The sequence below is a fragment of the Photorhabdus bodei genome (assembly GCF_003287735.1).
GTDB classification, from domain to species: domain Bacteria; phylum Pseudomonadota; class Gammaproteobacteria; order Enterobacterales; family Enterobacteriaceae; genus Photorhabdus; species Photorhabdus kayaii.
This window is the reverse complement of the sequence record NZ_NSCM01000007.1, coordinates 1-57671: the sequence shown is the minus strand read 5'-3', so window position 1 is coordinate 57671 and position 57671 is coordinate 1. Positions and strand designations below refer to the sequence as shown.

At 42.1% G+C, this 57671-nt stretch carries 49 protein-coding genes and 6 pseudogenes; 22 read left to right on the top strand and 33 right to left on the bottom strand.

Going from position 1 to position 57671, the window contains the following annotated elements; genetic code table 11:
- Window positions 1–171: 171 nt before the first annotated feature.
- The 5 genes and pseudogenes from CKY02_RS07360 to CKY02_RS26670 form a co-directional block, all read left to right on the top strand.
- Window positions 172–1450, top strand: a pseudogene (locus CKY02_RS07360) (S-type pyocin domain-containing protein); the annotation flags it as partial.
- Window positions 1451–1525: 75 nt separating this feature from the next.
- Window positions 1526–1852, top strand: a pseudogene (locus CKY02_RS26530) (HNH endonuclease).
- Window position 1853: 1 nt separating this feature from the next.
- A complete protein-coding gene (locus CKY02_RS07350; protein ID WP_112894790.1) occupies window positions 1854–2111 on the top strand; it encodes a bacteriocin immunity protein in 258 nt (85 codons plus the stop codon).
- A 61-nt stretch (window positions 2112–2172) separates the two neighbouring features.
- Window positions 2173–2511: a nucleotidyltransferase family protein gene (locus CKY02_RS07345; protein WP_238399153.1), complete on the top strand. Its 339-nt coding sequence runs from the start codon at window positions 2173–2175 to the stop codon at window positions 2509–2511.
- A gap of 80 nt (window positions 2512–2591) precedes the next feature.
- On the top strand, window positions 2592–2918 hold the full coding sequence (locus tag CKY02_RS26670; protein WP_205068465.1) for a HepT-like ribonuclease domain-containing protein: 327 nt from the start codon (window positions 2592–2594) through the stop codon (window positions 2916–2918).
- Here CKY02_RS26670 and CKY02_RS07335 read toward each other — a convergent pair.
- The 3 genes from CKY02_RS07335 to CKY02_RS23650 form a co-directional block, all read right to left on the bottom strand.
- Window positions 2895–3530: a LysE family translocator gene (locus CKY02_RS07335; protein ID WP_112894788.1), complete on the bottom strand. Its 636-nt coding sequence runs from the start codon at window positions 3528–3530 to the stop codon at window positions 2895–2897. The two genes, CKY02_RS26670 and CKY02_RS07335, sit on opposite strands and share 24 nt — an antisense overlap.
- 4 nt (window positions 3531–3534) lie before the next feature.
- Window positions 3535–4347 carry a 2OG-Fe(II) oxygenase family protein gene (locus CKY02_RS07330; protein WP_112894787.1) on the bottom strand — a complete coding sequence of 271 codons (813 nt, stop codon included), beginning with the start codon at window positions 4345–4347 and terminating at the stop codon, window positions 3535–3537.
- 268 nt (window positions 4348–4615) lie between these two features.
- Window positions 4616–4804 (bottom strand): hypothetical protein, encoded by a 189-nt coding sequence (locus CKY02_RS23650; RefSeq protein ID WP_146747405.1) that lies wholly within the window; start codon window positions 4802–4804, stop codon window positions 4616–4618.
- 395 nt (window positions 4805–5199) lie between these two features.
- On the opposite strand from CKY02_RS23650, the gene CKY02_RS07325 reads away from it, so the two are divergent.
- The 5 genes from CKY02_RS07325 (at window position 5200) to kdsB (ending at window position 11439) form a co-directional block, all read left to right on the top strand.
- Window positions 5200–7527 carry a ComEC family protein gene (locus CKY02_RS07325; protein WP_112894786.1) on the top strand — a complete coding sequence of 776 codons (2328 nt, stop codon included), beginning with the start codon at window positions 5200–5202 and terminating at the stop codon, window positions 7525–7527.
- 35 nt (window positions 7528–7562) lie between these two features.
- Window positions 7563–9311, top strand: coding sequence for a lipid A ABC transporter ATP-binding protein/permease MsbA (gene msbA, locus CKY02_RS07320; protein ID WP_112894785.1), 1749 nt, complete (start codon window positions 7563–7565; stop codon window positions 9309–9311).
- On the top strand, window positions 9308–10303 hold the full coding sequence (gene lpxK, locus CKY02_RS07315; protein ID WP_112894784.1) for a tetraacyldisaccharide 4'-kinase: 996 nt from the start codon (window positions 9308–9310) through the stop codon (window positions 10301–10303). Before msbA ends, lpxK begins: the two co-directional genes overlap by 4 nt.
- Window positions 10304–10506: 203 nt before the next feature.
- The gene (locus CKY02_RS07310; protein WP_011145924.1) at window positions 10507–10686 is read left to right on the top strand and encodes a Trm112 family protein; all 180 of its coding nucleotides are present in this window, start codon (window positions 10507–10509) and stop codon (window positions 10684–10686) included.
- Window positions 10687–10689: 3 nt separating this feature from the next.
- Window positions 10690–11439 carry a 3-deoxy-manno-octulosonate cytidylyltransferase gene (gene kdsB / locus CKY02_RS07305; RefSeq protein WP_112894783.1) on the top strand — a complete coding sequence of 250 codons (750 nt, stop codon included), beginning with the start codon at window positions 10690–10692 and terminating at the stop codon, window positions 11437–11439.
- A 108-nt stretch (window positions 11440–11547) separates the two neighbouring features.
- On the opposite strand, the gene elyC is transcribed toward kdsB, so the two are convergent.
- Window positions 11548–12384, bottom strand: a complete 837-nt coding sequence (gene elyC, locus CKY02_RS07300; RefSeq protein ID WP_112894782.1) for an envelope biogenesis factor ElyC — start codon at window positions 12382–12384, stop codon at window positions 11548–11550.
- Between the two features lie 153 nt (window positions 12385–12537).
- Between elyC and cmoM the strand changes: the two genes are divergently transcribed.
- The 8 genes and pseudogenes from cmoM to CKY02_RS07270 all read left to right on the top strand — a co-directional run bounded on the left by cmoM (window position 12538) and on the right by CKY02_RS07270 (window position 22240).
- Window positions 12538–13317 (top strand): tRNA uridine 5-oxyacetic acid(34) methyltransferase CmoM, encoded by a 780-nt coding sequence (gene cmoM / locus CKY02_RS07295; protein WP_112894781.1) that lies wholly within the window; start codon window positions 12538–12540, stop codon window positions 13315–13317.
- A gap of 10 nt (window positions 13318–13327) precedes the next feature.
- Window positions 13328–14650, top strand: coding sequence for a chromosome partition protein MukF (mukF, locus tag CKY02_RS07290; protein ID WP_112894780.1), 1323 nt, complete (start codon window positions 13328–13330; stop codon window positions 14648–14650).
- Complete coding sequence (mukE, locus tag CKY02_RS07285; RefSeq protein ID WP_112876615.1) at window positions 14631–15353, top strand: chromosome partition protein MukE; 723 nt, start codon at window positions 14631–14633, stop codon at window positions 15351–15353. The genes mukF and mukE overlap by 20 nt, the downstream gene beginning before the upstream one ends.
- The gene (gene mukB, locus CKY02_RS07280; RefSeq protein WP_112894779.1) at window positions 15350–19798 is read left to right on the top strand and encodes a chromosome partition protein MukB; all 4449 of its coding nucleotides are present in this window, start codon (window positions 15350–15352) and stop codon (window positions 19796–19798) included. Before mukE ends, mukB begins: the two co-directional genes overlap by 4 nt.
- Window positions 19799–20179: 381 nt before the next feature.
- Window positions 20180–20350, top strand: a complete 171-nt coding sequence (locus tag CKY02_RS24425; protein ID WP_162120398.1) for a hypothetical protein — start codon at window positions 20180–20182, stop codon at window positions 20348–20350.
- A 174-nt stretch (window positions 20351–20524) separates the two neighbouring features.
- A pseudogene (locus CKY02_RS07275) lies at window positions 20525–20647 on the top strand (transposase); the annotation flags it as partial.
- 54 nt (window positions 20648–20701) lie between these two features.
- Window positions 20702–21022, top strand: coding sequence for a hypothetical protein (locus CKY02_RS23645; protein WP_146747404.1), 321 nt, complete (start codon window positions 20702–20704; stop codon window positions 21020–21022).
- A 306-nt stretch (window positions 21023–21328) separates the two neighbouring features.
- Window positions 21329–22240 (top strand): ribosome-inactivating family protein, encoded by a 912-nt coding sequence (locus CKY02_RS07270; protein WP_112894778.1) that lies wholly within the window; start codon window positions 21329–21331, stop codon window positions 22238–22240.
- Window positions 22241–22595: 355 nt separating this feature from the next.
- On the opposite strand, the gene CKY02_RS07265 is transcribed toward CKY02_RS07270, so the two are convergent.
- Window positions 22596–23174, bottom strand: coding sequence for a DNA-binding protein (locus tag CKY02_RS07265; protein ID WP_240002020.1), 579 nt, complete (start codon window positions 23172–23174; stop codon window positions 22596–22598).
- A gap of 284 nt (window positions 23175–23458) precedes the next feature.
- On the opposite strand from CKY02_RS07265, the gene CKY02_RS07260 reads away from it, so the two are divergent.
- The 3 genes from CKY02_RS07260 (at window position 23459) to CKY02_RS07250 (ending at window position 25055) form a co-directional block, all read left to right on the top strand.
- Window positions 23459–23698, top strand: coding sequence for a type II toxin-antitoxin system prevent-host-death family antitoxin (locus tag CKY02_RS07260; protein WP_011145933.1), 240 nt, complete (start codon window positions 23459–23461; stop codon window positions 23696–23698).
- A 146-nt stretch (window positions 23699–23844) separates the two neighbouring features.
- A complete protein-coding gene (locus tag CKY02_RS07255) occupies window positions 23845–24795 on the top strand; it encodes an Rpn family recombination-promoting nuclease/putative transposase (protein ID WP_112894776.1) in 951 nt (316 codons plus the stop codon).
- 98 nt (window positions 24796–24893) lie between these two features.
- On the top strand, window positions 24894–25055 hold the full coding sequence (locus tag CKY02_RS07250) for a hypothetical protein (RefSeq protein ID WP_420800730.1): 162 nt from the start codon (window positions 24894–24896) through the stop codon (window positions 25053–25055).
- Between the two features lie 121 nt (window positions 25056–25176).
- On the opposite strand, the gene CKY02_RS07245 is transcribed toward CKY02_RS07250, so the two are convergent.
- A complete protein-coding gene (locus CKY02_RS07245) occupies window positions 25177–26232 on the bottom strand; it encodes a fucose-binding lectin II (RefSeq protein WP_112894775.1) in 1056 nt (351 codons plus the stop codon).
- A 62-nt stretch (window positions 26233–26294) separates the two neighbouring features.
- Window positions 26295–27161: a tail fiber protein gene (locus CKY02_RS07240; RefSeq protein WP_112894774.1), complete on the bottom strand. Its 867-nt coding sequence runs from the start codon at window positions 27159–27161 to the stop codon at window positions 26295–26297.
- A 469-nt stretch (window positions 27162–27630) separates the two neighbouring features.
- Here CKY02_RS07240 and CKY02_RS26665 point away from each other — a divergent pair.
- Window positions 27631–27744 (top strand): annotated as a pseudogene (locus tag CKY02_RS26665) (hypothetical protein); the annotation flags it as partial.
- On the opposite strand, the gene CKY02_RS07230 reads toward CKY02_RS26665, so the two are convergent.
- The 26 genes and pseudogenes from CKY02_RS07230 to CKY02_RS07090 form a co-directional block, all read right to left on the bottom strand.
- Window positions 27741–28754 carry an Insecticial toxin gene (locus CKY02_RS07230; protein WP_112894773.1) on the bottom strand — a complete coding sequence of 338 codons (1014 nt, stop codon included), beginning with the start codon at window positions 28752–28754 and terminating at the stop codon, window positions 27741–27743. The pseudogene CKY02_RS26665 and the gene CKY02_RS07230 sit on opposite strands and share 4 nt — an antisense overlap.
- A gap of 64 nt (window positions 28755–28818) precedes the next feature.
- Window positions 28819–29721, bottom strand: a complete 903-nt coding sequence (locus CKY02_RS07225; RefSeq protein WP_112894772.1) for a Pvc16 family protein — start codon at window positions 29719–29721, stop codon at window positions 28819–28821.
- 21 nt (window positions 29722–29742) lie between these two features.
- Entirely contained in the window at window positions 29743–31827 is a 2085-nt protein-coding gene (locus CKY02_RS07220) for an ATP-binding protein (protein ID WP_112894771.1), read from the bottom strand.
- 9 nt (window positions 31828–31836) lie between these two features.
- Window positions 31837–33798: a contractile injection system tape measure protein gene (locus tag CKY02_RS25620; protein ID WP_238399151.1), complete on the bottom strand. Its 1962-nt coding sequence runs from the start codon at window positions 33796–33798 to the stop codon at window positions 31837–31839.
- A gap of 81 nt (window positions 33799–33879) precedes the next feature.
- The gene (locus tag CKY02_RS07205; protein ID WP_112894770.1) at window positions 33880–35235 is read right to left on the bottom strand and encodes a tail fiber protein; all 1356 of its coding nucleotides are present in this window, start codon (window positions 35233–35235) and stop codon (window positions 33880–33882) included.
- A 150-nt stretch (window positions 35236–35385) separates the two neighbouring features.
- Entirely contained in the window at window positions 35386–38286 is a 2901-nt protein-coding gene (locus CKY02_RS07200; protein WP_112894769.1) for a hypothetical protein, read from the bottom strand.
- Window positions 38279–40984 carry a baseplate J/gp47 family protein gene (locus CKY02_RS07195; RefSeq protein WP_112894768.1) on the bottom strand — a complete coding sequence of 902 codons (2706 nt, stop codon included), beginning with the start codon at window positions 40982–40984 and terminating at the stop codon, window positions 38279–38281. Before CKY02_RS07195 ends, CKY02_RS07200 begins: the two co-directional genes overlap by 8 nt.
- An 84-nt stretch (window positions 40985–41068) precedes the next feature.
- Window positions 41069–41485 carry a hypothetical protein gene (locus CKY02_RS07190; protein ID WP_112894767.1) on the bottom strand — a complete coding sequence of 139 codons (417 nt, stop codon included), beginning with the start codon at window positions 41483–41485 and terminating at the stop codon, window positions 41069–41071.
- The gene (locus CKY02_RS07185) at window positions 41482–41928 is read right to left on the bottom strand and encodes a GPW/gp25 family protein (RefSeq protein WP_112894766.1); all 447 of its coding nucleotides are present in this window, start codon (window positions 41926–41928) and stop codon (window positions 41482–41484) included. The genes CKY02_RS07190 and CKY02_RS07185 overlap by 4 nt, the downstream gene beginning before the upstream one ends.
- A gap of 12 nt (window positions 41929–41940) precedes the next feature.
- Window positions 41941–43542: a phage baseplate assembly protein V gene (locus tag CKY02_RS07180; protein ID WP_112894765.1), complete on the bottom strand. Its 1602-nt coding sequence runs from the start codon at window positions 43540–43542 to the stop codon at window positions 41941–41943.
- Window positions 43539–44222: a CIS tube protein gene (locus CKY02_RS07175; RefSeq protein WP_112894764.1), complete on the bottom strand. Its 684-nt coding sequence runs from the start codon at window positions 44220–44222 to the stop codon at window positions 43539–43541. Before CKY02_RS07175 ends, CKY02_RS07180 begins: the two co-directional genes overlap by 4 nt.
- The gene (locus CKY02_RS07170) at window positions 44209–44388 is read right to left on the bottom strand and encodes a DUF5908 family protein (RefSeq protein WP_112894763.1); all 180 of its coding nucleotides are present in this window, start codon (window positions 44386–44388) and stop codon (window positions 44209–44211) included. The genes CKY02_RS07175 and CKY02_RS07170 overlap by 14 nt, the downstream gene beginning before the upstream one ends.
- A complete protein-coding gene (locus tag CKY02_RS07165) occupies window positions 44385–44843 on the bottom strand; it encodes a phage tail protein (RefSeq protein ID WP_112894762.1) in 459 nt (152 codons plus the stop codon). The genes CKY02_RS07170 and CKY02_RS07165 overlap by 4 nt, the downstream gene beginning before the upstream one ends.
- Before the next feature lie 35 nt (window positions 44844–44878).
- Window positions 44879–46054, bottom strand: a complete 1176-nt coding sequence (locus tag CKY02_RS07160) for a phage tail sheath family protein (RefSeq protein ID WP_112894761.1) — start codon at window positions 46052–46054, stop codon at window positions 44879–44881.
- Window positions 46055–46108: 54 nt separating this feature from the next.
- Window positions 46109–47503, bottom strand: coding sequence for a phage tail sheath family protein (locus CKY02_RS07155; RefSeq protein WP_112894760.1), 1395 nt, complete (start codon window positions 47501–47503; stop codon window positions 46109–46111).
- An 11-nt stretch (window positions 47504–47514) separates the two neighbouring features.
- Window positions 47515–48597 carry a phage tail sheath family protein gene (locus CKY02_RS07150; protein ID WP_112894759.1) on the bottom strand — a complete coding sequence of 361 codons (1083 nt, stop codon included), beginning with the start codon at window positions 48595–48597 and terminating at the stop codon, window positions 47515–47517.
- Window positions 48598–48771: 174 nt separating this feature from the next.
- A complete protein-coding gene (locus CKY02_RS07145) occupies window positions 48772–49221 on the bottom strand; it encodes a phage tail protein (RefSeq protein WP_112894758.1) in 450 nt (149 codons plus the stop codon).
- A gap of 662 nt (window positions 49222–49883) precedes the next feature.
- On the bottom strand, window positions 49884–50090 hold the full coding sequence (locus CKY02_RS26660; protein WP_390894141.1) for a hypothetical protein: 207 nt from the start codon (window positions 50088–50090) through the stop codon (window positions 49884–49886).
- A 124-nt stretch (window positions 50091–50214) separates the two neighbouring features.
- Window positions 50215–50493, bottom strand: a complete 279-nt coding sequence (locus tag CKY02_RS07135; protein WP_112894757.1) for a type II toxin-antitoxin system TacA family antitoxin — start codon at window positions 50491–50493, stop codon at window positions 50215–50217.
- Window positions 50494–50671: 178 nt separating this feature from the next.
- Entirely contained in the window at window positions 50672–51535 is an 864-nt protein-coding gene (locus tag CKY02_RS07130; protein WP_112894756.1) for a cytotoxic necrotizing factor Rho-activating domain-containing protein, read from the bottom strand.
- A gap of 341 nt (window positions 51536–51876) precedes the next feature.
- A complete protein-coding gene (locus tag CKY02_RS07120; protein WP_112894755.1) occupies window positions 51877–52860 on the bottom strand; it encodes a hypothetical protein in 984 nt (327 codons plus the stop codon).
- A 269-nt stretch (window positions 52861–53129) separates the two neighbouring features.
- Window positions 53130–54047: a DUF7587 domain-containing protein gene (locus CKY02_RS07110; protein ID WP_112894753.1), complete on the bottom strand. Its 918-nt coding sequence runs from the start codon at window positions 54045–54047 to the stop codon at window positions 53130–53132.
- 155 nt (window positions 54048–54202) lie between these two features.
- Complete coding sequence (locus CKY02_RS07105) at window positions 54203–55105, bottom strand: Pvc16 family protein (protein WP_112894752.1); 903 nt, start codon at window positions 55103–55105, stop codon at window positions 54203–54205.
- 24 nt (window positions 55106–55129) lie between these two features.
- Window positions 55130–57196: an ATP-binding protein gene (locus tag CKY02_RS07100; protein WP_112894751.1), complete on the bottom strand. Its 2067-nt coding sequence runs from the start codon at window positions 57194–57196 to the stop codon at window positions 55130–55132.
- A 9-nt stretch (window positions 57197–57205) separates the two neighbouring features.
- Window positions 57206–57442: pseudogene (locus CKY02_RS25615) on the bottom strand (contractile injection system tape measure protein); the annotation flags it as partial.
- Window positions 57443–57468: 26 nt separating this feature from the next.
- Window positions 57469–57671 (bottom strand): annotated as a pseudogene (locus tag CKY02_RS07090) (IS4 family transposase); the annotation flags it as partial.

Sequence of the window (57671 nt, the reverse complement as noted above, 5' to 3'; positions counted from 1 at the left end):
AGGAATTACCAGCATTAATCAACTTCATTTCTATAAATTTCGGAATACTCCTATATACTTTTAAGTGAAATTTGTTGCATAATTGAACATTTATTAATCCATAAGTGGTGAAAACATGATGATTTCAGTTAGAACCACTCTTCATGTATAAATCACTGGAGAAGTGAATAGATGGCAATAGGGTATTTCCTGCTGGTTGGTGATAAAACAACTTGCGGCGGCCAGATTATTACTGGTGATCACACCATGACATTTAATGGGCGAGCAACTGCTCGTGAAGGAGATAAAGTTACCTGTGGTAAACATCCCGGCACTTACATTATTGTCGGTGGTGTAACAGATATGTTTGACATGGGGCGTAAGTTGGCTGGCACATTGGATAGTATTAGCACTTGTCCCTGTCGGTCCCGATTTATTAATTCCGTGATGGGACAGTTACGAGAAGCAGGATCAGCCTCGTCAACAAGCGCCTGCTCATATGACCGCGCAAAATTTCTTGTCACCGGTGAAGGAAGTGGGAAATATCCAATCCTCACCACTGCCTGTAAAACAAGCACCTCCTCCACCGATCCCGGTATTTGCCAAATCCCGCCAGAGGGGTAAAGGTTGTACTGATGCCGGTACGGAAACTGAACCGGTAAATAACTTTGGTAGGATGGCGATATATCAGGTTCCGTTATCTCCTGCTCCGGTAACGGTATTAAAACCTGAACAGCCTCCGCAGGATAACAAACATCCACCCAAACCGGATAAATCGCAGGATAAAAAATTACCGTGGTATAAACGGTGGCTTAGCGGCAGCAAAGATAAAGCGGAAGCTGCTGCTATCGCTGTGGCTGCAACTACTCGTGGCGCTATAGCAGATAGTGAAGCGTTGGTAATGCGTTACATCGGTGGCGGCATTACCAGCGCCGGGCGCTGGCTGGCGGTACCAAATCCGTTGACAGTCGGATTAATGGGGCTGTTTTATTCATCCGGATTAAATGAAGGCGAAGAAGATTACTTAAACCAGCATCATCTTAGTGAAATTGCAGAACAGTTTGGTAAAGCGCCGACCCGTATTCGTTTTCGCTGGATAAGAGATGAAAGAAGCGGCAGGATAGCGGTTCAGGGGTATCATGTCAGTCCGGAAAGTGGCTTGGATAAAGTGCCGGTTCGTATGATGAAACTGAATCAGGCCACCGGTAATTACGAGTTCTGGGAACAGGGAGAAAATCGGCCAACGATTCTATGGACACCAAGCGAACAGGAATTCAAGGTTCCACCGCATACCGGGAATGAGGAACAGCCGTTTATTCCGTCTCAGATAACGGTATTACCGATTCCAGATAAAGTGGGTAGCGATATTGAATCGTTGCCCATACCGGAAGAGAAGGATTTCCGCGATTATATTCTGGTATTTCCAGCCAATTTAGGTATTAAACCGATCTATGTGATGTTTAATACCCCTCGAAATCAACCGGGAGTGGTCACTGGTCGAGGACAAAAAGTTGAAGGTAGCTGGTTAAGTCTTGCAGGATAAGATATGGGCGCACCGATTCCCAGTCAGATAGCGGATAAGTTGCGAGGGAGGACATTTAATAACTTCGATGATTTCAGAAGGGCGTTTTGGAAAGAGGTTGGTAATGATCCTGAGTTGTCTAAACAATTTAAAAGAACCAATTAAGAAGATGTGAAAAACGGTTTGTCTCCTTATTCACCTAAGTTAGAGCAAGTAGGTAGTAGACAAAAATATGAAATACATCATGTTCAGTTTATTAAAGATGATGGCTCTGTTTATGGACTCGATAATCTGCGAGTAATAACTCCGAAGCGGCATATTGAAATTCATTCTAATAAAGAGGAAAAATAGGATGGAATTAAAAAGTAAGTTAGAAGAATATACTGAAACGGAGTTTTTAGAATTAATTAGCATGATCTTTGAGGGGAAATATTCTTCTGAGGCAGAGCACGATGCAATCGTAAACAATATTGTGAGAGTCTCAGAATATCCTGCAGGTACAGATTTATTGTATTATCCTGAAGATGGCATTGAAGATAGCCCAGAAGGTGTGCTTAAAGTAGTAAAAGAATGGCGAGCCAGAAATGGTAAACCGGGCTTTAAAGAATAACCAGCCTAGTACTTGGTACCGACATTACTGATGGAAAGCGGACCTTAGTATTGCTTTCCCCTTGGTACCCCCATATTATAAAACTAGATTTTGTTGTGGAGTTAATGGCATGAAACCATCAATAGCCTTAGCTGCTAATCGGGAGGCCATCCGTCGCGTAGTGGAGTCTCATCGTGCCCGTAATGCCCGTGTTTTCGGGTCTGTTATACACGGTGATGACACCGAGGACAGTGACTTGGACATCCTGATTGACCCGACGCCGGAAACCACTCTTTTTGATATTGGCGCGATCCGGCACGAGTTGTTGCAACTGCTCGGTGTGCCAGTGGATGTGTTGACTCCGAAGGCACTACCAGAGAGATTCAGGGCGGCCGTTCTTGCCGAGGCGGTGCCTGTATGAGCCGTGATCAGTAGCGTCTTGTCGACTATCTGGCGCACATCCTCGAAGCCATCAAGCGTATCGACAGCTACACGGAAGACATGGATGAACTGGCGTTCTTAAACAACCAGTTGGTGCAGGATGCCGTGATCCGCAACTTCGAGATCATCGGCGAGGCCAGTAATAACATTGGGAAGCATTATCCCAATTTCGCTGTTGCTAACCCTGAATTGCCATTGTCGTTTGCTTACCTGATGCGTAATGCTTTGGCTCATGGCTACTTCAAGGTGGATTTTGAGATTGTCTGGAAAACGATCCATAGCGCTCTACAATGCCTAAGGATATCCACGAAATTTCGTTTGATTAAAAACGTTATTCGACCCTCAGGCATAGCATTTCCTGACTTAAGAAAATTTCAGATTAAATAATGTTATTGAATATGAAAAGAAATAGATTCCAAGCATAATAAGAACGACACCGCTGGTGTAATTAATAAACTTGATAACACGGTGACTGAGCATTTTCCTGGAGAAGAATATCACAGTATTAATAAAGGCAACCCAAACAATGACGCCAATAATTGTCCCTGCTGCACCAATAGCTAAACTATATTTACCTGATGCAATATTGTTGAGTTGTGCGCTGACAGACAGCCAAAAAATAACATTGTATGGATTTAATAGTGTCAACAATACACCATCAAAAAATTGCCTATGATAGGGTTTGGAGATGATATTGATATTTCCCTCATTTTTCTTATTTATGAAGCTGGTAATACCAAACCAAATGACCATCAATGCGCCTAAAAACCCAAAAATAGGCATAAAAATAGTATTGGAAAACAATTGTAATATACCAAAACCTAAAAGTAATAAATAAATTATATCGGCAAAACAAGCACCTAAGCCAAAAATTACTGCGTGAAGACAACTGATATTCAAGTGTCTACGCATAATTTCTATATTTATAGGGCCAACGGGAGCCGCAGCTCCCAATCCTAAAAGAAAAAATGTTCCTAATGTACTGATTACACCAACCATATAATTAATTCCATAACATGAGATGTTTATTTAGTGATAATCCAATGAAGCTTTGTAATGATATTCTGCACCCTTCGGAAAAACTACGAATAGCATGGGGTTTCCTGGTGTTTATTATAATCAAATCTCCTTGTTCTGGTTTAATAAGGATGGATGGCGGAAGTGTGCCTCGCCAATCATTTTCTGCGTTATCTTCGATTAACTCGGTAATAGGGATTTCAGGAACATCCCACAGCTCAAGCTCTCCTCCATTTGCAGGCATTTTTATATAGATATTCACTGAGAATTGGCCCAACAAATTGACCGATTGTTGTTGAAGGCCATCAAAATGGGGTTGTTTTTCAACCATGAAAGAGCGTTCCGGCCTGCTCATCACTCTGGCAATACCCGCATGCATCTTTTTACCTTCAAAGTTTGCAATGCTGGCCCCGGCGGACCATATCTCGTCCAGTTCTAAACGAAATTTATCGAAAGGAGCTAACATTGGAGCACAGAAATTTCTGACATTTCTGATGGCAGGTAACGCATTTTCAAAATATTTTTTATAGCTATCGCTATCTTTGGATTTGCCAAAAGTTGTATTGTAAGATGGACCAATTCTATCAACACCATAATCAACTAAAACAACTTCATCTCCTTTTTTCAAATCATGAGGGTGACATTCCAGATTTTCGTGGGAGAGGAGAAAATCAGAGAGCTTGTTTGCAATAGGACTATCAACATATTTCTTTATATGGATTGCTAACACTTCATCATTAAATAATTTAGTAAGATGATGTTCTTGCAGAGAGTCAGATACAATTATTTTGTTTTTCATAAAAACCACCTTATTGTATTTAACATGATTTTTTGATTATTTTCCATATAAAAATAGAATGGAAATATTAATTTAGTATTATTTAAATCTAATCAATGCGATCTTAATCACAAAACAAAAAGTAGACAAGCAGTTAAGTAGTTTCACTAATTCGGTGATCAATAACTTAGGTAATATTTGATAATAATTATTTTTATTGTTTTATACCCGTCATCTTTCAAGTTGCCTCTTTGTTGGCTGCACTCGCTCACCCCGGTCACATAGTTACCTATGCTCCCGGGGATTCTCTCCCTTGCCGTCGCGATGCATCTTGAAATCCATAGGGTATATACTCGTCATCTTTCAAGTTGCCTCTTTGTTGGCTGCACTCACTCACCCCGGTCACATCGTTATCTATGCTCCCGGGGATTCGCTCCCTTGCCGTCGCGATCCATATTGAAATCCATTGGGTATACATATGGTTGGATTAATTGTTCTATTAATCTATAGGCTTGGTTAATAATTTCAAAAATGAATTTGATATTTAATTATAATAATAAGTGAATAATGTAACTTATCGTGAGTTTATAATGTTTATTTATGTCTGTAATGAGAATGCAGATAAAACATTACGAAATATTTTATTTGATATCAATATCGCAATGTTGCATTTGCGATCAATATAACATTTGGTGGGTAATTAGCAGGTGGCAGTTTCTGTATTTGCGAAGCTGTTCGCATATATTTTTGAAATGACTGTTAACCTGAAATTAATCTGCGAAGGTGTTTGATAATTTTTCTTGTGCTTCTGGCTGCTTTGTAAAAAATAAGGAATACTCTGCTGGAAAAATAAAAGGGTAAGGATGAATAAGGATGTGGTTTTCAGTTATGATAAGTAAGATAACAACAAATTGGAAACAACCTATACCAATCATTAGCGTGAATCAGGCCGCAATAGCTATTATTGTCGGTATTGTACCCTTGCTTTTTCTGCCTGAGTTACCACAGAAATGGCAGGTTATGACATTGCTATTACTGGCGCTATTCTGCTTATTCTTACCATTTTGTTTTTGCCGGATGGTTTCAATTTCGTTACTGGCATTTCTTATTGGGTGCTGGCAGGGAAATCATCTGCTCGAACAGATAATCTATTTTAGTGAAAAAGCGCATTTATCACGGGTTATTATTGAAAGTTTATCATTAGATAATGAAGAGAAAGGCAGGGTTATCCTGCGTATTATTGAGAATGAAAACAAAGTTATTTTTCCGCCACTGTATGTTTCCGCTTATTGGGATATTTCGCCTGAATCTCTGTGTGCTGGTCAAGAATGGCGGCTGAAAATGAAATTACGGCCAGTTCATAGTCAGCTAAATCAAGGTGGATATGATAGCCAGCGTAGGGCATTAGCTATCCGCCGACCTTTAACAGGGAAAGTCATTCATGCTGAATTAATTGACGGGAAATGTAACTTACGTCAGCGATTGGTCAGTCATATTGCACCGGATATTCGTGAATTGAAGCATAGTGGCATTGCGATGGCATTAGCATTCGGAGAGCGTCAGTGGTTAAGTAAGGAGGATAATTTATTATTACAACAAACAGGTACGGCTCACCTTATGGCCATTTCAGGGTTGCATATTACTGTTGCCAGTATGTTTGGTTGGTGGATGGCAAGATTATTACAACTCTTCTTTCCCGTGCACTGGATAGGGCACAGATTTCCATTGATTATCGGTTGGATAGTGGCAATAAATTACGTCTGGTTATCGGGTTGGGGCATTCCGGCTATTCGTGCATTACTGGGTTTAACGCTCTGGCTATATTTACGTTACAGAAATATTCTCTGTTTCCCTTGGCAGTGGGCATTGTGGACAGCCGCAATGATTCTCTTATTTGATCCCCTGACTGTGCTTTCTGATAGCTTCTGGCTCTCCTTCTTTGCTGTGATGGCGATAATGTTCTGGTTCTTTTGGGCACCGTTGATTGAGCCATTTCGTTATGGTTGGAAATGGCTATGGCTGCGCGGGTTATATATGCAAATGGGTATGATGCTGATGCTTATTCCTCTCCAGCTATTATTATTTCATGGTGTCAATTTTGCCGCTTTATTTGCTAATTTCTGGGCCGTGCCAATCATCTCTTTTATTTCTGTTCCGTTGATTATGCTGGCATTAATAAGTAATTTTTGTTCTCTTATTCATGCGTTATTATGGCAATTAGTCGATTACTCTATAACCTTCTCTTTAATTCCTTTGCCAGTTTTGCAACAGTCATGGAGTGAAACGGGTCGTTTTCCTCTATTAATAACGTTTATTGGCTGGTTTGTTGTCATCATTTGGCGATTTGCTTGGTGGCAATCATATAAGTTACTGATTGGCATTTCTTTAGGGATAATGCTCTGCTATCTGAGGCGCAACGAAGAATATCTGTGGCGATTTTCTATGCTGGATGTTGGGCACGGGCTTGCGGTTATCATTGAAAAAGATGGCAAAGCGCTGATTTTTGATACCGCTAATCGTTGGGAAACTGGCAGTATGGCGGAAAGGGTGATAATCCCTTATTTGCGTTGGCATCGATTAACGCCAGAGCAGATTATTATCAGTCATGATCATCTTGACCATACCGGTGGGTTAGAATCCTTACAACAAAAATATCCAGGTATTGCTGTGAGAAGTTCTTTAATTAATCAGCAACATCTTCCATGTATACGCGGTGAACAGTGGCTCTGGCAGGGGTTGAGCTTCCGTGTATTATGGCCGCCGGTAAGATCATTACACGCAGGTAATGACGAATCTTGCGTCATTCGGGTAGAAGATGGCAAACATAGCTTGCTTTTAACCGGAGATCTGGAAAAGCAAGGGGAATATAAGCTATTGGGAATAGAAAAAGAGAATTTAAAATCGACCGTATTGCAGGTTCCACATCATGGTAGTAACACGTCATCTACAGCCGCTTTTATTCATACCGTCTCACCACAATATGCACTGGCCTCTGTTGCACGTTATAGCCCGTGGCGACTTCCTTCGGTTAAAGTGCAGCGACGTTATCGTAAAATTGGGGCAGAATGGCGTAGTACCGCGGTATCCGGGCAGATAACGGGTTATTTTTATGGCGATCATGTTGAAATGATGAGCTATAGGCAACAAATTATGTCACGTTGGTATCATCAGTGGTTTGGTATTCGTAGTGATCATGAGTAGAATAACCCGCTATTTCTTTTTGTGTTGGTAACTCAATAATGAATGATAAAGACCTTTCTACCTGGCAGACGTTTCGCCGACTATGGCCAATTGTCTCTCCGTTCAGAATTGGGCTGATAGTTGCTGCGGTTGCTCTGATCCTTAATGCTGCCGGTGATACGTTAATGCTTTCATTGCTTAAGCCTTTACTTGATGAAGGTTTCGGCAAAGCAAGCAGTGATGTACTGAAATGGATGCCACTGATTGTGATTGCTTTAATGATTATGCGAGGGCTATCCGGGTTTGTATCAAGTTATTGTATCTCTTGGGTCTCCGGTAAAGTGGTAATGCAGATGCGTCGCCGTCTGTTCAGCCATATGATGGGGATGCCGGTGTCATTTTTTGATCAGCAATCTACAGGCACTCTGCTTTCCCGTATCACTTATGATTCTGAACAAGTGGCCTCCTCCTCTTCCAGTGCACTGATTACTGTGGTCAGGGAAGGGGCATCCATAATCGGCCTGTTTATTTTGATGTTTTACTATAGCTGGCAATTATCTCTGATCCTGATTGTGATTGCGCCGATTGTGTCATTGGTGATTCGCGTGGTATCGAAGCGATTTCGCAGTATTAGTAAAAATATGCAGAATAGCATGGGGCAAGTCACAGCCAGTGCTGAGCAGATGTTGAAAGGGCATAAAGAAGTGCTCATTTTTGGCGGGCAGAAAGTAGAAACTGAGCGTTTTAATAAAGTCAGTAACCATATGCGTCAGCAAGGCATGAAAATGGTTTCTGCTTCATCAATTTCTGATCCCATCATTCAGCTTATTGCCTCGTTTGCTTTGGCCTTTGTCCTGTATGCAGCAAGTTTCCCGGATATTATGGAAACACTGACAGCGGGTAAAATTACGGTCGTATTTTCATCAATGATTGCGTTGATGCGTCCATTGAAATCGTTGACTAATGTTAATGCGCAATTCCAGCGAGGCATGGCCGCTTGTCAGACTCTGTTTTCGATTCTGGATATGGAACAGGAAAAAGATGACGGTAAGCTGGAGCTTAAAAAAGCGAACGGTGATATTGAATTCCGTAATGTGACTTTCTGTTATCCAACCAAGGAATTACCGGCGTTACAAAATATTTCCATGTATATCCCGGCGGGAAAAATTGTTGCTTTGGTAGGGCGTTCTGGTTCTGGTAAATCCACAATAGCGAATTTGCTGACCCGTTTTTATGATGTCAACGAAGGTAATATTTTGCTGGATGGGCATGATTTGCGGGAATATACGCTCTCTTCCTTGCGTGGACAGGTTGCTCTGGTATCGCAGAATGTGCATCTATTTAATGACACGGTAGCGAATAATATTGCTTATGCCAGTGAAAACCGATACAGCCGTGAAGAGATTGAGAAAGCCGCTGAGATGGCTTATGCAATGGACTTCATCAGGAAGTTAGATAACGGCTTGGATACGATGATCGGTGAGAATGGTGTGCTACTTTCTGGCGGCCAACGTCAGCGTATTGCTATCGCACGCGCCTTGTTGCGTGATTCTCCGGTTTTGATTCTTGATGAGGCAACCTCGGCGCTGGACACGGAATCTGAACGGGCAATTCAGGCTGCACTGGATGAATTGCAGAAAAACAGAACCTCGCTGGTTATTGCACATCGTCTATCAACCATTGAAAACGCGGATGAAATTCTGGTGATTGAAGATGGGCATATTGTTGAACGGGGTAATCATCTCTCTCTGTTGGAGCGAAATGGTGTCTACTCACAACTACATAGGATGCAATTTGGTCAATGATTGAGCGCATATGGTCAGGCCGCTCATGGCTTTATTTGCCGTTATTACCTTTTTCAGCCCTTTATGGGCTGATAAGTGGCTTACGGTGGTTGAGTTATAAAACAGGCTTGAGTCAATCCTGGAAAGCGCCTGTGCCTGTTGTGGTCGTGGGTAATCTAACTGCCGGCGGTAATGGTAAAACGCCGGTGGTTATTTGGCTGGTGGAGCAGTTGCAGCAAAAAGGTTATCGGGTTGGTGTTGTTTCCCGTGGTTATGGGGGGAAAGCAGAAAATTATCCTCTGTTGGTGACTGAAAATGTCACCACGGCTCAGGCCGGTGATGAACCGGTATTAATTCATCGTCGTACTGGCGCGCCAGTGGCGGTTGCGCCAAAACGGGTTGAGGCGGTGAAAGCATTACTGGCAGGCACGCCACTGGATATCATCGTGACTGATGATGGCTTACAGCATTATGCTTTGCAGCGGGATTTTGAAATTGCGGTTATTGATGGCATGCGCCGTTTTGGGAATGGTTGGTGGCTTCCGGCTGGCCCAATGCGTGAACTATCTGGGCGGTTGAACAGGGTTAATGCCATTATCACCAACGGTGGTACTCCTCAGCCAGGCGAATTATCCATGACATTAGCTGGCGAGTTAGCTGTGAATATGGTGAGCGGTGAAAAACGCGCCGTGAATCTCATACCTCACGCTGTTGCGATGGCTGGAATCGGCCATCCACCTCGGTTCTTTGCGACCTTGCAGCAGTTAGGTGCTGACCTACAAAAGGAGTACGCATTTGCCGATCATCAAACGTACACCGAAGATCAACTAAACCACCTGACTGATGCAAACCAGAATTTACTGATGACGGAAAAAGATGCGGTTAAGTGTTTTAGTTTTGCTCAGCCAAATTGGTGGTATTTACCAGTAGATGCTCGGTTACCCCATGAAAAGGGAGAGATAATGCTGAACAAGATTTGTTCGTTATTGGAGATGAATAAAAATATTAAGTAAATATACCCTATGGATTTCAAGAGGCATCGTGACGGTAAGGGAGCGAATCCCCGGGAGCATAGCTAATGATGTGACTGGGGTGAGCGTGTGCAGCCAACAAAGAGGCAACTTGAAAGATAACGGGTATAACAAGAGTTAACGATGATACCAAGCTTATGTTATTCTGAGTTGCATTAAATTAAAGCTCCATAATTGGAGGATGTATGGATCATCGTTTACTCGAAATTATTGCCTGCCCTGTATGTAACGGAAAACTCAGTTACGATAAAGAGAATTTTGAACTCATTTGTAAGTTGGATCGACTTGCGTTTCCTGTACGTGATGGTATTCCCGTCCTGTTAGAGCACGAAGCCCGTGAATTACCTCTGGATGAGGAAAAATAAGAGATGTTCACCGTTATTATTCCTGCTCGCTTTGCTTCAACCCGTTTACCCGGTAAACCTTTAGCCGATATTCACGGCAAGCCGATGATTGTCCGTGTCATGGAGCGGGCGAAGCGTTCAGGTGCTGCACGCGTCATTGTGGCAACAGATAATCACGACGTTGTTGATGCCGTTGTGGCTGCCGGTGGAGAGGCCTGTCTGACCAACGAAAATCACCATTCTGGTACTGAACGATTAGCTGAGGTTATCAACAAATATCAATTTTCCGATGATGAAATTATCGTTAATGTTCAGGGGGATGAACCATTAATTCCCGAAGAGATCATTAAACAGGTTGCAGAGAATTTGGCGGGTTGTAAAGCGGGAATGGCAACGTTGGCTGTGCAGATTCATGATGCGGAGGAAGCTTTTAACCCTAATGCTGTGAAAGTCGTTATGGATAAACAGGGTTATGCGCTCTATTTCTCCAGAGCAACCATTCCCTGGGAGCGTGACCGTTTTATTCAATCACGAGAAACGATTGGGGATAATTTCCTGCGTCATATTGGTATTTATGCCTATCGCGTGGGTTTTATCCGTCGCTATGTGCAATGGGAGCCGAGCCCGTTGGAGCAAATTGAAATGCTGGAACAACTGCGGGTACTTTGGTATGGCGAAAAAATTCATGTGGGGATTGCATTAAAAGCGCCGGGAGTGGGCGTTGATACGCCGGAAGATTTGGCAGCAATCAGAAAAGTGTTTACTGAAATCTGATTGGTTGTTTGAACTTATTTTTTGATTAACGAAAGCGCGTCAATTTATTGTTGTTTATTTCTATATTGTTTATTTCTATCGCGCTTTCGTTTCTCTATCTATCTTGCTTCAAGAAGTAGCTTGAGGATTATTTAGCGGCTGATAATGCTCTGATTTTTGTGGGTGTTCCAGATCCTTCGACGGCTTAATGCGTTGCCAGAGGGTGCCTAAAGTTTCATACCATACCCGCTCTGAATGAGATAGAAAGTAAGCTGAGGGCAGATATTTTTCCCAAGGATGTAATGGTGAAGTGATCGCTAATTGGTTAGCTGGGCCGGGAATGGGGTTCAACCTATGTTGTTTAAAGAAAGTGATTGCTCGCTGCATATGATTGGCGGAAGTTACTAAAATAAAGGGTTGGTTACCAATTAGTTTCTTAACTTCATTGGCTTCTTGCTCAGTATCCATTGGCTTTGTTAGTGCAATCGTATCTTCTGCGGGCACGCCGAGCGATTGGGCTACGATAGCGGCAACTTCAGCGCTACTTTTAACATTCGCCCCTTTGCCGCCGGTAAAGACCATTTTAGAGCCGGGGTTCAGGCGATATAAACGAATACCTTCTGTCACTCGTGGCAAACTGTTGTTAAGTAAGTTTGAACTGGGTGCCCAATTTGGGTTATAAGTGAAGCCTCCACCAAGAACGACGATATAATCAACCGGTGGATTGTGATTGGGATCAGATTGGTCGCTGTTAGCATAAACCGATTCCACCGGTAACAGCAGCTTATCGGCAACAGGTTGCAAACTTAGCAGAAGTAGCGTGAGCCAACTCAATGTTAGAACTGTTTTTCCTGTTTTTTGCCAACGGGTAAACCACAGCAGTAATAAAGCAGCAAGTGAAATTAGTAATATTAATGGCAGAGGCATCACCATTGCACCGAGGTACTTTTTAAATAAAAATTGCATCTATTTGCCTTAATTTGGTTGAATTATAGTCATGTGGTTCACAGTTTGTCGTCAAAAGTGGTTATATCAACGAATGCTGTGCCAAAATAGCAGCCAGCGTAATGAAATCTCAACAGATAAATCAGATCTATTCCATTAGTGAGGCAGTTTTTCATGCGGGATCGCAATTTCGATGATATTGCAGACAAATTCTCTCGTAATATTTACGGCACAACCAAAGGTAAAATCAGGCAAGCCGTTGTCTGGCAGGATATTAGCGAATTACTGGCTCAATTACCTCAACGTCCACTGCGTATTTTGGATGCGGGTGGTGGTGAGGGAAATATAGCATGCCAATTAGCTGAATTGGGTCATCAAGTGATATTGTGTGATTTATCAGAAGAGATGATCCAGCGGGCAAGGCTGGCCGCGGAAGAAAAAGGGGTCAGCCAAAATATGCAATTTATACAAAGTCCGGTACAGGAAATTAGCCAATATATAGAGCAGCCGGTAGATTTGGTATTATTCCATGCAGTACTTGAGTGGATTACCGATCAGAAATATGTAATAGAAGTGCTAATGAATATCATTAATCCGGGTGGCGCTCTATCTTTAATGTTTTACAATGCCAATGGTTTGGTCATGCGTAATGCTATTTTAGGTAATTTTCATTTGGCGACACCCAATATACAACGTCGCAGAAAACGTTCATTATCGCCTCAGAATCCATTGGCACCAGAGCAGGTATATCAATGGCTTGATGAATTAAATATGACGATTACCGGCAAAACCGGTGTGCGTGTTTTTCACGATTATTTGCAAAATCGTCAATTACAGAGCGAAAACTTTCCGGCGTTGCTGGAATTGGAACAGCGTTATTGCCGACAGGAGCCTTATATCAGCTTGGGGCGCTACATTCATGTCATGGCACGCAAGCCAGCTTTAACAGTTTAAAGGACAAATTATGAGTGAATATTCCCAGACTGTCCCGGAACTGGTGTCTTGGGCCAGGAAAAACGATTTTTCCATCTCCTTGCCTGTAGAAAGACTGGCTTTTCTGATGGCAATTGCGGTGTTGAACAGCGAGCGTCTTGATGGCGAGATGAACGAAGGGGAGCTGGTTGATGCTTTTCGTGAAGTTTGCAAAGGATTTGAGCAGACCACGGAATCTGTCGCTGTGCGGGCCAACAATGCTATCAATGACATGGTGCGTCAGAAACTTCTTAACCGTTTCACCAGTGAATTGGCCGATAACCATGCAATCTATCGCTTAACCCCGCTTGGAATAAGTATCAGTGACTACTACATTCGTCAGCGGGAATTTTCTACCTTACGTCTTTCGATGCAACTATCGGTGGTGGCGAGTGAGTTACACCGGGCAGCAGAAGCGGCGGAAGAAAGGGGAGATGAATTTCATTGGCACCGTAATGTTTTTGCGCCGCTGAAATATTCTGTGGCGGAAATCTTCGACAGCATCGACATGTCTCAGCGCGTAATGGACGAACAGCAAAGCTCGGTTAAAGAAGATATTGCGGCGTTGCTGAATCAAGATTGGCAGGCAGCGATTGCCAACTGTGAACAACTGTTATCCGAAACATCGGGTACGTTGCGGGAACTCCAGGACACACTGGAAGCGGCCGGAGATAAACTACAGGCTAATTTGCTGCGTATTCAGGAAGCCAATATGGACAGTGGTGGATCAGAACTGGTTGATAAACTGGTATTTGATCTGCAAAGCAAACTGGACCGTATTATCAGTTGGGGTCAGCAGGCGATTGATTTATGGATTGGCTATGATCGTCACGTTCACAAATTTATCCGAACTGCGATTGATATGGATAAAAACCGTATTTTCTCTCAGCGCTTACGTCAATCAGTTCAACACTATTTTGATAACCCGTGGACCCTCACCGTTGCCAACGCCGAACGTTTGCTCGATATGCGGGACGAAGAATTGACGTTACGCAATGAAGAAGTCACGGGTGAACTGCCATTAGCGCTGGAATATGAAGAATTCAGTGAAATAAACGACCGACTGGCAGAAATGATTGAAAAAGCGCTGTTGATATATCAGCAGGAACAGCGCCCACTGGATTTAGGTGCAGTGTTAAGGGATTACCTTGCTCAGCATCCGCTCTCTCGTCACTTTGATGTGGCGCGTATTTTGGTGGATCAAGCTGTGCGATTGGGTGTGGCAGAAGCGGATTTCTCTGGGCTGCCAGCGGAATGGTTAGCGATTAATGATTACGGAGCCAAGGTACAGGCACATGTCATCGACACATATTGAACAATTTATGCCAGTTAAACTGGCACAGGCGTTAGCCAATTCACTTTTCCCGGAACTGGATAGCCAACTTCGCGCGGGTCGTCATATCGGGATAGATGATCTTGATAACCATGCTTATCTGATGGATTTTCAGGAGCAATTGGAGGAATTTTACGCCCGCTATAATGTGGAGTTGATCCGTGCACCGGAAGGTTTCTTCTATCTGCGGCCCCGTTCAACCACATTGATCCCGCGCTCGGTATTATCAGAGCTGGATATGATGGTAGGAAAAATTCTTTGTTATCTCTATCTCAGCCCGGAACGTCTGGCTAATCAGGGGATTTTTACTGCTCAAGAGCTGTACGAAGAGCTGATCTCACTGGCTGATGAGGGCAAGTTGATGAAGTTTGTCAACCAGCGCTCCTCCGGTTCCGATTTGGATAAACAGAAATTGCAGGAAAAAGTGCGCACGGCGCTGAACCGTCTGCGCCGTTTGGGCATGGTCTATTTCCTGCCGAATGACAACAACAAATTTACCATTACTGAGGCGGTATTCCGTTTTGGTGCGGATGTACGCAGTGGCGACGATCCTCGTGAAGTACAACTGAGGATGATCCGTGATGGTGAGGCAATGCCGGTTGAAGGCGGTTTGTCGCTTGATGACAGTGAAAATGATGAAACACCGGATAACTCAGCAGAAGGTGCGGGAGATGAACAACCATGATTGAACGCGGTAAATTTCGTTCACTGACGCTGGTTAACTGGAATGGTTTTTTTGCCAGAACATTTGATCTTGATGAATTAGTGACAACCTTATCAGGCGGTAATGGGGCGGGTAAATCCACCACGATGGCGGCTTTTGTCACCGCGCTGATCCCTGATTTAACCTTGTTGCATTTCCGTAACACCACCGAAGCCGGTGCCACTTCCGGTTCTCGTGATAAAGGTTTGCACGGCAAATTGCGGGCGGGGGTCTGTTACTCAACGCTGGATGTGATTAACTCTCGGCATCAGCGGGTGGTGGTCGGGGTGAGATTGCAACAGGTAGCGGGGCGTGACCGTAAGGTCGATATCAAACCTTTTATGATTCAAGGGTTGCCAACCGCTATTCAACCTACGCAGTTATTGACTGAAAATGTGGGTGAAAGACAGGCGCGAGTATTGCCACTGAATGAACTGAAAGATCGCCTTGATGAGATGGAAGGTGTGCAGTTCAAACAATTTAACTCCATCACAGATTATCATGCGCTGATGTTTGATTTGGGGGTAATACCCAAACGCCTGCGTTCAGCGGGTGATCGTAGTAAATTCTATCGTCTGATCGAAGCTTCCCTGTACGGCGGTATTTCCAGCGCCATTACCCGTTCCCTGCGTGATTACCTATTGCCGGAAAACAGTGGTGTTCGCAAGGCATTTCAGGATATGGAAGCGGCGCTGCGTGAAAACCGTATAACACTGGAAGCTATCCGGGTAACTCAATCTGATCGCGATCTGTTTAAACATTTGATTACCGAAGCAACTTCTTACGTTTCCGCTGATTATATGCGCCATGCCAATGAGCGTCGCACTCATCTGGATCAAGCACTGGCATTGCGTGGAGAGCTATTTGGTAGCCATAGGCAACTGGCAACCGAACAGTATCGCCATGTCGAAATGGCGCGGGAACTGGCTGAGCAGAGTGGAGCTTCTGTTGATTTAGAAGCTGATCATCAGGCCGCCAGTGATCATCTGAATTTGGTGCAGACAGCCATGCGCCAGCAAGAAAAAATTGACCGTTATCAGGGAGATCTGGAAGAACTCTCTTACCGTCTGGAAGAGCAAACTGAGGTTGTTGAAGAAGCTGCGGAACTTCAGTCTGAATATGAAGCCAGAGCGGAAGCGGCGGAACAGGAAGTCGATGAGCTGAAAAGCCAGTTGGCGGATTACCAGCAAGCACTGGATGTTCAGCAAACTCGCGCTATTCAGTATCAACAGGCGTTACAAGCGCTGGAACGTGCTCGTGAGCTTTGTCGGTTACCGGATCTTGCCGCTGATAATGCAGAAACATGGCTGGAAACCTTTCAGGCTAAAGAGCAACAGGCGACAGAAGCCATGTTGGCGCTGGAACAGAAATTAAGTGTTGCTGATGCGGCTCATAGCCAGTTTGAGCAGGCATATCAACTGGTTAAAAACATGGTTGGTGAAATCAGCCGCAGTGAAGCGTGGCAGAGTGCTCGTGAATTGCTGCGTGACTGGCCGTCACAGCAACATCTTGCGGATCGTGTGCCGCCATTGCGAATGCGATTGGCTGAACTGGAGCAGCGCCTGACCAACCAACAAAATGCAGAGTTTTTATTAAACGAATTTTGTAAACGCCAGGGGCAGCAATATCAGGTTGAAGATCTGGAAGGATTACAAAATGAACTTGAAGCTCGTCAGGAAGCACTAAGCCTAAGCGTTAATGAAAGTGGTGAACACCGCATGGAGATGCGTCAGGCGCTTGAGCAACTGAAACAGAAAATTCAATCATTGACTACCCGGGCCCCAGTTTGGCTAGCTGCACAGGATACCCTGCATCAGCTATGCGAACAGAGCGGTGAAACACTGACAAGCAGCAATGACGTGACGGAATATATGCAGCAGTTGCTTGAACGTGAACGTGAAGCCACGGTAGATCGTGATGAAGTTGCGGCACAAAAGCGTGAGTTGGAAAAACAGATCGAGCGCCTCAGCCAGCCGAGCGGAGCGGAAGATAGCCGGATGATTGCGTTGGCGGAACGTTTCGGTGGAGTTTTGCTGTCAGAAATTTATGACGATATCACCATTGATGATGCACCGTACTTTTCCGCTCTGTATGGGCCAGCGCGTCATGGCATTGTGGTGCCCGATCTTTCTCTGGTTCGTCCACACCTTGAAACGCTGGAAGATTGCCCGGAAGATCTCTATCTAATTGAAGGAGATCCGCAATCCTTTGATGACAGCGTATTTAGTGCCGAAGAGCAGGCAAATGCGGTACTGGTCAAATCTTCTGACCGCCAATGGCGTTATTCCCGTTACCCTGAATTGCCATTGTTTGGCCGTGCTGCCAGAGAAAACCGTCTAGAAGCTTTGAATCTGGAACGAGATACCTTGGCAGAGCGTTATGCTACGCTCTCTTTTGATGTGCAGAAAATCCAACGTGCGCATCAGGCATTCAGTCAGTTTGTGGGTAAACACCTGTCTGTGGCATTTGATACCGATCCGGAAGCCGAAATCCGCGAACTGCGGCAGCGTCACACAGAACTCGAACGTGAACTATCCCGGTTTGAAGAGCAGACCCAACAACAGCGTCAGCAATATACTCAGGCTAAAGAGAGCCTGACGACATTAAATCGCCTGATCCCTCAAGTTACGCTATTGCTGGATGAAACCTTAATCGATCGCGTAGAAGAGATACGTGAAGAGCTGGAAGAAGCGCAGGAAGCGGCTCGTTTCCTGCAACAACATGGTTCGTCATTAGCGAAGTTGGAACCGATGGTTGCTGTTCTGCAAAGCGATCCACAGCAGCATGAACAGTTGCAACGGGACTATGAAACGGCCAAACAGAGCCAGCATCAGGCTAAACAACAAGCTTTTGCGCTGGTGGAAGTGGTACAGCGTCGCGCGCATTTTAGCTACAGTGATTCTGCGGGTATGCTCAGTGAAAATGCGGATCTTAATGACAAACTGCGTCAGCGTCTGGAACACGCGGAATCGGATCGCCGCCGCGCCCGCGAACAACTGCGTCAACAGCAAGCGCAGTATTCCCAATTTAACCAAGTGCTGGCATCCCTGAAAAGTTCTTACGAAACCAAACAGGATATGCTGAAAGAGCTGGAACAGGAGATGAAGGAGATTGGTGTTCAAGCGGATGCGAATGCTGAAATGCGTGCCCGCGAGCGCCGTGATCGGCTCCATGAGGCGCTCAGCACTAACCGTTCCAGAGTCAATCAGCTTGAGAAGCAGATCGCCTTTTGCGAAGCGGAAATGGATAGCTTGCAGAAGAAACTGCGTAAACTGGAACGCGATTACCATCAAATCCGTGAACAGGTGGTTTCTGCCAAAGCGGGCTGGTGCGCGGTGATGCGCATGGTGAAAGATAATGGTGTTGAACGTCGTCTGCATCGCCGTGAACTGGCCTATATGGATGGTGGCGCGTTACGTTCCATGTCGGATAAGGCGTTGGGTGCATTGCGTCTGGCGGTGGCTGATAACGAACATCTACGTGATGCGCTGCGTTTGTCCGAAGATCCAAAACGCCCTGAACGTAAAGTGCAATTCTTTATTGCCGTTTATCAGCACCTGCGCGAACGCATTCGTCAAGATATTATCCGCACTGACGATCCGGTTGATGCCATTGAACAGATGGAAATTGAGCTGGCTCGTTTAACAGAAGAGCTGACCGCCCGCGAGCAGAAATTAGCCATTAGCTCGAAGAGTGTGGCGAATATTATCCGCAAAACCATTCAACGTGAGCAGAACCGCATCCGCATGCTGAACCAAGGGCTGCAAGCTGTTTCCTTCGGACAAGTCCGTGGTGTGCGGTTGAATGTAAACGTGCGTGAAAGCCACGCGATATTGCTGGATGTGCTTTCTGAACAGCAGGAACAACATCAGGACCTATTTAACAGCCAGCGATTGACCTTCTCTGAGGCAATGGCAAAACTTTATCAGCGTCTGAATCCGCAAGTGGATATGGGACAGCGCTTGCCGCAAACTATAGGTGAAGAGTTGTTGGATTACCGTAACTACTTGGAACTGGACGTTGAAGTTAACCGCGGATCGGATGGCTGGTTAAAAGCAGAAAGTGGGGCGTTGTCTACTGGTGAAGCGATCGGTACCGGCATGTCGATTTTGGTGATGGTGGTGCAGAGTTGGGAAGAAGAATCCCGCCGTTTGCGTGGTAAAGATATTTCCCCTTGTCGATTGTTATTCCTTGATGAAGCGGCGCGTTTGGATGCTAAATCTATCGCTACTTTGTTTGAATTATGTGAGCGTCTGCAAATGCAATTGATTATCGCTGCCCCGGAAAATATCAGTCCTGAAAAAGGGACCACCTATAAACTGGTGCGTAAGGTATTTAAAAACCACGAACATGTGCATGTGGTAGGGTTGCGAGGATTTGGACAGGATGTGCCGGCAACCCAATTGATTTCAGATGCTACCGCTTAATTAAATGGATGCTTTACGGTAATTGTAAGTAGGGAAAATAAAGAGAGTGCGCCACGGATGGCGCAATGGATATTTAGCTTGAGGTTGTACCGTTATTTTTTGCTTATTAGATTCGGTATTAGTTGACCACTACACTCGGATTTATTTTTGATTAAAAATATTCGCGATCTTGCCCTGAGTGTACAATGGGAGAAAAACCGAGGAAAAATGTAGTTAAATATACATATTGAATTTTAATATTCAATATATCATAAACAGGTGTTATATAATTTTCTTTCGAAACTTTCTTTTTTTAGTCTAATTTGTTTTTCCTTGTTGGCAAATAAATCTTGGGCAAACAACTGTAGTGACTGCAAATCTATTAACGGGGAGTTTGTTAAAGTGAAAGAAGTGGGAATTGTAGTAGGCCAGTATAACTACATCCTAACTAAGGATGGTAAAAAAGTGGAAATTCATGATAATGCTGTTCAGAAAGCACAGATTGCTTTTGTTCTGGATTTGCCATTTTATATAGACGATAGAATAACAAATTACTCCATTAAAAAGGATTGAAATAGAACGGATGGATGATTTCTATCCAAATTTTATAGCTGCCATAATATACCCAATGGATTTCAAAATGGATCGCGACGGCAAGGGAGCGAATCCCCGGGAGCATAGATAACTATGTGATCGGGGTGAGAGAGTGCAGCCAACAAAGAGGCAACTTGAAAGATGACGGGTATAATACCAATATACAGCGTGGCAAAGGTTGTCCCACTGATAAAAAGTTTGACAACAAGAGAAATATTCAAATGTTGTCCTCAGATGAAAAGGACACTCTGGGGCGGAGAATTTTGGACTGATGGGTAAATCGATATCCTTTCACTAACCTTATAGTAGTTTTATTTTAATGGAATATTCATGAATAAAAAAATCAGTGCTATTTTCATTGCCTTGTCTTTATTTTCGGCACCATCATTCTCGGGGCAGTACACGATATCTGGCTATGTTCAGTGGCTTAAAGCTAATTCAGATAAACACTGCTGGGGATATTTAAATTCAATTGGATATGGACAGGGCTTCTATTTAGATGACTGCAATCAGGAGATGATGCATTTGTTAAGGACAGCTCAAATTATTGGTACAAAAGTAGACATATACCCTATGGATTTCAAGATGCATCGCGGCGGCAAGGGAGCGAATCCCCGGGAGCATAGAGAACTATGTGACCGGGGTGAGTGAGTGCAGCCAACAAAGAAGCAACTTGAAAGATGACGGGTATAACCATCGAAGGTGATGGTAGTGAGTACAAACCTTTATATGCTGTTACACTTTACCGTGAATAAGTTATACCAGAATAAAGGGCATTGTTGTAAACAGCGGCTCAGGGGAATCCTTTCCGCAGAAGTTTTTCAATTTAATGTAAATGGGATGGGTAGTACTGTTTCAATGTTTTAAGATACCCCGCTGCTTGCGGCGGGGCTCTTCATTTAATTGACACTTTAAGACTAATTGAAATGTTAAGTTCTAATCATAGAAGAGAGCGGAATGAAAAATTTTTACAGGTACTTGATTTTATTTTTCTTTTTATTTAGTAACGTAGTATATTCTAAGAGCGTCAATTTTGATTATTCAGATGCTCAAAACTATATTAAATCCATTAAGAATCTTAGATCTATAGTAGGGAGCCACCTACCTAATGTTCCCGGATTACTTGTCCTTAATCCCACTGAACCATATACATCGGTTCACCTCATAAGTAATAATGGGGATGTTATTGATCTTATATTATCAAATACTAATTTGTATATGGTGGGATTTGTCTCTGCTGGGATATTCTACAGATTCAATGATACTGAATTTTCCAACATAACAGTTCCGGAGACAAACCTTTTAAATTTAAATATTTCTTCAAGTTATATTGATTTATTTAGACGGGCTAACCGTACAAGAGAAGAAACAATTGTGAGCAATGAAACCATCAATAGCGCCATTACGACTTTATGGCGGCAAAATGGTTCAGGAACAGTAGAGCCTCTAGCAGCAAGAGCTTTTATGACATTGATTACCGCTGTGGCTGAATCAGCTAGATTTAGCCGAATATCTTCGTTTATAACTAGCAACTATGATAATAATGTGCAGATAGGAGGAGGTTTGGTCAGATTAACTAACCGGTGGTCAAGCCTAAGCAGTTATGCATATGAAATGTCGAATAATGCAGGTTCAAATGCGGGCTATTTTGACGATATAGTTAATTCTATAAATAGAAATAGATTATATGGAGTACTCGCATTGGCATTATATTGTGATTTTTCTACTTCCTCTAAGCTAAAACCAAGGCTATTGACATTTTCTGAGACTACCCCATTGACCGTAGATACCTGTTCATCTGAACGAGATATTACTCTCATAAATAATATTTATTGGCCAAACAATGTGTTACAAGCGGTGTTTGATTGAATTGACGGCACTTTTGCAAATAGAAATACGAGTTATTCACTAGGCGTACTTCGTCTAGGTGTAGTGGCATACTAATTTTAGTCACCTGAATGGGGTTGTAAGCCGGAAATTTCGTCTTACAACCCTTATGTGCAATTATGTGTGACTAGCATTGTGATCAAGTTTTAATGCAATAAACCCCAAAAAATCAATCAATTTAAAACCACTTTAATCGTCGTATAATTGTGGTGCCAATCACGGCATAGCGGTGTCAGTGGGCAAGCACACGACACCATTTCAAAAAAACATTAAGGAGAAGCCTATGGCAAAACTTATTTATGGGGGTACCTCACAATGCAAACAAAGGAGACTTCTCTTAACTGGCGATCTGTTTGCCCATCTGTTTCGCTGCACGAAGCATTTTTGAAACATCATCAATGCTGCTATCTTCTTTCATGATCTCAATAGGGGTTTTCCCTTTACCGTTCTTGTCGCTCAAGGGGGTAGTCAAAAACGATATTCTGGAAATAGGCCCGATATCATTGCTCATTGCTTTCATGACGTTTTCAAAGTGAGGTAACAGCCCTCCCTCTTTGAATTGAAAGAGCGGGAAGACATGATCGCTGTTCTTCTTGAAAGCGAGCAGCTTATTTCCCTTCACTCGCAAATTAACGGCCTGACGCGTGATACCGAGAATATCAGCAACATCTACTGCTTTAATTACGCCACCCATGCGCTCAATTTCCTTATAAAAATTGGACAGGTTCTCAGCGCGACGCTTTAGTTTGCGGAGTTCGTGATCGGGAGTCCTGGTACTCTTTTCAAGTACGGTTGAATACAGCAGCCCAAAAAGTTCGCTATCCGGAAGAACAAGAGCATTGCTGGCCTTCGCCTTTTCAGCAAACTCAGGCATCAATGAGCCGAATATTATGTCAAAGCGTTTTTGCAGTAACACCTGTAGCTCATTCAAATTACGTTGTTTGGTTGCGGTGTTTATAAAACCTCCTATTTCTTGACTATTATTTTATTCTTTCAACTAGAATTGGTCAATTAACATAGTGCAAATCAAAGGTGATTTGCAATCAGATAAAGCTATCAACTTTTACATATGGCGGATAGGGATCGTGCGAATAAAGAGATTGCGCCACGGATGGCACATATAGATGTTTAGCTTGATATTATACTATTTTGTCATACAATCTTTGTATGATATTTATACTACGGTGAAAAAGGCATATTATGCGGAAGACAATATATAGCGTTGCAAAGGGAAATCTTGCTTCGATAATGGATCAAGTTGTTCAGGATTGTACACCAATATTGATTACCAGACAAAACGGCGGTGATTGCGTTATTATTTCAAGTGCAGAATATGCAAGCCTTGAAGAAACTGCTTATTTACTACGTTCATCCGCTAATGCAAAACATTTACTTAAATCATTGGAGCAGGTAAATAGCGGAAATTTGCAGGAAAGGTAACTAACCTGAACTTCGCTTAAGAAGGAAATTAAAGTATCTGAGATACGATCAAAGTTTTTGTCAAAGAAAATTCAAGACATCTCAGTCCTCTTGGTTTCTTGCTTAATATTCCTTCAATATAAAAGAAAGTATGCTACCATTCACCGATGAAGAGAAAAAATACACCAACGCCACATGACGCTGTTTTTAAAAAGTTTTTAAGTCATATTGATACTGCCAGAGACTTTTTGGAGATACATTTGCCTGCGACATTACGGGCAGTTTGTGATCTGGATACACTGCGGTTGGAATCAGGGTCGTTTATTGAAGACAATCTGCGGGCGCATTATTCCGACATTTTGTATTCATTGAAAACGGCTCAGGGTGACGGTTATGTGTATTGTGTGATCGAGCACCAAAGTTCCCCGGACAAAATGATGGCATTTCGATTAATGCGCTACGGTATTTCAGCCATGCAACGGCATCTGGAGCAGGGACATGAAAAATTGCCGCTGGTCATTCCGGTGTTGTTCTATCACGGTAAAATACAGCCGTATCCTTGGAGTACCAATTGGCTCGACTGTTTCGATGATCCGGCCCTGGCGGAGGAAATCTATTCCAATAAATTCCCGCTGGTAGATGTGACGGTAATCCCGGATGATGAAATCTTGACGCACAAACGGGTCGCGCTACTGGAAATGGTGCAAAAGCATATCCGGCAGCGAGATATGGCAGAGCTGCTGCAAGAGTTGGTTATACTGCTGACGTATGATTACTATACGGATGAACAGCTAAAAAGCGTGCTAAACTACTTATTACAGGTGGGAGATACCGCCGATCCAGAGGGTTTTATTCGGCGACTGGCAGAACAGTCCCCGAGGTATGAGGAGGTACTGATGACAATAGCACAAAGATTGGAACATAAAGCACGTCAAGAAGGACGTCAAGAAGGACGTCAAGAAGGGCGTCAAGAAGGACGTCAGGAAGGGCGTCAGGAAGGACGTCAAGAAGCAACGTTAAAAATTGCTCATGCATTGCTGAACAGCGGAATCGATTGTGAAACAGTGATGAAAACCACCGGTCTGAGCCAGAACGAACTGGAGCAAATACGCCACTAACTCGTCTTGAGAGTTCTCAATCAGCATTCAACGATCCGTGTGAGATGAGGATCTTACGGCGACTGGCAGAACAGTCCCCGAGGTATGAGGAGGTACTGGTGACAATAGCACAAATATTGGAACATAAAGCACGTCAAGAAGGACGTCAGGAAGGGCGTCAAGAAGCAACGTTAAAAATTGCTCATGCATTGCTGAACAGCGGAATCGATTGTGAAACAGTGATGAAAACCACCGGTCTGAGCCAGAGTGAGCTTGAATAAATGTCCGACAAAATTACTGTATTTCTTCCAAATACTACTATTTATTTTACGGTAGTCATATGAGTAGGAAAAAATGCGCCACGGAGGGCGCAATTATTATTCGAAACCGAGAGTTTTTAGTTTATGTCAGCGGCCAATTCAAGAACACTACGCTATCATTGTAATGACTCTTGGTACTATTTTCAGCACCGATAATAGCTGTTCCCGGATTTCCATCAAATATATTATCGAAATAACGAAGCTTACATGGTTTGCCATCCCCTTCAATCTCAATACAGATTTTGCCTGTACCTGATGTGTAGGCTTTAGTCGCCATGAGGTTATTTTGTCCTTTACCAGTTAATGTATCTACCAGAAGATCGTCAATATATACTTTTACAGTTTGCGAAATATTTGTATTAGCGTAGGCTGTCAAGCCAAATCTAATACTTTGAGGTAACTTGAAACAATGTTTACCCGTGTCATTAGTACCACATGTTCCATTACAGACTTTACTATTGCCTCCACTATTGCCTCCACTATTGTCTCGGTGACTGCCTAATAAATCGGTATCGATAGATACTGCGGCTTGAACATTTTTGAAGGCTAATCCTCTCCAACCCTCATTATCGCTGGAGATGATGATTGGCCCGGCATCAAGTGCATTCAAATTTGGGTCGAATCGAATAAAAGAATCACCTTTGAAAAAATAAATAAAATTTCCATCGATATCTGGCCATGAAATAATGGCATCCAGATTGCTACTAAATTCTGCATATTTTCCGGTCATTCCCCACCGGTCTGCAATAGTGCTGGTCTTAATTGTGTGTAAATCAATGGTGTAATCTATACAATATCTACCTTTGAAAAAACAAACAGTGTTGTTGGTCAATTCTATGGCAGCATCTATTCCATTTTCAAGTTCTGTTCCTTTTAATCCAGGCCAGCCATCTATAATGAAGTTCGGTCCATCAACGACCTGTGCTTTAGCGATATCGAATTTAAGATATAGTGAACCTTTAAAAAAATATAAAAAACCATTTAAATTAACAACATCGTCAATATATCTTTGGAATCCAGCAGGCAGGTTGGGCCAATCTTTACCGATGGATTGGGGGTAACCCATGTATGTATTTAAACATTGATTATTGAACTTAATGTTTTCTTCATTCAGGAAGAAATAACTAGATATATTCATTGTTATATATCCTTTGTAATTAGAAAATAAGAGGTAATTTAAATCTTTCTGGTGCAACGGAATTAAAGTTTCATAATAAAAGCTAATAGATAATAAGGCGGAATGATATCAATGCTATGATTATGTGAAGGGGACGATGCTGTTGCCGGGTGATTATGTCCTTGTCCTCCGCCTGTGTTTGATGTGTAGGGATAAAGACTATATGTGACTAAAGATTTACGCCATATTGAACTTTTAGAGTAACTATCTATTTGATATGTGGTTTTGGTATCACTAAAGTAACTATATTTCATTCCATGACCATGCGAATAAGTCATACCTCCAATATGTTTATGACTAGGTATTTGTGATTCTGTTAATATTGTATTTTCCACAGTAACTTTTACTGAAACCGCAGTTGATGTTGTATTTTTAGAAAAGCTTTTTTCTATGCCACTACCATTAGCTTTACTATTACTTTGCCCTGTCTCAGAAAGAGTTTCACCACACATAACAAAACGGCTTCTTAAATCTGGTGTTCCGTTATTACCATCACAAAAAGCCCAGCCGGTAGGAGCATTCTCACCGGAGAACATCATAATCATTCCTTTTGGCAGTACATTATTGGGATCAATACTGATGCCGCTACTGTCTACTTTAATACCATTACCCGCTTTTACATTTAATCCGTCTTTATCTGCTTTTAAGCCGCCATCAGGGTTAATTTTTATTGCCTGTGTATAGTCATCACCCGGTTTTAGCTCATATGATTTACCAATTGCATGGTAGTCCATATTAGCAACATCAATTAAGTTGGCATAGTCGGTTGGTATGTGGGTATTGTCTTCTTTACAATGATCTTTTAATTCATTTTTAACAGGTCCTGTTGATTCAATATTGATATTCTCTGTGTTGGATTCTAAAGTAGATCTGTTATATTTTTTTCCCATTTTTATCACCTTGTATACAAGTTTTAAATATCCTATAACTATAAATATTGCTGAGTAATTAAATGGCAATAAGATAGATGTTTTATAATAATTAAGTTGGTGTTTTTGTAGCGCTATATTGATTTCTACTTTATTATAGATGGCAAGTTATATCCATGACTTTTCCTTTGTTTATTATTTACATTTGAAAATTTATTCTTTTATTATTTAAGTAACTTTTAGTGGGGCGAAATAATTATTGTCGATGAAATATTTATAAGCAATATCAATTAATAACAGAGATTGTTAATGGATGTTTATTTCTCTGATTATTCAATTTCAAGTATGGCAAGGCGGGGATAATTGATAGGGTTATTTTTATTGATTGGGATAAGTGGATTGTTTTTATTTCTATGTTTATCGTTCTTCTGGTAAATTAATATGCCTGTTATCTTTCAAATTGCCTTTTTACTGGTAACAGAATGATAAGAAGCTTATTAAGCAGATTAACGAGCTTCTTAAAGATATAGAAAGAACACTATTCTGCGGTATTAATAAGCCTGAGCTAATACAGATTAGTCATTCTTTCTTGCAGTATTATTAATGAGATTTCCGATTAAATCTGGCCATGCCCGGTTTTTGTGGATTGGAAACGAATCCGGGATTTCCAGCGCCCGGTTTCCAGCTTGCTTTCATTTTTGCGCCAATACTATTATAAAACTGATTCAGTTCATCGATATTATTGGCAATGGTCCATTGCCCTTTACTGACGATAGCAACCGGAAATTCGCCGGGTTCAGCAACCGCTTTGACAATTCCCCCGTGTTTCTTTATCTCTTCTCTTTCTTCATCCATCGCAAAAGCAGGGTAGCTTACCTGAGGACCATGCCTGATAACATTATGTTCTGTATCTTCAAATGGCCGGTTTGAATCAGATTTAGCAATATATTTGTTAATGCGATCGATGATTTTCTTTTCTTCTGATGAATTGGATGGTACTGAATGTGGTTGAGTGGTGAAACTAATCATGTCATGCATATCATAATCACCGGTGAAAGGCAGCGCGGTCCAGTTCCTTTTTTCTTTCAAAGGAGCCAGACTTGTTTCGAGATTGTTTAAATCTATGGGATAAATTTTCCCATTGACCTGTTCATCTGATAAACCGTGACCGCTGCTCATATAAATACCTTCGAGACGCCCCGTTTCTTTATTCCAGTGACCGACATAGCCTTCAATACCCGCCTCCTGTACTTGCTTTATGACATCTGAAGCTTCATCTTTAGGATAAGCTTTGTTAATTGAACCGGGTTTAATGGTTTTTTCCAGAATATCATGCCCCTTGGCCGCGGCGCCTTTACCTAAGGCTCTGAGTGTTGGCTCACCCGCTGCCCGAAAACTGACAGCAAAGTTACCGAGTCTGGATGCTTTTTCAATTGCCTCCATATGGCCTTCCCAGATAAATTGTCTCTTAACTTCTTGGCGAACGGAGGAGTCGTTAGTCAGATTATTTGAAAGTGAAAGATGTCCATCAGAAGGGATTGATGATGGAGATGTTCTACGGCTATTTTTACTATTCTGTGTGAGTATTCTCTGAGAATTAGAATATCTTGGCATATTTATAAATCCTTGGTCATTAGTTTGATCTATTATCTGTATAATTTTCTCTTTATTAATGATTTTATATTGAAATTAAACTATCAGAATTTTCTTTAGCGATAATAATACCTATCCCATTTACTTTAATTACGGCTTTCTGGCTATTTACCCATGTAGAAAGAATATCTTTTATTTTAGCTAAATAGATTGAACGGGTAATGCCCGAGACTTCAAGAATAACACTTTTATTTTCCTGATTATCGTTATTATCTGTTGTAGGTTCGGTTATTAGATTCACTTTAGCCAAGGCAAGGCGAATATCTTCTGTACCGCCTAAATCGGCACATAATTTATCTGCCAGAACCTGATTTATTTGTGAATTATCCAGACTGGGTTTTTGAACTACAGAAGTCGATATTTGGCTAATTGGTGTCATATTGTCTTTAATATCTTGCAGTTTCATCGGTACGGTAATGGAATAGAGTAAAGATAGGCGAGGGCGATTACCCAGAGCTTGCCAAAAATTACCTAAGCTATTTAAATTTTCCTGTTGGGGAATAACCCGGGTATAAGCACCGGGAATACCGGTTAATTGGCGGTTGTTGATTAATGCATTTAAAATTCGAGTCATCACTTGCGCAGCTTGATTATTGGGTTGGCTGTCTGGGTTGGAGCTGTCGCTAGAGGGCTTGCTGGCATCCCAGTAGGTGATTAAATAGTTACAATTGATATTGACCCATCCAGGTAATAATGTGTTAGTTGCCGGATTATAACGTCTTGATTCGGCAGATCGTAATTGTAGATCTTCATGTATCTCATAAAGAAATACACTGACTGTCGGTTCCGATTGAATGGCGTTAATTTCGGGTAGATCAAAACGAATATCAATTTTTTGACCGGAAATGTCTAAATATTGAGATAAAATAGTATCTAATGCTTGATTAATTTCGATAATTGCGTTGTCAGAAGCAATGATGGTTGTCATGTTTATATTCCTATTCTATTTTTAAAACGCTAATCGACCCGTTTTATTTAATTCAAGTATCACGGCGCGATCGATATGTTTATTTTCGATTTGTTGACAGTTATCATCTGCTGATAATATTGATGACAATAAAGCAATATTCCTGATATTAGCCCCGGTTAAATCAGCACGTTTAGCCAGATGAGCAAAATCAACTTCATTGGATAGTGTTAATTGTTCCGGCCAAATGACTTGCCACATTTTTTTACGTAACTCTTCATCAGGGTAAGTAAAACGGGTAATAAAGGTAAAGCGGCGATTAAACGCGCTATCTAAATGACTGCGATTATTGGTGGCTAAAATCACCAGCCCCGGATAATTTTCCAGTCGTTGTAATAAGTAAGATACTTCGATATTCGCGTGCCTGTCTTGAGCATCTTTGGTTTCGCTGCGTTTGCCAAATAGGGCATCGGCTTCATCGAAAAACAGCACCCCGGAATCCGCTTCGGCCAGATCGAAAATACGAGAGATATTTTTTTCCGTTTCACCGATATATTTATTCACTACGGTGGAGAGATCAACTTTAATCAGATCAACCCCAAGATAACCGGCAATCACCTCGGCAGCCATTGTTTTGCCGGTACCCGATTCGCCGTAAAATAGGGCGCTAATACCGGTACCGTAATTGATTTTTTCCTGAAAACCGGCGCCCAGAATTTGGTCACGGTAATTAATCGCTGAGATAATTTCTTTTAATTGTTGTGCTAATGTGTCTGAAACCACTAAATCGTCAAAATTGCGCTTTGGAGTAATTCGTTGAGCCAGTTTGCCGAAATTCTGTTGGGCGCGAAAACTTAATGCTTGACGCAGATCAGTTTCTTCCAGTTGGCCTTCTGGTTGCCGGATCATTTGATATTGATAAGCTTCTTCAAGAATAAGCGGTAATGTTTCCGCGGTAAAAGAGAAGCGCTGACATAGCCGAGTAATATTAATTTTTTGAGCAATATTCTCCGATAAGCTTGTTTTCAGTAAGGTTTCTTTATCGGTCAATGTTGCACTGGGCATATTAATTTGCACCATTGGCAGATGCTTAATCCAGACTAATGCATCTCCCGGTTCTACCAGACAAACCACACGTAATTTCGGCTGATTTAGCAAAATAGATAAATCGCGGTGTAATATTTTCTTTGCCTCTGTAAGTAAAGAAAAATTGCGAATTAATAGACAAGCGTTATGTAGCCGGGTTTCTCGTATTGCATCCGCCAGCAGGCCGGATATTAGGGTTGTGTTCTCTTCATCGGGCAGGAGGGCTAAATCAACAGTTAAGGTATTAATGCCATGAGATGCCATAATATTACTGACTGCTAATTCTCTGGCGCTGCCTTCTTTTCCCCGGAATATCACCATTGGTCGTATTTCATCAGTTTCATTCAACAATATCTTTTCCAGTGAATGATAAAGGGGCAGAGGATACCAATTATATGAAGCAGGCGTTTGCCAATTAGCACAGGTTATTAGGGGCGGTAAAAGGGTTCGTTGTCCCGATAAAAAATGCCAGATCGCGTTGTGGGTTAAATATTGTGTTTGTAACCAGATAGATTCTTCATGATTATTGAGCCGTAATAATTGGTTACTGATTAACGGTGTTTGCGGAAAAAAGCTGTTTTGCAGTAATTGCCGATCACTTTGACGTTGGCTAAATAATTCAATGGCTAAAGCGAAGCTGGGCCACTGTTTTTTACTGCTACCATTTAGAGTAGCAAATAATGCATGATAACGGCCATCGAAATGGGGTAATAGACCTAATAATAAAACGTCACGTTCAAATTCAGTCAGTTTAAAACGTTCGACTAATAATGATAATGCATCAAGAGCAGGGCTTGCCTCGATTTCTGGATGGAGAATAGGATTATTCGTTTTAGCCAGCCAATGAGGTATACCTTGCGGTGATATTAAACACTGTTCTATTTCCTCTTCGGTTAGTAAAAAGCTTTCCGGTAATGCATCGTACTGATCTCCCTTTTGATAATAATATTGCTGTAATAGCAGATCGATACGTTCCAAATGGGGATAAATCCAGTGTAATTCTGTCACGCTACAGGGGTTATTTGTCAGTAGGTAGTCCATATAAGCCTTCTAAATATTTTTCCAGTCAATCTTTAAAGGGCGATCCAGCCAGGGAAGCTTAGCGATATTTAATGGCCACGGCCAATCGGTTAACAGCACATCAAATGGCTGATGTTGTACCGTGATTTTGATTTCCTGATCACTGATCAGCAATTCACCCGGTCGTTGTAAAAACAGTTGGCGAGCGTCATTACGGGTTAATTTTTTCCAGCCGGGAAGTTGGCTAATAATGGCATCTAGCCATTGATCTATAATCAATTGTTTTTCTGGTTCAACAGGCGCTAATTCAATAGGTTCGTTAACCATTAATCCGCACAGAACGTTATTCAATATATTTAGTTCTGTCTGTATTTCTTCGTTTACCCAAATCAGATAGTTAAGGAAATTAACCGCGCTAAATTGTGCTTGACGATGAATAAATATTTTATCATCAAGTAGGCTAAATTGATTAAATAATGCGGGTAGCATCGGCCATAAAACTAATATTCCAGCATTATTTATCTGATATAGAAGAGTTTGTTTAGGCAATAAAGCGTATTCTGAATGTGTTTTATTGATATTATGTAATTGGTTAGCGTTATTTCCTGTAATATGCAAGTTATTCGATGTTGGTAATATTTTCTGGTTTTCTGATATTACCTCCTGATTTGTTGAATATTTATATCTATGAACATTTTTAATATCAACATGAGTTACGGCTAATTTCTTGCTGGATTTATCTTTATCTGCATGGTCTGAAATAAAATGTTCAGGTAAATATTGCTCTTCCTGAATATTGATGCTGTCATGATTTTTAGCAATTAATTTTTTATCGAGTATATCTTTATCCGTATGATTTGAAATAAAATGCTCAGGTAAACATTGATCTTCCTGAGTATTAATGTTGTCATGATTAGTAATAATTGATTTCTTACTGAGTATATCTTTATCCGTATGATTTGAAAAATAACACTCAGGTAAATATTGATTTTCCTGAGTGTTAACGTTGTCATGATTAGTGAAAATTAATTTTTCACTGAGTATATCTTTATTCATATGATTTGAAATGAAACGCTCAGATAAATATTGATATTCTTTAGCCGATAGGTGTTTTTTACTGAATGTTGCAACAGTAATAGTTTGCCATAACTGTTTTAACCAATTATTTAATGGAATATTGTGAGTGATAATTTGGCGAAATAACGGAATAGTAGATGCTGCATTAAGTATACCGCTATCTAATTCAGTGATGAGATGTGATAGCACTTTCACATCCAGTTTAGGTATCTCCTGTGTATGATTTAGCTGTATATATTGCAACGCATTGAGTATCAATTGTCCGGGGAAGACAGGCTCCCCCAAATATTGTGATCTGTTTATCCTTTCGGATAGTCTGTGGTTAATAGCGCTTAATAAAGTGGGTTGTTTGAGCATTAATAACCGTTGTAGACTTGGTTCAGATAAACAGTTTTTTGCTAAAAACAAAACCCATTTATCTTCTATTCCAGCTAATTGATTAACTAATTGTTGGATATTGATGTCAATATTTTGATGATAAGTTTTAATCTCTATTGAATTGAATGGGGAATTCTTTTGATTTAAATAATGAATGAAATCTTCAATATTAATTGAATTATTGACATGTAATAAAGAAGGTTTGTTGGTTATTTCCTGTGGTTTTGATTGTCTTAGGGATGTTTTTTTCTCCTGATTATTAATTTGATATTGGCTTAATGCTTTATTTAACGCAGTATTAAGCCTTACAGGGAATATTGAATTAAAATTATGTAAATTTATTTCACCAAGATCCAGAGTTAATGTTTCTAAATAGATATCCTGATTAATGGGATGTTGAGTAAAGAATGTGTTAAATAACTTATTGATATCAGTTTGATTAAGCAGGGAGCCATGCAATACCTTTTTAGCTACCTGTGAATTATTAGCCTCGATAGTAATGCTAATCCGGTTTAATAGATTTGGCTCCAAAGTCATATTAATATTTCCTCTGTCGTGAATTTACGTAATAAATTTGAAGTAGGTTTTATATAGAATATATCACTATGATTAGCTAATTTATTTTTTCATAATGTATCTCATGAAATATATATTTGCTGCTACATGTGTTCCATATTCTAACTGCCAATAATTAGTACTTTTACCCATAGAGCCTGAAATTAAATTAATATGGTCAGTTGAGCCATAATTATCACTATTAGTATTTAAGTCAGGTGTACCATTACTTCCATCACACCATACCCAACCAGAAGGAGGGCTATCATAATTGCCATAAAATGGCACAATTGTTCCTGGTGGAATGATTAAATTAGCGAGTGCTGATGCAATTGATTGTATATCAATGCTTACGCCATCACTGTCTACTTTAATACCACTACCAGCCTTAGCTTTTACAGAGACGCCATTACTATCAACATTAATTCCATTGCTGGCCTTAACATCCAATCCTCCTCCAACTTTTACCCCCCAACCAAGATTCACAGAGATTCCTGTGGGATCAACGCTAATTGTGTTATCTTTGGATTTTACAGAGACACCATTCCAATCAGCGGTAATACCATTGCCGGCCTTGACATCTAATCCATCACCTATTTTTATTCCCCAACCAAGTCTTACGGATATCCCTGTAGGATCAACGTTAATTGTTTTATCTTTGGCTTTTACAGCGACACCATTATTATCAACGTTAATACCGTTGCCTGCTTTAACTTTTACACCGTCTGAACCTAGGCTTAATCCACTTACACCACTCCAACTATTACCGGAATTACCCCCTGCTAATTTTAAATAAAGGCCAGAGCCGTCAGTGACTGTAATACCACCGTTATCCCAACATTTAACAGCTACCCCCTCGTTATCAACGGCAATAGCGCTGTTAGCTTTAGCTTTTACAGAGACGCCACTGCTATCAACATTAATGCCATTATTCTCCTTAGCTTTTACAGAAACGCCACTACCATCAACGTTAATACCATTACCCGCCTTAACTTTTACACCGTCTGAACCCAGTCCCAATCCACTTACACCACTCCAACCATTACCGGAATTACCCCCTGTTAATTTTAAATAAAGACCAGAACCGTCAGTGACTGTGATACCACCGCTCGGCCAACATTTAACAGCTATGCCGCTCGAATCAACAGAAATACCGCCGGTAGGGTTAGTTTTTACTTTCAGCCCGGAGCTATTATCCAGTTCCAGTCCTGAATTTGGATTATCTGTTTGATCCGGTGCTTTGCCCACTGCCCGGCGACCGATATCAGCAATATCAATCAGGTCTGAATAATCAGTTTGTAGGGGAATACTTCCCGCTTTAAAACGATTCTTTAATTCATCTGATGAAGGTCCTTTTGATTCAGGATTGGTATTTTCTGTATTGGATTGCGAAGTAGACAGATTATGTTTTTTTTCCATTTTAGTGACCTTATATATAATATTGAATTATTCTATTTTAAATATCCTGTAAATATTGCTTGATCATAAGAGAGTAATCGGAGGATATTTTATTTAGTAATGAAATTGATGATTGTTTTTATAGTGCGATATTAATTTCTGTGACTATTTTTATTTAGATTGAATATTAGCTTGAATTTTCGGTACATATAATAACTGATTATCTTCTATGACCTTTTCATTCCATTGATCTCCATGCTCACCAATGACCTCTATTCGTTGTTGTTCGGTGGCGATTCGCATATTACCTGTACCGGTGGCTGCCGAAGGTAAACGCCCTAGTGTTAGCGTTTCTAAAATATTATACGCTTCATCACCCAGAGGCGTGGCATTGTTTTGCCAACGCTTATAAGTACTGGCAAAATTCTTGAAATGTTCTGGTGATAGCCAGTGGAAAATCATGGAAAGATGTGCCGGGAATTCGGCTAAGATCTCCGTTTTTACCCACGCCTCCAGTTTATAAGGATCGACTTTATCATTCTCAATAAGTTGACGATTAATTACCACACTGACCATAAATGAAAAGCGGTCAGCCAACGCGTATTTTTCATTGGAAAAGTACCAATGATAACGCCATGCGTCTTCTGGTTTTGGAAAATTATATTGTTGGCCCGATATTTTTTTAATTAATATCCGACCTTTAATGCGATCAAATTCCACGACTTGTGCTTTAAGTTCATAATCGGTAGGAGAATCACTATTAGCTAATATTGTTGTCGGTGGTCCATCGGGGGTAATAACATATTTCAGGGTGACTTCATCCTTTACTTCGATCATAGTAGGGAAGGGACTTTGGGTGCTGGAGGTGATCCAACGTTCATCTTCTGTTCCTGTTTGATATGTCTCACGGGCATAAACCAGTTGATAATCCATATCTTCCATCCATACCGGGCTATTACACCAGCGTAAATTACCTTGTTCAAACGCGGTTTTCACGCGGTCTAGATTACGCTCTAGATCAGTACTATTACGGGTATTAAGAGAGAAGGCGTCCCCTGTAATATCGGTGATCATTTGGCCCCGTAATGTGAATTTTCTGTCGCCCTCAATAATAATCAGATTAATGACCTGCCCGTGCAATAATTGGTCCGCTGCTCCTTTCTGGGTAATGATTAATTGATGATTTTTAGCATTGGGCTCACTTTTTATTTCCAGATTATCGGGCTTTTGCTCACTATCGAATTTTTTGTCAGGCTTTACCGGTAATAGCTGACGATGTTCAATCAGATAGAAAGGCAAATTAGCCAAGTTGGGGTTGTCTTTAAAACACTCTCCACCTAAGCCAATACGGGCGGCAATCCGTTTTTGCAGCGCTGACACTTTATCAATACGAATATTATTACGCTGGTAGGTCAATTCAGGTTGTTGAGCCAAATAACCGCGCTGAGTAGAGAGAAAGTCCAATGAATCCAGAGTGAGTGGTCTGGCTGCGCGATGAGTGCCAAAATATTCCAATAAGTCATTCAGGATTGATAATTCTTTTGCATAATTTTGCGGATGGATACCGTCATCATTATTAATTTGGGAATCATCATTTAGTTGTTTGATTAAATTGGGCATGATCTCCTGATGGATTTTCTGACCAACAGTATTGGCTTTAAAAGGCCATTGTGCACCATATACTGCATTTCCCCGTTGTTTAAAGGCTAACAGTTTCGGCAAAATAGCGAGTTCGGCGCAGCCGTTAGCCAGCATCTGTTCAAAAGGCAACATAAATTGGTGCAAGTGTATTTGCTGTTGAGTTTCCGCGTAGGTCTGTAATCCATAGCAGGCGGGTAATTTATTGCTGATCGGATAATAGTCCAAGACTTTACGATGTTTGCCCCAGTTTAATAATTCAGGCTGTGTCTCAATCAATGGCTCAGCAATAATTTTGCTCTCTATATCTTGTTTAGATACGGCGACTTTTACTCCACCTTTGGCGGTAATAATGAGCGGGCTTGCTGGTGAAGTCATTAAGCTTAAGGGATCACTGCCCCATAGCCTGGGATAATATCTTTGAGCGATTGTCCAGGACCAATTATCGTCCGCCAGCGGAGAAATATTTTCATCATGTTTGCCTGATGCTAATCGGGTAATACTTTGTACTCCGGGGATAGCCAATAAGCGATTAGCCAAATGGCTGAGCTTTAATTCTGTCGGCTTGGTGTAATCTTTGGCCGCCGGTAATTCCGGTATCCAGCCGTGATGTAAATAAGGTCCCGCGAATATTTCTTCATTACTGTAGCCTAATTCTTTCATGGCCTGAGTGGTATAACGTAACGGTTTTGCCAGTACCGTCTGTGTGGTTGTCATATAGACTTTGGCGAAGATGTCAGCAATATCTTTTACATCATCATCCAGCTCAATAGCAAGTTGCAACAAGAAATCCGTCGGTTGTAGCCAGATAATTTTACTGACGGATTCCCCTAGATTACGGTTGTTTTTTAAGAAAGCCGCCAGACTTTGCTGTGCCAGTACCTTATCGGCCTCAGTTTCCCGGCTAGGGAGTAGATAAAGCCAGTAATTGCCTCTCAGCGTTAACTGTTGGCTGTCTGGCGTTTGAATGAAACTGTATTCACGTTTCTGTTTGTTATACCAGTACTGATAACGTTCACTTTCAGGTTCACGAACTAGCTGTACATCGTTAAAGAAAAAATAACCCGTGCTTTTGTCGTTAATGTTATCGCTACTATGCAAATCCAGTAAGGCGCGGCGATAATCTTCCGCGGTAATGGGGCCACAGGTCAGCATTTGTTGCGGGCCGAATTCCTGTGGAAAAATGCCATTATCCGGTGTCTGTTCCTCTTTTTTAGGCGTGAGGAGATCCCTCAGTGGCAGCGAATGGCGATAGGCTAGATCAGATGCACCGTAACAACAGGCTTCTAATAAAGTGATACCGGGATCATTTTCTGCTGTATTGCTCCAGAGTTGCCCAGACTGTTGCTCAACTACCGTCTTGGCTTGAGTGAGTAAGGTTTCAAAGGCGATATCGTCTTTAACGATGGGAAACAGGGCATCTTGATTATCCATTGTCTGCTCCTTTATTAGCGGAACTCTTTTTTGACCAAACTAAAATCAGTACTTCATTATCAGCGGCCTCTACGCTGTCACCGACTGCTTTTGCGGTTTGGGGTAATTTTTTCAACGTTAAGTTGGTGACCCGTTCAACCAGAGGTGACTGTTGAATGGTGGCTAATAACGGGTAGTAATCAATGCGATTACCGGTTGTGACGCCGATAGCGCTATCTTCTGCCCACGGCATATATTTTCGGCTGAGTTCCTGCTGTAACTGATGACGGCCATAGTCGGGATTAACCCCTGCGACAAATACCAGTTGATAGCTGATTAGCACGTCAACGTATTTGGGATTGTCGATTTTGAGCGTGGTCCAAGGACTGCTGAGTTGGCTTATCCAGTCGGCCATTTCCGCCAGTCGGGCCGGATTCAGGATCGGACGCAGCGCATCGTCGTTATCTTTGTAACGACTGTTAGGGATCACAGTCAGTTGTTGCGTTTCCGGTGCCGGGATTTTGGTTAACTCATTGGCGGAAGGGTATTTGACATCAAATATAGTGATAAAATTCTCTTTCAGTAGCGTAACGATATTATCCCAACTTAAAGCGCGGTTACGATGGGACAACCGGGGCGGAATTCGCGTAAGAAAAGCGGATTCTGTTTCTTTCGGATGACCGTTCCAGGATGCCCAGGGTTGCGTCACACGGCTAATGGCGACGGATGCACTGACTGTCTGCTTAATAGTGTCGGCGACCAAGCCATTAATAAAGTGATCATTTTCAATGGTTTCTGGGTTGATTAATGTCGCGGTAGTGGCGTTATACAGTATGCCTTGCATTTTTGGGTAATTTTCAGGGGCGGTCTGTTGAGTGATCTCTGCTTTTAGCCAGTATTTTCCTGACGGCATTAAGGTTGCCTGATTTGATGCATCCTGTGGCAATAACGTACTCCATATCCCCCGGTCAAACAGGTTGTGAGTTTGATCATGAACCAGTTGATTTAATGGACTCCAGACATTTTCCTGATTCAGATAAGACCAGAATAGCGTAAGTTCTTGAACACCGACCAGTTGCCAGTATAGGGATAAGGTTTGTCCCGGTAATACGTTGGTGAAGCCCAAATAGAGTGCGTCATTAGCGAATGAAGGTGTTTCAGCGTTCGCGTTTCCCCAACCAAAAGGAGTAAGAGGATAAACGGTGTATTGCTCAGTTTTTGCGTTAACATTGAATGTGATTTGCAACGCACTGATTTGTGGGGTGTAGGGTAAATTCTTACTGGTCGGATCTTGCCAGTATTGGGTGTGCATAAAGTCCTGTTCAGCCAATTCTAAGCGCACTGACGCGGGCCAGTCATTGGGTGATGGGCTATCAGTAACGGAGTAGTCCATTGCCGGTAAGGTAAAACTCAGGTTTTGTCCTTGTGGTGCATCGGTTCCACCAAATAACGATGGGGTGCCAGTGAGCTTCTTTCTTTCCTGAGGCGTGACTAAATAGCCTTGGACTTTAAACGCGCTATTATCCGGTTCAGGGGTGTACCCTTTATACCACGCTTTAAAACTCTTGGTGGGCAAGCCAACCCATTGCGGCGTCAGGGTAAGCGTCGCGTTTTCAGAGCCATACCATTCAGGGGCAACCAGATTAAAGCCGGAACCCAACGAGGGAAATTGACCAAAAGGGAAACTGGTTTTATCTGTTTGTTCAGTTCCGCCATCAGAGGCATAGCGCACACTACGGTTGCCGTTAATATTGATTTCAATACCGGTAATTTTGGGCAATATGGGCTTCTGAGTCGTGCCTAATGTTAATACCGGCACGTCGAATGTCATGCCATCAAGGTTATCTGGCGGGCTGATAGGATCAGCCGTGGATGATAATCCCAGTTCAATCTTCTTTTTGTCGATAAGTTTTACCGATAACGATAACCAGTGATCTTCCGCACTAATTTTGGCGCTGAGATGTTCAGCTTGACCTGCCCAATCGTTTTCCAGCGTCAATGTGATATGGCGTTCTCCGGCGGACATAGCAAATAAAGATGAGGTAATCAGATAACCGGATAGCACCGCCACATCATTGGCTGTTGGGCTAAAAAGTCGGATACCATTTTCAGGTAATGCAATGTTATTCGAAAGATTAAAAGGTATTGCCGATTGCCAGCCATTGTTGCCATCTTTCCGATACCAACGCAGGTCGGTCAGCGCCCCTTGATTCGCCAATAAATCCGCGTCTGACGCATACTGTAACGAATTACCGGCGCTATCTTGCCCGGCATCAAACAGCGTGCCTTGTGCTGCCAGAAATTCTGCGTTATCCGTATTCAGAACAACGTTGATGGCAACACTATCTGCCTGGGCGCTTTTAGGTTTTAGACCTAATAATTCCCGGTAATAAAGATCACGGTGTCGTGCCGGAAAGGTGTTTAATAATCGTTTGGTTGTTTCCAGTAGTTTTAAAAAAGCCAATACAAAAGCTTGATGTGGCGGTAAAAGACCACTGGCTTGATTAGCCTGTTGGTAAATATTGGCTAATTGCTGAGGATTATTTTTCTGAATAAAGTAAAAACTGTCCCAGAACTGTTTTTTATCTTGATCGAAAGGGATGATTGCGGCGTATTTTTTAAGCCAGTTTAAAATATCCAGCGTACTTCTTTCATCAAGTTTAAACGCAGTATTTGGCACGATAGCGGAGAGTTTATTATCTAACCCGGCCTGTCCCATATTTATACCACCTGTTATTTGAATATATTCTTGATAGTTTTTCAGTAAATCATGGTTATTTAAAAATAGGGTTGAAGAGGTTATTTACCCGGCACTGACCGCATATTGGCTGGCAATAAAACGGCCTTTTCCCATACTCGGCGTTGTCACATCCGGGCCACTCGATGGATTATTCGCCGGTTGTGTCGGGGTAAAACGGGCAGTAAATTGCTGACCGACAATCATCACCGTGGCGGGGCTGCGGCAAAAGTTTGCCTGTTGGCTGGCATCCAATTGAGCAATGGTGACCATTCCCATACCGGGTATTGGGTGGCTCGGAGTAATATATTGCGCTTGAAATTGGACCTTTTTTTCGTCACCCACAATGGCGATCTTTTTGCCTTGGATCTGGGCGTGCCCGCTGCCTCTAATGGTTGCCGGTCCCAGAAGGGTGACTTGCCGGTTGCCGAATAACGGTTCAAATAGCAGATTGTCACCATCCACCACCAGTTGTTTACTCATAGGTTCACCCACACTTGGCCTTCGCTGACCTCAAGGATGCCATCAATTTGTTGGTTGATTTCGCTGCCTCTCAGGGCGTAAGTCACCTGAACATGCAGGGTATTGGGTAAGTCCGTTCTTTGATTGACCTGAATCATTGTGATTTGCGCACGCGGTTCATAGCGCAGTACCCGTTCTTCAATTCGAGTTTGGATTTCTGCTATCAGTGCATCATTAATATTGGCAAACAGATAATCATTCAGACCACAACCGTAATCTTCACGCATAATGCGTTCGCCGGGTTCAGTGAGAAAAAGAATTTTCATGCTTTGGCGAACATTTTCCGCACCTGCCGCCATTTGGACTCCGGTGGGTATTTCTGGATGCGTATTATCTTTAATAAAAAACTGTGGCGGAAAAGCCCAACCCCGGCCATAAATATCGGCTAATATATTGTCTGTCATTTCGCTGTCCTATTATTGTGTTAAGTTAATTTTCGCACCTTTAATATCGACGCCGGACTTTCCAGTGGCTGACAAGGATTTTTCCGCCTGTAGGTTAATTTCCTGGGCTTTGGTGATGAGATTTTTCGCTGAATCTAGCGTGATATCTTTATCCTGTTGCAGTGATAATGAATGTTTTCCGCTATTAAGGGCGGCAATTTTATCTTGATGATTGAACACTAATGCTTGTTGATTATCTCCTTGTTTAATGACCAAGGTTTTTATTGGATTTTTTTCACTGGGTTCTATTGGCGCTTTATTTTTCGGGTTGTGCATAGCGCCTAATATCACCGGGAAGCGGGGATCGCATTCAAAGAAACCGATAATCACCTCATCCCCCGGTTCCGGGTAGAAACAGAACCCGCTTTCATGACTGGCATAAGGTTTACCCAGTCGGGCAAAAAGTACGCTGTTGGTTAAATTTAACGCCGGTATCCTGACCGGAATTCGATCCAGTGACTGCTTGTCTTGTTGATATTTTTCCACAATCCCCACGTGCAGCTCTTTAACCTGCGGGACAGCCGGTTCTGTTTCCGGCAACAAGCCCAGAGTTAACCGGGTGCGCCAACCTTGCCGCTGATTGATGGTTTGACTGACGCCGGTGATAACGCTTTTACCATCCATTCCCTGACCAAAGCCGCTTAACGCCAGAACATCCCCCGGTTGATAGCGGCTATTCCCTGCAACTTCAACATTGCCCGAGACGTTATCATTTCGCAGGTTATTCAGGATGCCTTGCGCAAGGTATTTGGCTTGTTCATTATCTTGCGGATAACTGAAAACCCATTGCCATGTCTGATCGGTCAACGTTGCCAAACTGTCTGGCGCGAGTTGACCACTGCCAAGCCGACTGTTTTTTGCTTGAGTGGCCTGAGACAGTTTCTGTTGTGCGATATCCCAGGATTGTACGCTCACCGTTTTGGGGCTGTGCCGGTTATCCCATTGCAGATCTGCTTCAAACAGCACAATGTCTTGATCGCCGGCACGTTGTTTAATCGTGTGCGCGGTCGATTGATTAAGTGATTCTGGCGTCGCCAGCGTGACCGTCTCGTTACCGGGTAATAACCAGATATTGGTGGCGGCCAGCCGGTTTTTTAAGAATTTCCAGTCATGGCAGCGAAACTGGACCATCTGCTCATGTTCAGTTTTAAGCTGAGGTGCCTGTTTTATCGTGACCGGTATACCCGCCTGACTGAATAGTTTTCTGATAATGGCTTCATCACTCTGTTGACTGAATAGCTGTGAATGGAAATTGTCAGTGAGTTTTTGCAGTGGATGTTTCGCTGTTAGGGTAACCAGACTGTCCTGACCTTTGAACTTAAGCGCCTGCCGAACAATGATCCCTTTAAACAACACGGTTTTTTGCAGTTGCACGATCAGTTCTTGATTGGGCCGACAGCTTGTGAGTTCAGCTTGCGCTTTGGTGGCAAAAATCGCATTGGCGTCACCGGCTACGCTAAGCGTGATATTGGCTGTGGGGATACCGTTGATTTGGTGGTTTACGGTCAGACTCATCACAGAAAACTGGCTGAGGGTTTTTCCCGCTATTTTAACGTCTATCGCCGGTATTTTCATGCATCCCCCTGTGCCTGTAGCGTTTGCCCCGGGGTGAAATCATCAAGATTATCCAGATTGTTTTGCCAGGCGAGGGTGAGGTAATCAATGCCGCCTGCTAGAGAAGCCCCGGCACCTAAGGCGATTAACGGCAGAGAGAGCATATCGGTCACGCTGACTGCGGTGATCGGCGGTGATTTTAACTGCTGTTCCGTGGCTTGAATAACAAAGCTTTCGTCCGCGATCAGCGATAAAGTCGCGCTGGCTCGTAGTGGCGTAGCGTCCCGATCAAACAGGGTGTAATTGATGGTGAGATCACTGGCCCGGCAGGCGAAATAACCTTTGTTTTCCCAACGCATTTTGCCCCATTTGATTTTGAGGAAGTGGGGCACGTTGGTGCTGGCATCCACCGTACACAGAGTTTTCAAGGTTGAGAGTTGGGTTTCTACCGGGATAGTGTTGCCCGGCATGGTGGCGTCAAATAGCAGGACTAACGTCAAACCGGCGGGTTGTGATAGCACATAGCGGCTGCTTTGGCTGGCATTGTTAACACTTTCATCCTGTTGGTAGCGGGTTTGATAATCGAGCTGAATCCCATCAGGGTTATACATCGCCTGTAAGCTGCCCACGGAGATTTTCCCCTCCCGGTCTTTAAAGGCGGTCAGGGTGAGTTTGGACAGGCTGCGTTCAATTAAGCTCATAATAGCCTCCTGTTTCACGCAACGCCTCTAACACTTCCCGTTTGACGATCTCGATCAGACGGGCGTTATCCAGCGTCTCTTGGGCTAATGTCTGTGATGTGATGGGATTACTCTCGGAATCAGTCACTTTAGCTCGGATAATCAGCTCCTTAATTTCGACGGTCATACTTTTACTCCTAACCAGCGCATATCTTGATAACGCAATTCCAGTGAATTCACCAAAACGGTATTGCTATTGGCATCAAAGTCGCCGGTGGACCAGCGCACCGGTAGCGCGTTGCTTAATGTCCAACTTGCCACGGGTAACGAATTTTCATTCAGTAACATAATCACGACATCGGCATAGACCGCTTTTTCGCCACGCAGGACACGATCAAACACCAGCGTGAGGGGTGTCACTGTCATCACGCCACGCTCCAACATTAGACTGCCATGCTGGATCTTCTCAGCCAGCCAGACATTTCTGGCATTTTCCCCGCCTTGGCTGTGTTGGCTAGTTTGTAACTCACGGCTCAGGCCCGATATCCGTTGAAAGGCGATATCCAGCGGGCTGGGAATGTTGTTGAAAAGAAAACTGGCGATAAAACGGTGTGACACAGCCGGGGTGTAGAGGTTGTTCATATTTTGCCTCTGTTTAACTTTTGCCTCTGTTTAACTTAGCGGGTGATACCGATATAGGTATCGAATGTCAGGTTTAGCTCAATAAATTCTGCTGGAATTAAGACCGCAAGGCTGATTTTTATGATCATTTTTCCGGCCTGTATATCGGCTTCACTCATTGATTCACCCACACCCAATAACACCTTGAACGCTTGATCTTCTTGGGTGCCTCGTAGCCCGCCGTTTAACCATAACTGACGCAGCCAGTTATGGGCTTGCCCTTTAAACTTCATCCAGGTGATGGCGTTATTGGGTTCAAAAACGAAAGCCCGGCCGAGTTGAGTCATATGGGCTTCGATATAAGAAACCAGACGACGGATTTGGATATAACGCCAGAGGGAATCGGGAGTATTGTCCAAGGTTCGGCATCCCCAGATCCTAATGCCTTTGCCGGGAAAGCTGCGCACCAGATTCAGCGAGGCGCCATCCGGGTTAAAGAGCGCATTCGCTTCAATATAAGAGTGTACCGGACTAATTACTTTGGCTAACGCAATGTTGGCCGGAGCGGTCCATACGCCTTGCTGGTTATCGTTACACTGGATGATGGCAGCCACGGCGGCGGTGGGTGAAAGTACGATAGGGTTTTGCGCATTATCCTGATAGGCGCTTTTCAGCCGCGGCCAGTATACCGCGCCCCATTGTCGATCAGCGGAAGAAAACCGTTTTAAACACTCAGCGGCGAATGTTGGATTATCTGGGGCATCCAACAATCCCATGATACCGCGTCGGCTCTTGCAAAGATTGAGCACCGATTGCCAAAATTGTAACCAAAGATCTCTTTGAGTGTAGGAGGTTTCTGCCTGATTAAAGCGGATAACATCCGGGGTGATAATCAGGGTAATGTCGTTCTCTGCGGAAATCGTTTGTGTCAGCCACGCTTGTTGTAGTGCGGTGATCAATGACGGAAAATCGCTTAATTGTTTCTCCGTACCCAGTGACAGCACATAAGCTTGTTGGCCGCCGTTTTCAAAGAAATGGCGCACGGAATAGTACATTAATCCTGACTCAGGAAATGACTGGGCAAAATCGGCCAGACTGTTAAGTTTGATAGCCGTTTTATTGACCAGCGACGAGGTATAACCAATAAAAACCGGTATACCGATCAACGTGTCATCTTGCTTTGGGGATATCAGATTTTCTGTGACGGTGACGCTCGGCTGTGTTATCTCCATTATCGTCTCCTTAGCGACTGAATAGACGCGGTGTTTAACCGCGTCTCAGTACGATTACTGTGCTACATGTTGTGAAAACTGAAGGATAATAAATTCAGTCGGACGTACCGCGGCCATGCCCACTTTGACAATCATTTTCCCTTGTTTAATGTCGTCGTCAGACATGGTGATACCTTTACCAATCTGAACAAAATAGGCTTCCTGCGGTTTATTTCCCGCTAATGCCCCTTGTTGCCATAAGGAATAGAGATAGTTGTCAATGGCTGACTTCACTCGTTCCCAGGTGGGTTGACTATTGGGTTCAAAGACGGCGGATTGCATGGCTTGTTTGATATCCCGCTCTGCGCTGTTAAAGAGACGCCGTACCGGAATGTAACGCCAGTTGTCATCATTTTGCAGAGTACGTGCGCCCCATACTACAAATCCCCGATGGTTGAAGTAGCGGATGGCATTGATGCCCTGTTGATTCATAGTGCCTTGTTCATCGTCATTGAGTCGTTCAGTGACATCACTAATTCCGCTTAACACGACATTCGCCGGGGCTTTCCAGACACCACGGCTGGCGTCAGTGGCGCAGTAGACTCCCGCCATCACTGCGCTGGCAGGAATAGTATTGCCGTTGGCGGCTATTTTGTCCTGTATTGCTTTAGCTGCTTGCTGGTAGACAGTGAGGTTTTTCTGTTTGAGTTGCGCCAGATTTGTGATTGCATCGGGTTTTGTTTCTGCATCTTCATAACTTGAAACTGCAATCAGGCTATCTTCCACAGGAATAAGTTGTGAGACTTTCACCGCCGGATAGTAAGTTGCGGTTTGCGATTGCATATTAACGCCAGGTATGCTGGTTTTAGTTTGGCTGTCAGCGATAAGGAAATAGCCGGCATTCAATAATGCGGGTGTTAAGCTGTTGTATATTGCGCTCTGGTAAGAAGAATCCTGTTCAGGGCAGACGATTAAAGTAATCTCCAGAGCTTGTTCAATTAACTCAGGGATTAATGCCGAAGTGGCAGTATCTTGGGGATTAGCAACCGGCAGGATATAACAAGGTCCACCGCCATTTTGAAAATAAAGTTTTACCGCATCACTACTTGTTGTGTAGGTACCGACAGTCACAGCGTAAGTGTAACCGGAGCCTGTATCACCCGCGTTAAGAGCGATATCGGTTGTCGCGACAACTGTTGTATTGTCCGCAACTTTCCCGGAAGGCGGAGTGGGAGGCGGTGGCGTTGGTTTGGTCGATGTGATGGCGATTGACGTAATACAACCGACATTAAATAGATTCGTAAAATCCAGCCAGCTACTAACACGTACCGCTTTTGGGGTTGTGCTGGTTTTTTTAGGTTGGAAACGGCCAATAAAAACGGGTATTGCGGTGTTCCCGTGGCTGACAGAGAGCGATAATGACGCATCTTCTTCAATATAAACGCCGGGATAGGTCGGTGTTGTTGGCATGAGACCTCCGATTATTGTGCGATATTCTGTGTGAACTGCAAGATAATGAATTCGGCTGGACGAACAGCGGCCATGCCGATTTTGACGATCATTTTGCCCTGCTTGATATCGTCATCAGTCATAGTGATGCCTTTACCGATTTGAACAAAATAAGCCTGTTCAGCTTTGCTGCCCATCAACCCGCCTTGCTGCCAGAGGGAATGGAGATAGTTATCAATCGCCCGGCGTACAGCTTCCCAGGTTGGTTGGCTGTTAGGCTCAAACATCGCGAAACTCATGGCATTTTTAATGTCCCGTTCCGCGCTGTTAAACAGGCGGCGAACCGGGATATAACGCCAGTTATCGCTGTCCTCAAGGGTTCTGGATCCCCAGACCAGCGTACCGCTCTTAGGAAAGGTACGGATCATATTCAGCGCCTTACCTTGGTTATATTTTCCTTGCAGGTCGTCGGTCATCGGATATTTAGGTTGTAATCCTCCTTGAACAGGAACATTGGCGGGAGCTTGCCAGACGCCTCGGCTGTTATCGACATTGGCATAAATACCGGCCATGACGGCACTCGGTGGAATATCAACCAAGGCTCTCTTTTCTCCCCATTCAGCGGTCAGCCAGGGGTAGTAAACCGCGCCATATTGGGTTGCTGAATAAGATTTAAGAACATCGTCTGGTTGTAGACTTGAGGTTATTTGAGTTGTTGGGCCATCAAAAATGGCGAATAATCCTTTGCCTAATTGACAAAGTGTTCCGACGGCGGTGGTGATCTCTTCTCCGGCGGCAACCAGTAGCGTGACATCATCAAGTACCGGCACTTGTTTTTCTAAATCTTGCGTTTTGACGAGATAAGCATATCCACCGCCGTTAATAAAATAGGCGCGCAGTGCGATATCCAGTTTATCGGAAGGATTAAATTGTCCACCTTTTAGTGTCAGATACTCCAGCCAGTTACTGACGCGAATATAGGGCTTACTTGATATTAATGAATTATTATTTGCGACGGCAAAAACAGGCACTGCCGTTGCACCCGAGCGAACCGAGAGTGCGAGTGAAGCGTCCTCTTCAATATAAACGCCGGGATAAGTTGGGGTTATTGGCATATTGCCTCCAAGTTCTTGTGCGATATTTTGCGCAAACAGTAGGATGATGAATTTGGTCGAACTAATGGGCCATGCCAATGTTGATCATCATGTGTTAGCGTATGGATAATTGGCGATGTCAGGCGATTGTTTTCTTTAATATAAACACCGGGATAGATCGTTATTGTCGATCTATTAAGGTGCTTGAATGGTGACTCGATCCGCGACCAGTGCGATTTCTTGAATAGCGATATCGTTGCTGGTGGCATCAAAAGAAGGGGAGGTGAATGACGTTGGGAAGGCATTTATCACATTCCAGGTCATTAGAATTTCGGTGCCGGCTTCGTTGGTCAGGCTAATGGCGATATCTTTTTTCTCAACCTGATTAAGTTGAATAGAATTAATCCAGTCAAAAAGCTTAGTGTCGCCGGAGAAGACCCCTTTACGCAGGGTAATATTGATCGATTGACGTTGGCCCGGCATTTTATAGTAATTACCGGTACCATCTTTATACTCGATGACGTCATGAGAAATATCTAGCCCGGAAACGTTGTTAAAAGGAATTTTCTCATCACCAATAGAGACAACAAACCGATAAGCAGGAATGGGATAGTCAACAGCAATTTGTTCTGGAGTTATAGCCATGATTTTTTCCTTGATTGTTTACATTTGAAATATAAGGAAAACGTCTATTACTTTGTTTTCCTTAGTACCTAACGATTGGGTATAGCTACCGCAACAACCTGATTTATAGAGGTTATTTTTTATATGAAATAATTTAGAGCCTATTCCTCTTCATTACAAAAAGGCCAAATAAAATAGCCTCAATGTGCTAGGTAGTTATTTGACGATTATTTAAATCACCTCTCGTGAAACGAAATAATTATAGATACGGAATTTACAAGTGCGATTATCAATTAATAATAATAATGATTGTTAATTGATATAGCAGGTTTTGATAATTTTATGCATCAGCATATCTTGATTGATTTCTATAAATAGGGAAATAAAAACGCCCGTAACTTTAATCTGGATTAATACTTCAAATCCATGCTATCGCTTATTGCCAGATGGTTGTGTTTTGTTTTTCAAGTTATACCCGTTATCTTTCAAGTTGCCTCTTTGTTGGCTGCACTCACTCACCCCGGTCACATAGTTTGCTATGCTCCCGGGGATTCACTCCCTTGCCGTCGCGATGCGTTTTGAAATCCATGGGGTATATCATTATTTCATTTTGGTACAATTGACGCCATGTAACAAAGATGCCTGGAGGCAATTGTAACTTCGGGGATATTTGATTTATTCATTCAGAGTTTCCCTGCTATCATCAGCGCTGCGTGGATTGTTTTAAACGGCAGCAACAGTGATAAAGGAGCATCCAATAATGGAACAGCACTATATCCCGCATACCAGTTAGCGACACGCTCATTTTTAGCATCAATCAGCAACGCAATCCCACCTGCCTGAGCTGCAAGTGATTGCTCCCCGCCGTAAAAAACGGCGAGGCTTCCCACTTCTCAGGCTCATGATTCTGCCTTGTATGGCGATATAAAAACTGATTCAACAAATCATCGCCACAATCGAAGGCTGCACGATCATGATGCTTGCTGATGGGTTCTTCGTGCCAAGATAGTAACGTCATGGCAGTTCCGGCAAAGCAAAGGCAACAGCCATGAGCTTATTGTTGGGAGCCGGTGGATTATCCAAAAGGTCCAGGACATATAAACTGTCTTTCTCTGTCAGTTCAAGTCGTTCGTTCTCATCGATAATCTTACGCGATGCCGAGACGACGTTGTGGATCACAAATTCGGTCAGATTGGTGTGTTGTATGGCTGCTGCACGCATCAACAGTGATTTTTCTTCAGAGGTAATACGCAACGACATACGGTTATTGGTTTCTACTGGGATTTGAGGCATGATTGAAGTTCTCCATTTTGTACGCATTAAAATAGTACACATACTAGATGTGGGTATATAACAATCAGTACACTTTCAAAGTGTACATGATGAGTGTCAAATACAAACGTTTTTAGTACAACTGCGACGGCTATTGATCAGACTCCGCATATTCCAGGTGAGTGTCACATCTGGCAGACTATAACAACCGTTTTTTGAGTGAATTGATAACCTCAATACTATTACCGTCTTTACCAGGTGAAACGATGGCGTCCTCCGATAATACTTTGACGTTCACCTTACCGTTATCATTAGCCAGCAGTGCATAGCTATAGCCGGCTCTAATAACCGGTCTTCCCGGCTTGATTTCATCGTAGTTAAAAACACTGACATTTTCTGCGGTATTATCAATCACAACCGCCTGTTTTCCCATATAGGTAATAACGCTCTGATCATATTCTGCGAAAATATTCACTAAATCGTTATTTTGTTGGTTAACCGCAATCGGTTTGCCATCCGATAAAAGGGCTTTATGACTCTGCCCGGTAGTGACAACACCATCCTGCCCGGTTTTCCATTCACCATCACCCGGTTTCTGGCCCGTATGATAGGCAAAGAAATAATTGTCCTTCACGGCATACACCATGGTACAACCGCTTAATGCCCCGGACGTGACAATGACCGGATACCCAGGCCGAATATCTCGCAAGGCAATTTTTATTCCTACGGTTCCCGATGCGCCATTAACTACATTAATGCCGGTAATATTGTGGCCTAATCTATTTTTTCCCCAATGTCTTCCTATCGTTCCAGAACCCGATTCTGAAGAGGTTACTTGGTCACCACGAAATCCCATAATAACATCATGAAAAGGATTCTCCTGATCTGAGTCACTATTTTCCAAAGGTCTCGCCTGAGTAAACTGCTGATGGCTGTCATAGCGATGCGCTATCACCGGTATGTCGATTGGGGCATTATCGCTACCCACTAATAATCCCTTGTTCTTTAGCGGGGAAATATGCCCTTTATTAAGTTTGCTGTCTGCGGTGGAGTGTTTGAACATTAATAAGTCCTCTAATTAATTAAATTTGCTACGTTTAAGATTTATCTGAAAATAATTATTCAGATGATCTGATGCTATGAGTTTGAAATCCATAAGGCATATGTATTTAATCATAAATTTAAAGAGTAGGTATTTAATTGAGAGCTATTTTCAGATTTGTCTTGTTTTTACTATCAACATTTTGATGCAATAATTACCTGACCAATCAGAAAAATAATAAAATAGATGAATTTTGTTCTAAGATAATTAACCCTTCCTATTTTTTGTTTGGTATATTTACACCTGTTAATTTTATAATGAGAAATATATTAAAAATAATTAATATATATACCCTATGGATTTCAAGATGCATCGCGGCGGCAAGGGAGCGAATCCCCGGGAGTATAGATAACTATGTGACCGGGGTGAGTGAGTGCAGCCAACAAAGAGGCAACTTGAAAGATGACGGGTATAGAGTGATTATCATTGACATCCTTCCTATTATACCCAGAGACTTTCATATCTTTGGAGGTAAAGGTGTCGGCTTCAATTGAGGGTTTATTGAATGGCAACCAACTAGATTTAGTTTTTATATTTATGATATTAGGGGCTGCGGCTATTTTCTGATAGTGAAGTTGCCATTGCTTTTTCTCAGGGTTAAATTTTAAAAATGCAAAACCATAGGTATTTTCCATAACTTTACCATCAGCTTCGTGATATCCATAATCGCGGAATTCCATTGCCGTAATCATACCCATCCCATGATCAATATTTTGATTATTATATTCAACGTCTTCTTGACCACCTTGTACGTGCCGAACCCGGAGAGTATCTTTATTCATTTTATCGACAACAAATGAACATCCACTAAAGCCTGGGGTAAATACATATTGTGGATGGCGACTGAGATTGGGTTGTACCGGGATATCAACATATCCTCCTTGTGGGGCCCAATAAGCTGAAATAGACATGTCTTTATCCGGCATTTCTTCTTGATAGGTATCGATAATTTTTAATGCGTTGAATGGCAGAGTTTCATCCGATGGTTTAATTTGTAGTGCCTTGAATACCAAATCTCCGCCTCCTTCTTTGTTATTCAAAATATTTTTTACGCCTTCTGACATTTCTATTTTTTGCGGATTAATTAAATCGGTAATAATCGGTTGTGAAGTCAATGCACTTTCACTTAATATATCAGATATTGCTATGGAACTGGCGCTATATTGTTTTTGTTTCGAGGGGGACGGCATAAAAGGTTGTGCGCCTTTTATATTTCGTTCATTCCCTGTTCTTAGTTTTTTCTGTAATTGTAAATCTAATCCTAATCCCAATGTGCAGCTATTCATAGTATTATACCCTATGGATTTCAAGATGGATCGCGACGGCAAGGGAGCGAATCCCCGGGAGCATAGATAACTATGTGACCGGGGTGAGTGAGTGCAGCCAACAAAGAGGCAACTTGAAAGATGACGGGTATATATTCATTAGAATATATCGAGCATTTTTTCGCTCTATTTCCTGAGTGGTTAACTTTTTCACTGTATTTGTTGTTTGGCATATTATTACCTGTTAATTCTTTATAAGAAATCTACTGAAAAGAAGTATATGACATACTTTAGCTATCCGTACGTGTTCTTACATTTATCGGTTTCTTACGTTTTTTAAAAACAGGTGATTCCAAAGATATGTCGGCACTATTGTATAAGGAAACAGTTTTTTTCTCCTCAAAGATGATTTTTTCTTCTGGAATAGTTTTTTTTCCCGGAACACTCGGATTAAGACCTGCAATTTGTTTTATTTCCTCTGGGTTATTAATCACACGTATGATGGCGCTGCCCGGTATTTCTGGTGAAATCAGTACTTCCTTATCTCCAAAGGCGTTTTCAGCAATGTTGCTCTCCATAGCATTAAAGAATGTATTATTTGGTTTAGTTAAATCGAAGATTTTAGTCGTATCAGGTAATTTTCGGACGTCGATTTCCACTATTGGAGACCAGTTTTTTTCTGGCCTGTTTCTTCTTTCTGAAGCAGGTCCAGCGCCATTCCAATTTTTTACGGTATTCTGCACGGCGCCTTCTTTATTACCTGTAGAGATGTAGGGGCTTAATATGTTATCGCCGGAAACATGTTGTGCAATTGGGGTGTTAGCCGTAGGAGCGGTTGCCTTGATTGGTGCATCTTTTGGCCATTCTGTCAGTTTTCTATATTCAGCCGCCCTGTCTAGATGTTTATCTTTAAGTTTCACAAATAGATCGCCATCAGGAGGCACAACTATTTGATTTTCTGTGGTAGGTTCCCTTTTATCAGTAGCTATTATTCGGATCGCACGAAATAGTGTATTTCTACCGGTTCTATTGAGGAAATCCGTTGGTGTTTCATGCATATTTTCTATATTCAAAGTATCGCGTGGCTGATTATGCCGACTACTTTGAGGAAGATCTAATGCTTGTACAAACAATTTCTCGTCAGAATCCTCTGATTGTGTTGAGCGTTTTCTTTTCCTATCATTGGTTTTATCATGTTTATATACCATATTATCACCTATTAATTATCAGTAAGAAGTAGGTTGGAAATGAATAATATATAAATTAATATATACTATTGTCATTTTATTTTTTAAAGATAAAGAAAATCAAGTTTAATATATTAATGTAAGTTTTTATTATTACCTTATATAAATAATAAATTTTAAATGACAATTAAATCATTAGAGTTTTCTTTAGAAACAATGATACCGATACCATTTATCTCAACAACAGCACTCTGGCTATTTTGCCATTTTGTAATAATATCCTCTATTTTCGGTAAATAATTTGAATGAGTAATGCCTGAAATATTAAGAATTATACTTTTATTTTCCTGACTTTCATTATTGACTGTAGGGAATTCAGTAATCAGATTGATTTTAGCCAGAGCAAGACGTACATCTTCTGTACCACCTAATTCGGAATATAATTTATCTGTTAAAGCTTGGTTTATTTTTGAATTATCAAGATTTTGTTTTTGATCTACAGAAGCGGAAATTTTGCTGATTGGTATGACACTGTGTTCAATATTTTGTAATTTCATTGGAACGGTAATGGAATAGAGTAAAGAGAGACGTGGGCGATTGCCAAGCGCTTGCCAGAAATTACCCAAGCTATTTAAATTCTCCTGTTGGGGAATAATTCGAGTATAGGCACCGGGAATGCCGGTTAATTGACGGTTGTTAATTAATGCATTCAGAATACGAGTCATCACTTTCGCCGCCTGATTATTGGGCTGACTATCCGGGCTTGAACTGTCGCTTGATGGTTTATTGGCATCCCAGTAAGTAATTAAATAGTTACAATTGATATTGACCCATCCCGGTAATAGTGTGCTGGTCATCGGGTTATAGCGTCTTGGTTCGGCAGAACGTAATTGAAGATCTTCATTGATATCATAAAGAAATACACTGACCGTTGGTTCAGACTGAATGGAATTAATTTCGGGTAGATCAAAGCGGATATCAATCTTATTGGCATTGGTATTTAAATACTGGGATAAAATATTATTTAATGCTGTGTTCACTTCAATAATAGCATTGTCAGAAGCAATTAAGGTTGTCATGTTTATTCCTATTCTATTGAATGTTTAAAAAGCCAATCGGCCAGTTTTATTTAATTCGAGTGTAACCGCCCGATCTAAATGTTGATTTTCGATTTGTTCACAGTGATTATTTTTCGCTAACATTGATGCTAATAAAGCAATATTTCTGATATTAGCCCCGGTCAAATCAGCTCGTTCAGCCAGATATTCAAAATCAACTTCATTGGATAATGTCAGTTGTTCCGGCCAGATGGCTTGCCACATTTTTTTACGCAATGTTTCATCAGGGTAAGCAAAACGGGTAATAAAGGTAAAACGGCGGTTAAATGCGCTATCTAAATGGCTGCGATTATTGGTGGCTAAAATCACTAATCCCGGATAATTTTCCAATCGTTGTAATAAATAAGAAACTTCAATATTGGCATGTCTATCTTGAGCGTCTTTGGTTTCACTGCGTTTGCCAAATAATGCGTCGGCTTCATCGAAAAATAGCACGCCGGAATCAGCTTCGGCCAGATCGAAAATACGGGAGATATTTTTCTCCGTTTCACCGATATATTTATTCACTACGGTAGAAAGATCGACTTTAATCAGATCAACGCCAAGATGACCAGCAATCACTTCTGCGGCCATAGTTTTGCCGGTCCCGGATTCTCCGTAAAATAGCGCACTAATACCGGTACCGTAACCTATTTTTTCCTGAAAGCCAGTAGCCAGAATTTGCTCACGGTAATGAATGGCGGCAATAATCTCTTTTAATTGCTGCGCTAATACATCTGAAATGACTAAATCATTGAAGCTGCGTTTGGGGGTTATCCGCTGGGCTAATTTACCGAAATTCTGTTGAGCACGGAAACTTAATGCCTTACGCAAATCGATTTCTTCTAATTGACCTTCCGATTGTCGGAGTATTTGGTATTGATTCGCTTCTTTAAGGATTTGCGGTAATGTTTCCGCAGTAAATGAAAAACGCTGACATAATTGCGTCACATTTATTTTCTGGACTACCTTATCCGGTAAGCTTTCTTTCAGCATTATTTCTTTATCTGCCAGTGTGAGGGCTGGCATATCAATTTGCACCATTGGTAGATGTTTAATCCAGACTAATGAGTCTTGTGGTTCAGCCAGACAAACCACGCGTAATTTGGGTTGATTCAATAAAGTGGAGAATTCACTATGCAATATTTTCTTTTCATCTTTGAGCAAAAAAAAATTGCGAATTAATAAACAGCCATCATGTAATCGTGCTTCCCGTACTGCATCTATCAGCAAGTTAGGGTTATTTTCCTCCGGCAGTTGAGCTAAGTCTAGAGTTAATGTACTGATATCATGAAATGCCATAATATTGCTTACCGCTAATTCTCTGGCGCTATCTTGTTTTCCTCTGAGTATGACTAGCGGGCGTAGTTCATCGGTTTTATTTAATAATATCTTTTCAAGTGAAGGGTAAAGGGATTGTGGATACCAACAGTGTGAGGCAGGAGAATGCCAATAAGCACAAGTTGTCAGGGGTGGTAAAATAACCCGTTGGCCTGATAAGAAATGCCAGACAGCACTGTGAGTTAGAAATTGAGTTTGTAACCAAATAGACTCTTCGTGGTTATTAAGCCGTAATAGTTGATAACTGATTAACGGTGTTTGCGGTAGAAAGCTATTTTGTCGTAATTGCCGATCACGTTGGCGTTGGCTAAATAATTCAATGGCTAAGTCAAAGCTAGGCCACTGTTTTTTACTATTACCGTGCAGAACAGCAAATAACGCATGATAACGGCTATCAAAATGCGGTAATAAACCTAATAATAAAACATCCCGTTCAAATTCAGTGAGATCAAAACGTTCAACTAATTGTGATAATGTATTGGGGTTTTCTTCGATTTCAGGGGAATTAATAATATCATCCTGTTTGGTGACCCAATGGGGAATGACTTGTGGTTTTGCCAGACGTTGCTTTAATTCATCTTCGGTAAGGAGAAAACTCTCCGGTAAATAATCGTATTTTTCTCTGTTTTGGTAATAGTAATATTGTAACCGCAGATCAATACGTTCCAGATGGGGATAAATCCAGCGTAATTCTGTTGCCATGTAATGGTTGTTTTTAAGTAGAGAATTCATATAAACCTGTTAAATATTTTTCCAGTCGATTAATAAAGAGCGATCCAGCCAGGGAAGTCTGGCGATATTTAATGGCCACGGCCAATCAGCTAACAGCGCATCAAATGGTTGTTGCTGGATGGTGATTTTGATTTCTTGCTCATTTGCTAATAATTCCCCCGGTCGTTGTAAAAACAGTTGGCGGACGTCATTACGGCTTAACTTTTTCCAGCCGGGAAGTTGAGCAATAACGGTATCCAGCCATTGCGCTGAGGAATCCCCACAAATCAGCGCTAATAAATCAAAACCATATTTTGGTAGATTTTGGCGAGGTGCTTGAGTGTTTTATTAAGCACTATTTCAAATAATATTAGCGGAGAATGGCGTAATACATTCTCCGCTAATGTTAGGTGAGAGATGACTCTTCTTGATTTGATACTATTTGCCTGATAATTAAGGTGTATTCCTTTATTTTCGGCATAAAAACCAATCAGCC

Excerpts from the sequence above, each read along its gene's own strand:
- CKY02_RS07350 (WP_112894790.1), top strand. The coding sequence starts at position 1,854 with ATGGAATTAAAAAGTAAGTTAGAAGAATATACTGAAACGGAGTTTTTA.
- CKY02_RS26670 (WP_205068465.1), top strand. The coding sequence starts at position 2,592 with ATGGATGAACTGGCGTTCTTAAACAACCAGTTGGTGCAGGATGCCGTG.
- CKY02_RS07335 (WP_112894788.1), bottom strand. The coding sequence starts at position 3,530 with ATGGTTGGTGTAATCAGTACATTAGGAACATTTTTTCTTTTAGGATTG.
- CKY02_RS07330 (WP_112894787.1), bottom strand. The coding sequence starts at position 4,347 with ATGAAAAACAAAATAATTGTATCTGACTCTCTGCAAGAACATCATCTT.
- CKY02_RS23650 (WP_146747405.1), bottom strand. The coding sequence starts at position 4,804 with ATGTATACCCAATGGATTTCAATATGGATCGCGACGGCAAGGGAGCGA.
- CKY02_RS07325 (WP_112894786.1), top strand. The coding sequence starts at position 5,200 with ATGTGGTTTTCAGTTATGATAAGTAAGATAACAACAAATTGGAAACAA.
- lpxK (WP_112894784.1), top strand. The coding sequence starts at position 9,308 with ATGATTGAGCGCATATGGTCAGGCCGCTCATGGCTTTATTTGCCGTTA.
- CKY02_RS07310 (WP_011145924.1), top strand. The coding sequence starts at position 10,507 with ATGGATCATCGTTTACTCGAAATTATTGCCTGCCCTGTATGTAACGGA.
- kdsB (WP_112894783.1), top strand. The coding sequence starts at position 10,690 with ATGTTCACCGTTATTATTCCTGCTCGCTTTGCTTCAACCCGTTTACCC.
- elyC (WP_112894782.1), bottom strand. The coding sequence starts at position 12,384 with ATGCAATTTTTATTTAAAAAGTACCTCGGTGCAATGGTGATGCCTCTG.
- cmoM (WP_112894781.1), top strand. The coding sequence starts at position 12,538 with ATGCGGGATCGCAATTTCGATGATATTGCAGACAAATTCTCTCGTAAT.
- mukF (WP_112894780.1), top strand. The coding sequence starts at position 13,328 with ATGAGTGAATATTCCCAGACTGTCCCGGAACTGGTGTCTTGGGCCAGG.
- mukE (WP_112876615.1), top strand. The coding sequence starts at position 14,631 with ATGTCATCGACACATATTGAACAATTTATGCCAGTTAAACTGGCACAG.
- mukB (WP_112894779.1), top strand. The coding sequence starts at position 15,350 with ATGATTGAACGCGGTAAATTTCGTTCACTGACGCTGGTTAACTGGAAT.
- CKY02_RS23645 (WP_146747404.1), top strand. The coding sequence starts at position 20,702 with ATGAATAAAAAAATCAGTGCTATTTTCATTGCCTTGTCTTTATTTTCG.
- CKY02_RS07270 (WP_112894778.1), top strand. The coding sequence starts at position 21,329 with ATGAAAAATTTTTACAGGTACTTGATTTTATTTTTCTTTTTATTTAGT.
- CKY02_RS07260 (WP_011145933.1), top strand. The coding sequence starts at position 23,459 with ATGCGGAAGACAATATATAGCGTTGCAAAGGGAAATCTTGCTTCGATA.
- CKY02_RS07255 (WP_112894776.1), top strand. The coding sequence starts at position 23,845 with ATGAAGAGAAAAAATACACCAACGCCACATGACGCTGTTTTTAAAAAG.
- CKY02_RS07245 (WP_112894775.1), bottom strand. The coding sequence starts at position 26,232 with ATGAATATATCTAGTTATTTCTTCCTGAATGAAGAAAACATTAAGTTC.
- CKY02_RS07240 (WP_112894774.1), bottom strand. The coding sequence starts at position 27,161 with ATGGGAAAAAAATATAACAGATCTACTTTAGAATCCAACACAGAGAAT.
- CKY02_RS07230 (WP_112894773.1), bottom strand. The coding sequence starts at position 28,754 with ATGCCAAGATATTCTAATTCTCAGAGAATACTCACACAGAATAGTAAA.
- CKY02_RS07225 (WP_112894772.1), bottom strand. The coding sequence starts at position 29,721 with ATGACAACCATCATTGCTTCTGACAACGCAATTATCGAAATTAATCAA.
- CKY02_RS07220 (WP_112894771.1), bottom strand. The coding sequence starts at position 31,827 with ATGGACTACCTACTGACAAATAACCCCTGTAGCGTGACAGAATTACAC.
- CKY02_RS25620 (WP_238399151.1), bottom strand. The coding sequence starts at position 33,798 with ATGACTTTGGAGCCAAATCTATTAAACCGGATTAGCATTACTATCGAG.
- CKY02_RS07205 (WP_112894770.1), bottom strand. The coding sequence starts at position 35,235 with ATGGAAAAAAAACATAATCTGTCTACTTCGCAATCCAATACAGAAAAT.
- CKY02_RS07200 (WP_112894769.1), bottom strand. The coding sequence starts at position 38,286 with ATGGATAATCAAGATGCCCTGTTTCCCATCGTTAAAGACGATATCGCC.
- CKY02_RS07195 (WP_112894768.1), bottom strand. The coding sequence starts at position 40,984 with ATGGGACAGGCCGGGTTAGATAATAAACTCTCCGCTATCGTGCCAAAT.
- CKY02_RS07190 (WP_112894767.1), bottom strand. The coding sequence starts at position 41,485 with ATGAGTAAACAACTGGTGGTGGATGGTGACAATCTGCTATTTGAACCG.
- CKY02_RS07185 (WP_112894766.1), bottom strand. The coding sequence starts at position 41,928 with ATGACAGACAATATATTAGCCGATATTTATGGCCGGGGTTGGGCTTTT.
- CKY02_RS07180 (WP_112894765.1), bottom strand. The coding sequence starts at position 43,542 with ATGAAAATACCGGCGATAGACGTTAAAATAGCGGGAAAAACCCTCAGC.
- CKY02_RS07175 (WP_112894764.1), bottom strand. The coding sequence starts at position 44,222 with ATGAGCTTAATTGAACGCAGCCTGTCCAAACTCACCCTGACCGCCTTT.
- CKY02_RS07170 (WP_112894763.1), bottom strand. The coding sequence starts at position 44,388 with ATGACCGTCGAAATTAAGGAGCTGATTATCCGAGCTAAAGTGACTGAT.
- CKY02_RS07165 (WP_112894762.1), bottom strand. The coding sequence starts at position 44,843 with ATGAACAACCTCTACACCCCGGCTGTGTCACACCGTTTTATCGCCAGT.
- CKY02_RS07160 (WP_112894761.1), bottom strand. The coding sequence starts at position 46,054 with ATGGAGATAACACAGCCGAGCGTCACCGTCACAGAAAATCTGATATCC.
- CKY02_RS07155 (WP_112894760.1), bottom strand. The coding sequence starts at position 47,503 with ATGCCAACAACACCGACCTATCCCGGCGTTTATATTGAAGAAGATGCG.
- CKY02_RS07150 (WP_112894759.1), bottom strand. The coding sequence starts at position 48,597 with ATGCCAATAACCCCAACTTATCCCGGCGTTTATATTGAAGAGGACGCT.
- CKY02_RS07145 (WP_112894758.1), bottom strand. The coding sequence starts at position 49,221 with ATGGCTATAACTCCAGAACAAATTGCTGTTGACTATCCCATTCCTGCT.
- CKY02_RS07135 (WP_112894757.1), bottom strand. The coding sequence starts at position 50,493 with ATGCCTCAAATCCCAGTAGAAACCAATAACCGTATGTCGTTGCGTATT.
- CKY02_RS07130 (WP_112894756.1), bottom strand. The coding sequence starts at position 51,535 with ATGTTCAAACACTCCACCGCAGACAGCAAACTTAATAAAGGGCATATT.
- CKY02_RS07120 (WP_112894755.1), bottom strand. The coding sequence starts at position 52,860 with ATGAATAGCTGCACATTGGGATTAGGATTAGATTTACAATTACAGAAA.
- CKY02_RS07110 (WP_112894753.1), bottom strand. The coding sequence starts at position 54,047 with ATGGTATATAAACATGATAAAACCAATGATAGGAAAAGAAAACGCTCA.
- CKY02_RS07105 (WP_112894752.1), bottom strand. The coding sequence starts at position 55,105 with ATGACAACCTTAATTGCTTCTGACAATGCTATTATTGAAGTGAACACA.
- CKY02_RS07100 (WP_112894751.1), bottom strand. The coding sequence starts at position 57,196 with ATGAATTCTCTACTTAAAAACAACCATTACATGGCAACAGAATTACGC.